This window comes from Streptococcus sp. Z554, assembly GCF_053010305.1.
In genome coordinates, this window is sequence record NZ_JBRKNV010000005.1 from 56,295 (window position 1) to 113,965 (window position 57,671).

The window sequence follows — 57,671 nt, forward strand, 5'->3', positions numbered from 1 at the left end:
TTCTTCGAATCACTGATAGCGAGATTAAAAATAGCCAACTGATCACAACTGGAATTGTCAATGTATTTGAAACCAGTCTAACAGATAGCCGCATCCAAGCAGACCATGAACATATCTCTGCAGACGATATCCAAGTGCACGGTAAGGTAGAGCTAAAGGCAAAAAAAGATATGGTCATCCAGTTATCCAAAAAAGAACTTGAGAGAATCAATCTCAACCTCTCATCTGAACACGGCGCTATTTATCATCGAACTCGAGAAGGAGTTCATCCTGTCCAGGGAAATCATGAAAATAAGGACGAAGAATTCTCCAATCCTTACAACGTAGAGAAAAAAGATACGCAAGATCTCCTCGTCGCAAAGGCAGGTCAAGATATCAACATTCCAGACGAACCAGATCGCTCACCCAATTCGAGAAATCGTTAATAATAGCTAATCATTACTACTCAAACAAGAAATAAAAAGGAGGTCCCATCATGACTCAAGAATGGTTCGAAAGTGCTGATTTCGAGAAAACAGCCAGCAATGAGAAAAAAGATAGTCCATCTGACCCAGTCATTCCTGAAGAAGAGTTAAAAGAAAAAGAAGAATTACCGGTGGTTGAAGAAAATCTTCAAGTCAATTCTGAAGAACAAGAAGCTGACCTAGAAAAAGTAGAGAATGGCGAACACGAAGAGATCGTGGAAAATACAGAAAAGATAGACAAGTCAGAAGAATCTGTAGAGACTGAAGAACAAGAAGAACTGGCAACAAAGACAGACCAAGCAGAAAAACCCGTTAAGGAAGCACCTCAACCGAGCAAATCTTTGGAAAGCCCATTTGTACCAGATCCTGTCCCTACAAAAACTGCAATCTTCAAAGAAGAATTGGCTGATTTTTGGGTTTGGTTACAAGGTGCTCTCAAAGAGCCAACAGCAAGCATTGATTCAGATAAAAAACATAGTTATAACGCCTTTGCGCTACTAACTATCTTTTCTGCTACAAGTTTTCTCTTTGTAGTTTATCACGCCAAACAAGGCTACTATGGTCGTATGGCAAGCATCGATGCTCACTTCAGGGAACAATTCCCGTCTCTCAATCTCTTCTCGGTCTTCTCCATCCTAGTAGCGACAAGTCTCTTCTTCTTTTCAATTCTCATGGGTGGATTTGTAGTCAAACGTTTTGTCGACCAGAACAGTGATTGGACATTAGAAAGAGCCTTTCAAGCACATAGCAGACTCTTGGCTATCCCAGTTCTCTTGACAGGTATTGCTAGTTTCTTCGCTCTTTTTAATGGTCTACGATTTGCAGTATTGCTTTGCTTGATTAGCATTAGTCTGACTCTCTTGGCCAATCTCTACTTCATCTCAAGACCTAGCAAGGATAGTCAAACCGATCCCTTCTATCGCCTTCTCTTGGCGGTCCTAGTCAACGGTGGTGTTCTATTTCTCTTTTTCCTAGCAGAAATGGCTCTTGTTTTTGACTATCTTCGAGTTCTTGTTTTTATATAAGATAAAATCCTGTCACTCTGACAGGATTTTTTGTTTACACAAAAGCAGACCAAACGATCTGCCTTTTCACATTATTTAAAACTAGTATCTTTCATTTAGGCCTCTAGTTACCTTTTACTAAGTTCTCAAAATCTTCCCCCAAAACAGGTCCTACCACTATTTGGTTGGCATCCAAATCCTGACAAAGTTCCTTTGGAAGAACTTCTAAAAAGGTTTGGTAATCCAGTCTAGCTACTGCTTCATAGTCTTCAGGCTTAGAACCATCTCCAGAGATTTTCACCAGGTCAATCTCCCAAACAAGCTCCTTGCCAACTAATTGCTCCACATAAGGAGCTGGAATCACCGGTTCTTTTGGTAAAATGGTTTTTACTCCCTGAGCTAGGTGGTAGATACCATGAACCTTACCTTCACCATCTGGGTAGAACTTAGCACTTGCAGGATAGCCATCAGACCCTTGAACTTTTTTGACCAATGCCTCAAAACATGCCAAACCATCATTTCCAAGAAAAGCTTCCAAATCCGTCTTGTCAAAGTAAACAGGTGATAGAATACCCTGGCAGAAACCTAAACGAGCAGCCTTATCCGCTAGATAGCTCTTAACCGTTTCTTGGAAATAGTTTTCCAAATCAAAGTCTGCCAAGCCCTCAACTGCTTCACCAACCTTGCTAGACAAAGCCCGCAAGAGCTCTTCTACTATCTCCCAGTCAACTCTTGTAATCAAGTCAGGAATAATTACTTGATAGCCGTTTTGAGAGTCAAGGTAGCGAACTTTAAAGAGAAACTGAGATTTTCCCACAACAGCACACTCGATATACTCAAGACGATCGAGCGGTTGACGGAGGTAAACAGCATCATAACTATGCGACTCTAGGCCTTCTACTAAGCCTAAAATTGATTTAGCTGTAAGAATCTCCTGTTGTCCTAAAATACTTTGTTTATTTGGAATAAAAAATGTCTTCACCATAATGGTCTCCTTTGAAATCGTTTACATATAGTATACACCATTTTCCTGAAAGATGCAGAAACAAATTTAAGATTTTTTGGTCAAAAGCATAGAAAAAGGCTGGGACAAAAGTCCTAGCCTCTCAATTGTCTTTGGATTATCGAGCAAGACGCAGTGGTTGAGTGGGCTCTACTACGCTGATTTCATCAGCTTTTACAGCCCTACTCAACTGTGCGGAGGTGAGACGACGAAATCGAATTCTAACGAATTACCGATTTCTGTCCCACTCTCAATATTTATTATACAACTTCAGAATGATCTAGACTCTCACCAATTTTTGCTAAACGCTCGATAACTTGATCTTGTGTCAATTCATGTTCTAAAACATAGCGATTACGTGGGTGAACACGACACTCGTGTGTGCAACCACGAAGATATTTGTCTTCGTTGTCTTCTGATGCTAGGATACGGCGGTTACAGAAAGGATTTCCACAGTTAACATAACGTTCACATGGTGTTCCATCAAACCAGTCTTTCCCTACGACAGTTGGATTAACATGGTTGACATCGACTGCAATACGCTCGTCAAAAACGTACATTTTCCCATCCCAAAGTTCCCCTTGAACTTCTGGATCTTTACCGTAAGTCGCGATTCCACCGTGTAATTGGCCGACATCTTTGTAGCCTTCGCGAACCATCCAGCCAGAGAATTTCTCGCAGCGGACTCCACCAGTACAGTATACCACGACACGTTTGTCCATGAATTTTTCCTTGTTATCACGGACCCATTGTGGCAATTCACGGAAGTTGCGGATATCCGGACGGATAGCTCCGCGGAAGTGTCCCAGGTCGTACTCGTAGTCATTACGCGTATCAAGAACAACTGTATCTTCATCTAGGAGGGCTTCCTTAAATTCTTTTGGTGACAAGTAAGCACCTGTTGTTTCAAGTGGGTCGATGTCGTTGTCAAAGTTATCATCCTCTAAACCAAGGTGGACGATTTCCTTTTTATAGCGAACAAACATCTTCTTGAAAGCTTGCTCACTTTCTTCGTCAATCTTGAACCAGAGGTCTTCCATACCTGGAAGGCTGTGAACGTAGTCCATGTATTTTTGCGTTGTTTCGTAGTCACCAGAAACAGTTCCATTGATTCCTTCGTCAGCCACTAGGATACGGCCCTTGAGCCCGATGGACTTACAGAAAGCCAAGTGGTCTGCAGCAAATTGTTCCGCGTTTTCGATTGGAACATATTTATAGTAAAGTAAAACTCGAATATCTTTTGACATAAGATTGATTCTCTTTTCTAAGATTAAATTATCAGAATTTTTCATTCAACTATACCAGTATACTCTCTCAAGAAAGCGAATGCAATTTATTTGACCGAAAATTGAAAACAAGACCCATTTTCGGATCTTGTTTCAGCTGTGCCTGTGTCCAAGCTTATATGTCAGAGCAAATATTTAGATATCAATACAAATAAATATATGTTTTTACCAAAAAAGAATCACCACCCCGTCTGGAAATATCCAGACAAGGCAGTGATTGCATCTTTTAGGAATGAATACACGAAATCAATCTATCTTAAGATTTTTTGTTTTTCAAGAATTCGTCGTATTGTTTTTGCATTTCATCCAATACTTTTTGGTAAGCACCTTCAGATTTAAGTTTTTCCATCAATTCTGGAATAGCTTTTTCTGGGTCTACAGTACCAGTGTTGATAGCTGTATCGAATTGTTGCATAGTGTTAGTGATAGCTGAGATTTCAGATTTCACGTTGTCAGTGTTGAAGATGAATCCAAGCGCTGGAGATTCTTTTGCAGTTTCCAAGTCTTTCTTAGATTGTGCAATTTGTTCATCTGTAACGTTTTCGTTGATGTAAAGGATCCAGTTGTTACCAGTGTTCCATCCTGACATGTGAGTGTTTCCTTTATATCCATCAAGGACTTTAACACGGTTTTCTTTACCTGCTACTTTTTCCCAGTTCTTGCCTTCTGGTCCATAAACAAGTCCGTTCAAGAGTTCTGGGTTAGTGTTCAAGAGGTTCAACACTTCCATTGCTTTTTCTTTGTTCTTAGAGTTGTTTGAGATTACAAAGTTTGCAACTTGAGTTGTTTGGTTTTTCTTGATGAAGTTAGTAAATGGTTTGATTTGGATGTCTCTGTTAGCAACACGAGAAAGCAAGCTGCTACCGTAGTCAGCTGGTCCTACTGTTTCTTCACGAACAAGCCAAGTATCTTGAGTAAGGTCATATGAAGTTTCACTTGTTGCTACGTCTTTTGGAATGTATCCTGCTTCATAGTATTTGTGAAGAGTCTTCAAGTGTTCTACAAAACGAGGAACTTCGTAACGGTTTACGATTTTAGTAGTGTCACCTTCAAGGTCGATAACGAATGGAAGACCATTTGCAACTGGGTAGTCAAAGTTTTCTGATGGGATAAAGTTTTTACCAACAGCGAATGGCATTACGTCTGGAGCTTTTTCTTTGATTTGTTTCAATACTGGTTCAAGTGTTTCGTATGAAGTTACACCTGAGATATCGATTCCATATTTTTCAAGAAGTGGGCCGTTGAAAGCAAAGTTTTGTGAAGATGCAACGTTGGCTGCAACTGGAACTGCATAGATCTTACCGTTTATAGTGTTCCCTTTGATGTAAGCAGGGTCAAGCGCTTTGTAAAGATCAGCTCCTTCTTTCTTGTACAATTCTGTCAAGTCAGCATAAGCACCTTTTTGAGCGTTTACTACATAGTTATCTGCAAATGCGATATCATAGTTTTCTCCTGATGAAGTGATAACTGACATTTTCTTACCGTAGTCACCCCATCCAAGGTATTGGATATCTAATTTAGCACCAACTTTTTCTCCGATGATTTTGTTTGCATTTTCTAGCAACTCATCCAAGTTATCTGGTTTGTCACCGATTTGGTACATTTTGATAACAGTTTTGTCACCTGAAGCTGAGTCAGCAGCTTTTTGGTTGTTACCTTTAAGGTTTCCACAAGCAGCGAGGCTAGCAGCTAAAGCTACAAGGCTAGCAGATGCAAAAGCATATTTTTTCCAGTTTTTCATGATAAAAACTCCTTTTTTTATTTTTAAATTTAAAACAATTTTAGTGATCTACTTTTCAACAAAGAAAAGTTAGATAGGGTAGAGAAAGCTTGTTTCTCAGCGTCTCTTATTCTTTAACACCACCGATAGTTAAACCTTTTACAAAGTAGCGTTGGAAGAATGGATAGAGAATCGCAATTGGAACAGTCGCAACTACGACCATGGCCATACGACCTGTTTCTTTTGGTAGGGCAACTGCAAGTTGTCCTGACATCCCAACTGACTTAGCAATGTAATCCATGTTGTTTTGAATTTGCATGAGCAAATATTGCAATGGATACAAGTTGTCACTCTTGATGTAAAGTAGAGCATTAAACCAGTCATTCCAGAATCCGAGCGCTGTCAATAGTGTAATCGTTGCGATACCTGGTAGTGAAAGTGGCAAACAGATTTGGAAGAAGATACGAGCTTCGCTAGCTCCGTCAATACGAGCTGATTCGAGGATTGCTTCTGGGATGGTCTTCTTGAAGAAGGAACGCATCAACATGATGTTGAATGGTGATAGAAGCATTGGAACAATCAAGGCCCAAATGGTATCACCAAGGTGAAGCAACTGAGTTACCACGATGTAACCTGGTACCAAACCAGCATTGAATAACATACTAAGTAGTGCGAAGATTGTAAAGAATTTACGATACTTAAATGTTGAACGTGAGATGGCATAGGCGTAAGTTGTAGTAATAAAGACGTTTGTCAATGTACCGACAACTGTCACAAACACTGAGATAAAGAGCGCTTGTAAAATCTTATCTTTGAACTGAGCCAAAAACTCAAAACCATCTAATCCAAATTTTGATGGGAAGAAGCTATATCCATATTGAACAATACTCTTCTCATCTGTAACAGAAATAATGATGACAAAGATGAAAGGCAAGATACAAGAGAAGGCTAGCAAACCAGATATAAGACTAAAGAAGATATCTGCTTTTTTGCTGAAGGAGTGTATGCCAACATTATCAATTTTTTCTTTTTGAATTTTTTTTGCCATATGCTCCTCCTTTCTAGAATAGTGCTGAGTTAGGATCAACACGTCTTGCAAGTAAGTTTGATAGGATAACCAGAATCAAACCGACAACTGACTGATAGAGACCGGCTGCTGAAGCCATACCAATATCTGCTGTCTGAGTCAAACCATTAAAGACATAGACGTCCAATACGTTTGTTACACTATAGAGCTGACCAGCGTTGTGAGGGATTTGATAGAAGAGACCGAAGTCTGCACGGAAGATGTTTCCGACTGCAAGGATGGTCAATACTGTCACAAGTGGTGTCAACTGAGGAATCGTTACGTTGCGGATACGTTGCCATTTGCTAGCACCATCTACTGTCGCTGCTTCATAGTAAGTTGGATCAATCCCCATGATGGTTGCGTAGTACATAACACTACTGTATCCAAATCCTTTCCAAATACCTAGGAAGAGGAGAAGATAAGGCCAGATACTGACGTCAGCGTAGAAGTTAATCCCCTTCATGCCAAGAGCTTCCAAGGTGTGGTTAATAAGCCCTTTATCAATATTTAGGAAAGCATCTGTAAAGAAACTGATGATAACCCAAGATAGGAAGTAAGGAAACAACATAGAGGTTTGGTAGATTTTAACCATTCTCTTAGAGCGAAGTTCACTAAGGATAATGGCGATACCAACTGACACAATCAAACCGATAAAGATAAATCCAAGGTTATAAAGGACAGTATTTCGAGTGATGACAAAGGCATCTTTCGAACTAAACAAGAATTTAAAGTTATCTAGTCCGACCCATTTACTATTTATAATACTGTGGACGAATCCTTCACCAGTCATATGGTAGTCTTTGAAGGCAACCACATTCCCAAAAACTGGAATGTAGAAGAATAAAATCAACCAAATTGTTCCTGGTAAAACCATTAAGAGAAAAATCCAATTATCTCTTAAAGTTTTTGAAAACTTATTCATAATTTCCTCCCTTTTTATTTTTCTAAAACTTCATAATCTCACATTTTTAGTCTTGATAACGTTTACAAAAATAGTATACTCTTATTTTTAGGACAGTTTAAACTACAAATTATAGAAAAAACTCCACAAATTATTTTATGTGGAGAACTTTTTTATATGAGAAGTGTGTTTCACGAGAAACATCTTGCTTGTTAAGAGGTGTTGCTCATATTTGTTACTTGAAAACTTGTTCTAATATTGGTTGGTGAAATTCAACAAAATAAACCTGGGCATCTATAATAGCACCCGCTTCGCTTTTATTAATTTTCGGTTGCCCCTCAGTATGTAAAATAGTAGGGCGACCATCCATGTAGCCAAAGAGAATCACTTCTGTCCCTGCTTCATTCACATAACAGGCCAAGATTTCAAGTCGTTTTTCTCCAAGACCAGCAGTATATCCATGCCATTTAAAAGTATATTTAACTCCATCGACTTGCCCAAATTGCATAATCTGATCCGGGACTGCAAGCCCATAATAACGACCATATCTTGCTAGGCTAGTCGACTTAAATCTTTCGCCTCTACTATCTGAGTAGGATTCCATGGCTATTTTTATCTTGTCTGTTAGAGAACTATCGTCTATATCTGGCTCATTCTCAGTAGTGACACTCGATTTTAATAGAAATTCCTTAAAGTCCTGTGCTAAATCCGTGTTTTTAGTCACTTCAAAATTCGCAGCACTGATAGTTTCTAGCGTCTTATCGGTATGCAAGACCTGTGCTTGCCCATCTTTCAGTGTAAATAAGTAGAAATGTTTGTCCTGATTGTCATAGTAGGCATCCAAAACCAAGTAATCATAGGCATTGTCACTGGATACCCCGAAAATATTCCATCTGACTCTTTTCTGAGAAACAGTTGTTGTTTCTAATTTTTTGATGAGTTCATTTTTTTCGTCAAAGTTTCTATGCTCTAGTCTATGATAAGACTACCCCATAGAAGAAGCCCAGCTTGCAAACTCTTCCTGCCACTTTTCGGTCTTGTAATGGATTAGCTTCTGAAAATCCGAGTAGTTCTTCATAATCAAGGCTTGATCAGTCGGATTAGATAGCTGGAGCTCTTCCATGGCTACAACCGTAGCAGCCATAGGTGATTGAACAGCTGTATCCTTGGCTTCTTTTTCATGGGAAAGAGCCTTTTGATAGGAGTCCGCTAGGTAGTGAAAATAGTTGGTTACTTCCTTGGTTTGTTGATTCCTCGGTGTTTCTGGACTAGTTACGCTATCTTCTGTTGCCTTGTGGCAAGCAGATAACACTAGAATACTCGCAACTAGAACTAGTAGTAGCTTTTTCATGGTCAAACCTCCAAACGTTCCTTATGCTCAATGAAAATCAAAGAGCAAACTAGGAAGCGAGCCGCAGGCTGTACTTGAGTACGGCAAGGCGAAGCTGACGTGGTTTGAATTTGATTTTAGAAGAGTATTATACCTTCATTATACTCCTTCCCAACCTCCAAATCAAAAAACATCTCCATGTATTTAAAAGGAGATGTTTAACGACTTGTGATAAATTTCTAGGTTGTATAAATAGTAGATGCTGTCGCAATCGTATGCCATTGGTTGGCTGTCGTGGCTGCAAAGTCCTTGTCTGCGTAAAAGTCAGTAAATGGCAGAATCTCTACTTCTAGTTCGTCGATACGTGAGATAGAACCAGCTAGATAATCTTCGATACGGCTTTCTGCTCGCTTAATGCGTTGCAAGAGTCCACCCATGCGGATATCGACCGTATCCAAACCAAAGGCCTTGTTTTCTTTCAACCATTGATGGCTAAAGAGCTTGTGGAAGTGTTCAATCTCACTTCTGAGTTTTGGCAATTCTTCTCTAGCGATTTGTTGCAAGCTTTCTTTATCATCTGCGTGATAAGCTTCCCGGATGCGTCTTCCCACATCAACCTTGCTACTTAAAATGGCATTTAACTGAGCCTGAGTCTCAAAGAGATAAGCGTAGACTCCAGCTTTTTTCTTAATAGCAGCAAGGGTTTCAGCAGCCTGGGTAAAGTGAGGCTTGTCCTGTTCAGGTGTCATGTGTTTATCCAGAATTGGACAGAGGACATCCTGATAAAAGACATAGCGGTTGGGGTTGATCCCACTCAGATTTCCTGGTAGGTCTGGTAAGAGGTTGGCCAGATCAAGCTGCATAAAGTCCTCGACGGATAGACCTGTATTGGTCTTGAAGTGAGCAGACAAACGCTCTAAATCGTTGCGGTAGCTGAGTTCTGCCCAGATTTGTAAACTTGGTAGAATAGAGAACTGGGCTGTTTCACCACCATTATCTCCCCAACCAGTCACAATGACTTCTTTGATTTGATTGGCACGGCAGGCTTTATTTGCTTCAAGAGCGATGAGACGACTGAAATGGTTATGAGGCGTGAAACCAATCCACTTCCAAGCACCACCTGCAAAGGCGATATCCTGGCTAATCTTGTGATGGTTACGGAAGTTGCGGTTGTATTTTTCCTCGCTATCTTGGTAATAATCCCAGTAAACCAAGGTCACACGGTCTTTTAGACGGTCTAAATAAACACGAGTTTCTTCTGGAATTTCTACATCACGGTCATACTGGCCATCTGCTGACATGAGCTTGAAGAACATATCGCTCCACATCTGGCAGTGGAAACCATACTTGTCTGCGATATCCAGCACGCGCTCCAAGTGTTGGCACATAAGGAGACTACGATCCACAACCCCGTTAAGGATGAGATAGCGTCCCAAACCAACCAAGTGGGCTTCGTCCATTCCGATATTGACCTTGCGAGTCTGTAGCTTAGACAAAGTAGCAAACATGCCGTCAATTAGGTCGTACACTTTTTCTTCGCCAATGAGGAGAATGTCCTCTACATCACGAAGTTGCTGGACTTCTTTGACACCCCATTTGACAAAGGCTGACAAGTGGGCCAAGGTCTGAATACAAGGAACAAAAGTCATATCAAACTGTTGGGCGTAAGCTTCAATTTCCTGTAATTCTTCAGCTGAGTATGCTCCACGGAAATAGCCAAAGTAAGGTTGTCCCTCGATTTGATAAGTGTCTTCCATGTAGAGTTCAAAGGTTGAGTAGCCCATGAGAGCCAAGACCTCAATCATTTGTTTGGCAGAAGCGACATTCATTACAGCATTACGGGAGCAATCCGCCATATAGGCTAACTCTTCATAAGCTGCCTGCTCTTCAATCTCTACCTTATCACCTTCTGCTAAAGCTGTTGCTAGAACGGATAAGGCACGGTAGAGTTGGTGAGGTTTGTCATAAGTCAGCTGATACTGTCCGCACTCACCCTTGATAGAAATAGAGGCTTGATCAGACTGAGCAACTGCCACTTCTACATCTGGCAGGGAAATGTGATTTTTTAATACTTCAACAGCTTGCGCTTGCTTGGGGCTAAGCCCTGTAAAAATTACCATTGGTTTTCCTCCTGTAACCAGTTGACAAGAGCACCGTAGAGATTAGCATCTGCGTGATAGGTGCAAGCTTGGATGACTGGCGCAATTGTATATTCTTCATATCTTTCCACAAAAGCGTCTACTGCTTTTTGAACACCTTTGATAAAATCTGGGTTCTGACTGATAGAACCACCTAGGCTAATGACATCTGGGTCAATCAGGTACTGGATATTGAGTAGTCCTTGAGCAAGATTGCGGTTCATACGCTCAATGGCTTCTTGACAAAGGGCATTGCCTGCTGCAGCCTCTTGATAAACCTTACGGCCATCCCAGTCTGACTGACCTGATTTTTCAATCACATAACGAACCATGTTTCCTGTAGAAGCTAGTTGTGACCAGTTGTTGAGCTTTTCTGCTGGTTCGATGGTTGTCATATAGCCAAATTCACCACCTAAACCATGACGGCCTCGGTGAAGTTTCCCATTAATAATCATAGCCCCACCGATTCCTGTACCAATCACAACACAAGCTGCATTTTCAATCTCGGGATGAGCTAGCAGTTCACTAAGTCCAACACAGTTAGCATCATTTTCTAGATGGACAGGGAGTTGGTGATGAGCAAGGGCCTGGTACCATGAAAATCCATGAATGTAAGGAATAGCACTAATCCCCTCAATCACTCCTGTTTCTTGATTGACCGCACCTGGCACACTCATAGCAATCCCGCGATAGTCCTGTTCTGACAAGCGTTGGTCCAACCAAGCCAACAAATCATCTAGAGTTTCTGGAGTTGGGGTGCTGGTCTTATCTAAAATCTTTCCATCAGGAGTCAGACTAGCAAACTTAATGCCAGTCCCTCCGATATCAATCGTTGCAATGGTCATTGCTTTCACCTGCAAAAAGGAGCGAGTCAGCAGTTGGTTCTTACTTCTTCGCTCCTCCTTTCTGTTTATGTTTACTGTTTGAAATTAAATTTCTTCTTTTTGAATGAATTCTGTGCGAATTTCCTGTGGCGCCAATAGTCCTGAATGAACTGGATATGGGCGTTCCAGCAAGTCAAGAATGGCTTGTTGTTTTTCAGACACGCGAACATTTTCTTGACTCATGTTGTAGTAACGAAGGACATAACCTTCTTCATTCTCAGCCACCTTAAAGGCTGTTGGGCAGACTTGTGGCAGGCTGAGTGCTGGATGGTTAAAGAGACTACCCGTTGCCGCAACGCTACCCTCTTGTTTTGCGACTTGAAGAGCTGTAAATGGCACCTGGAAGGCTTTAGCACGACGGAAAGCTGAGAAGCGTTCGCCTGCTTGGTGGCATTCTACTGCAAACTCAACTTCGATATCACGCAAGCACTGAGCTTCCGGTGTTGGGAAGTAGCCCCAGTCACCGAGTTCGCCTGAAGCACGAAGAAGGGTTACAGCCATGGTGTCATCTCCAAGGATTTCATACTCGTGCAATCCTTTATTGGATACGGTTACTCCTTTGACATCATCATACAAGCTGACAAAAGCTTGTTGGTGTTGTGGATTTTCAGGATTTTCCCAAGAAGCTGCTGGTTTATTTGGTCTTGTCACAACTTCATAGATGCTTTCAGAATCATTACTTGGACGAGTGTTATGAGTTTTGACCAAGAGACGAATGCGGTGGTCTTTGGCTGTATTAGTAAAGCGAGTCTTGAAGCGAATCTGTGGATTGTCCACAAAGACAGTCATTTCTGTTTCAAGAGGAATGGTTGTCAACTCTTCTGAACGACCTGCATCTCGTTTCATGAACTCGATGATACCTCTTTGTTCTGCATCCAATTTTTCATCTGCGCTAACTGGAATAGTCAAGTCATGTTTGAGCAATACCTTAGCATAGCGAGCATTGTTTTCTAGGACATCGTATCCCTTCAATTGAGCATAGATTGGATCAGTTCCTTTTGGTTGGAAGTAAATGTACTCGTTACCAATATCTCCACGGTCCTCAAAGCGGATGAAATCTTCGTAAGCTTCGTTTGTAGTCTTGTCATAGACTGTGATTCCTTCATCTACACTGACAGTTACGAATGGGGTATCAATGACTCCATTTTGGTAAATACCATCTCGGTATTCTACTTGGCCTTCAACTAATTGGAAGCTTGCCCAAGAAAGCGGAGCAAGGTGGACTGGGATTGTCACGCGCACTTGGCGTGCAATATATGGTTGGCGGAATTTATCCTTAGGCAAAGTATAGCCAAAACTTGCTCCCAAGTCTTCAATCTTGGCTTCAAGGACATGGCCATCCAAATCTTCAACATGGTAATCTGGCAAGGTCACGGCTGCCATCTTCTTGTAGCCTTCAGTCGGATGTAACTCTTTGAAATCACAGGTAGCAACATCAACCACAACACTGACAGTATCTACCTTGTCATGTAAAGCTGTGTTAACAACGGTGAAGAGGTGTTCGCTTTGCGCTTCGTGAGTTGCTATTTTGTGTTTCCACTCATTGAGGAGGTTAGTCTTGACAAAGTTTCCAACCTGATTAACCTTGGCAAAACGAGTTTCCATTTCACGGTGAACTTCGTCAATACTACAGCCACAGATACTATCGTGCGGTGCATTTTGCAGAAGTACTTTCCAAGCATAGGTCAATTGATCCTTGTGGTTATGTCCACCAGTGATGATGGTCAAAGGTTCCACAACCTGCTCTAACAAGTTGCTATTTTCTTGGAAGGCTTGTTTGAGGTAAACACGTGAAGAAGAGGTATTGGCAAGGGTGTACCAGCCATCCGTTTCCTGGCTAGTCAACTCACCTGTGACCGTTGATAATTGTTCAGGAAGGGCACTTTCCAGTGCTTGCACATATTCGTCAAATGAGCTATGAATAAAGGTCACGTCAGGGAAGAGTTCGTTTGCCACACGAATGGCTTCGCTCAGATTTCTCTGAACAGGTTGGTGGTCACAACCGTTCATCATCAACCATTGGTTGGTCGATGCATAGTCACGAACGTCTGCTAATTTTTGCTTCCAGAAAGTCAAAGCCTCGTCTTTATCCACTGGAATTTCATTCCCGTTACTGTACCAGTTAGCAAAGAGAATACCGAGGACACGACTTCCATCCGCACCTTGCCAGTACATTTCAGAAAATTGAGAGGTAAACTGTTCATCTTCGAGGACTTGGTTGTCAAATCCGATTGGCTTGACACCGCGACCAAAGGCTGCTACGTGAATGCCTGATTTTTGAAGGATTTGAGGAGCTTGTCCCATATTTCCAAAAGTATCTGGGAAGTAGCCGATTTGAGTTGATTTGCCCCATTTGGCACATTCCGCTTGTCCAATCAAGGTATTGCGGACATTGGCTTCACTGGAAATCAAGTAATCATCCTGCAAGATATAGAAAGGACCAATCTTGAGTTTTCCTTCGTCGATATAACGCTGCACCTTGTCACGATTTTCAGGGCGAATTTCTAAATAATCATCAAGGACGATGGTTTGGCCATCCAAGTGGAAGCTCTTGAACTCAGGATCATTTTCAAACAGATCAAAAAGATTGTCAAAAAGTTCCACCAATTGCATCCGGTGACTTTCAAAAGGTAGATACCACTCACGATCCCAGTGGCTATGAGAAATAATATGTACAACAACATTTTCCATGAGTAAAACCTCATTCTAACTTAAATTTAAAAATAGATTTGTGATTCTTTGCAAGAATCAGTTGAGCGAAAACGTGCTCCTTATACTCAATGAAAATCAAAGAGCAAACTAGGAAGCTAGCTGCAGGTTGCTCAAAGCACTGCTTTGAGGTTGTAGATAGAACTGACGAAGTCAGTAACATATATACGGCAAGGTGAAGCTGACGTGGTTTGAATTTGATTTTCGAAGAGCATTAGCGAATATCCAAGTAATCCAAGACCAACTCGCAGAACATCATATTGGCCCACGAGAACCATTCACGAGAGTAAAGAGTCGGATCATCTACGTGGAAGCTTTCGTGCATCACACCTGTCCCACCATCACAAGCGACGAGCTGATCTAGCAAGAATTTCTTCTCTGCCTTATCAGTTGTTGTCAAGCCTTGGATAGATAGGGCAATCGGCCAGATATAACGATAGAAGGTATGAGAACTTCCGAGGCCGCTAGCGTATTCTCCTTGGTAGAAGTAAGGATTTTCTGGGCTTAGAATGGTGCGACGAGTTGCTTGATAGACTTCATCGTTCACATCGCAGTAACCAAGATAGGGAGCAGCCAACAAACTTGGTACGTTAGGGTCGTCCATGATGCTAGCATTTCCCAAACCGTCTACTTCGAAGGCGTAGATCTTTTCACCCTTGCTGTTGGTGGTGTAGGCGTAGTTTTCGATTCCTTCTTGGATTTCAGCTTGCAGGCGTTTGGCATCAGCAATAATGCTCTCGCTATCAGCTAGATGCAATTCTGCAAAGATTTCTTGGACATATCCCAAGACAACGACTGCAAACATATTGGACGGGATTAAGTAGCTATACTGACAGCAGTCATCACTCGGACGAAAGGCTGACCAAGTCATTCCTGTTACGGCAAAGTCCGGACCAAAACCATCATTTACCAAAGTGTCTTCCTTACGATCGGTATCCCGAACAAAGCGATAAGGTGAGTTCTTATGGTCTTGTTCTACCGTCCAAAGATGAAGGATCTCCTTGGTCGCTGTAACAAAAGTCTCATCAAACTGGCTGGTTTCTCCTGTTTCTTTCCAAAGAAGGTAAGCTAATTGCAAGGGATAGCAAAGCGAATCCACTTCATACTTACGTTCCCAAATCCAGCCATTGAGGTCTGTATGGTCTGTCTCGTGATGACCCTTCCAGTTCTCCTCAATATTAAAAGAGTTAGCGTAGGGATCCTTTAGGATCAAAGTCATCTGACGTTTGACCAAACCTGCAATGGTCTGGCGTAAACGAGGGTCTCTTTTTGCCACATGAAGATATGGTCTAAGCTGAGCAGTCGAGTCACGCAGCCACATAGCTGGGATATCTCCTGTCAGTACAAAGGTTGACCCGTCTTCTAAGATTTCAACTGTATTGTCTAAAGTGTCTGTGTAGCAGCGTTCAAAGACATCCACCCATTTCGGATGTTCCTTGGCACGTTCCGCTACTTCATCTAGCCATTCTCTGACGATTTCTTTAGAATAAACCATAAACTATTTTGCCTCTTTCAAACAAGATTCATTTTCAGTATATAGCTTTTAGCCCAGAAAATATATACACAAATGATAGTCATTTTTCTACAAAATTGTTATATTTGAGACTCCTTTTCTAAAGGCAATATTTTCTGATATAATGTAGAAAACAACTAAAGGATATTCTATGAAAACGATACTTGAAACCATCGATACCCGTTTTGGAACAGCCAGTAAACATGCATTTTCACGAGGCAATACACTACCATACACTGGAGTGCCTTTTGGGATGAATTACTTTGTTCCACAAACTAGTGACCAGGAAGGGTCTTGGTTTTTCGATCCTCATCTTCCCATATTTCAGGGTGTTCGACTAACCCATCAGCCTAGCCCTTGGATTGGCGATTATTCTTGGTTACTACTGACACCCGTTACAGGAGAAATTAGCGGTGACACGCTCTTCCATCGTCAGTCTTCCTATAACCTTGATCGTGCTATTTTCAATCCCCATTATCTCAGAATTTTTTCTGAGCGTTATCAGATTGAAACCCAACTCACACCTACTTGCTATGGGGCTTCTATTCAACTAAGACAGATACAAGGCAAGAAGATCTCACTCTATCTGCATGCGACTGATGATTTGACAGTGGAGCAAGTGGATGATCGTACTGTCAACCTAGGCCAAAGCGGATTAACCGAAACCAACAAAAGTCCTCTCATCATGTTCACTGCCCTCGAATTCTCTAAGGATATCCTATCTATCAAACAAGAGGGGCAGGACTGGCGTATTGACTTGGCTGGAGCAAAAGTTCAAGTTCAACTAGCGACTTCTTTTATTTCTAAAGAACAGGCTCTCTTTAATCTGCCTAAAAAAGACTTTGAAGAAACGAAAGCAGATGCTAAAGAAAGTTGGGAAGACCTTCTAGGTCGTTTTGATGTCGTAGAAACTGGCTCTGTAGACCGAACATTTTTTGACCACTGTCTTTACAGACTCTTTCTTTTCCCGCAAACCTTCTATGAGGTAAATGAACAGGGTGAAAGCATTCATATCGATCTTGCTTCAGGAACTATCAAGTCCGGTCTGCTCTTTACCAACAATGGTTTTTGGGATACCTTCCGCACTTCATTCCCTCTCTTTGCCTTGATTATTCCAGAGCACTATCGTCAGTTTCTTGAAGGTTTCCTCAATAGCTATCGAGATACTGGCTATCTCCCTAAGTGGTTGGCTCCTGACGAAAGAGGAATGATGCCTGGTACTTTGATTGATGGTGTACTAGCAGATAGTGCTTGCAAAGACATGGCACCTGAACTTGAAGAAGAATTTCTAAAAGCCATGATCGAAACTGCAACCAAGGCAGATCCAAAAGCCATCAACGGACGCCATGGCCTTTCTCAATACCAGGAACTGGGCTACTTGTCCACAGATTATCATGAAAGTGTCAGTCACACACTAGACTATGCTTACAGTGATTTTTGTATCTCTACTTGTGCAGCAAAATTAGGGCAAGAAGAACTAGCCCAAACCTATGACCACTACTCTAAGAATTATCAAAACCTCTTTGACCCTGAAACGGGCTATATGAGGGCGCGTGATGTAGATGGCAACTTCCGTCCTGACTTTTCTCCTTATAGTTGGGGCCGTGACTACGCTGAGTGTTCAGCTATTCAAGCCAGTCTAGGTGTCTTACATGACATTTCTGGACTTAGCCAACTAATGGGTGGAAAAGAAGCCTTTAGCAACTATCTTTTGAAAGCTTGTCAAAGTCTCCCACTCTTTGAAACGACGGGTTATGGCTATGAAATCCATGAGATGAGCGAGATGGCAACAGCACCATTTGGTCAACTAGCTATTTCAAATCAACCAAGTTTCCATATCCCATATCTTTTCCGCTATAGTAATGTTCCTCAATATACCAGTCTTTTGATCAAGACTCTCCGTCAAAAAGCCTTTCGAGCTGGCTGGGATGCTTATCCAGGAGATGAGGATAATGGCAGTCTATCGGCTTGGTATGTGTGGTCTACTCTCGGACTTTACCCAACCTGCCCAGGAAAAGCAAGTTATGACCTTGGAATTCCGCTCTTTGACCACCTTCGTGTCTATCTAGCTCAAGAAGATAAATGGCTTGATATTCGTACTCAACAGAATCATGAACACTTCTACTTTGTCCAAGACTGTCAACTGGACGGGAAAGAAAAACAAAGCATCAGCCATCAGGAATTACTCAATGCCAAAACTCTCGACTTCACCCTTAGCTGGTTACCGAAGCATTAATAACCTAACCCCCTTGTCATGCGCAAAGGGGGTTTCTTATCCATATAAAGTTATCCACAACCTGTGAGTAACTTTCAGCTTTTCTTTGGAAAATATTTTCAAGTTTTTCCAAAATATCTTTCCAATCCAAGTCTATAGGATTTACAACCGAACGCAGTCTAAAAATCCTGTTATACCAAGGTTTGTAAAGACTTGCATTGTTTTCTATTCTATCAATTTCATCTCTTCTTCTCACATCAAAACGATAAAGAGACAGTTGTTGTTGATACCTTAAGTTATCCACAAGTTGTGGATAACATTTTCTCAACTAAGCAATCCTAGTGCCTATCTGTTAGCTGACTTTTACATTTTTTATAGTAAATTTTAAATGTTGTTAGGCGCTTTCAAAAAAACATGATATACTGAAATTATCAGAAAAGGAGACATTATGAAAAAAGATCAACACCAACTTAATTGGCTGATGGTTTCTCTGATTGCTTTCAACATGGTTTGGGGGCTAGGAAACGTCGTCAACAACTATTCTCAACAGGGGATTTCAGTAGTCGTATCTTGGGTTTTAATCCTCGCGCTCTACTTTATCCCATATTCCCTCATCGTCGGACAACTCGGTTCTACCTTTAAGGAAAGCGGAAGCGGTGTTAGTGACTGGATTGAAAAAACATCAACCAAACGTCTAGCCTACTTTGCTGCTTGGACCTACTGGGTTGTTCACATTCCTTACCTCGCACAAAAGCCTCAAGGAATCCTGATTCCGCTCGGATGGGCCTTGCAAGGTAACGGACAGTTTCTAAAACAAATTGACATCCACTGGATTGTTATTCTCTGCTTACTTATCTTTGGACTTTTCCTCTACCTTTCTACAAAAGGATTGACAACTCTTAAAGTCATCGGTAGCCTGGCAGGAAGTGCCATGTTAATCATGTCTTTACTCTTTGTGCTTTTAGCTGTCGGTCTGCCTTTCATCAAACCAGACATCCAGTTTGCGACACCACACATGGACCAACTGAGCACCTACATTCCAAACTTTGATTTTTCTTATTTTACAACCATCTCACTACTGGTCTTTGCAGTTGGTGGTTGTGAAAAAATTTCCCCTTATGTGAATCAAACTCGCAATCCTGCAAAAGAATTTCCAAAAGGTATGATTGTAATGGCAATCATGGTAGGTCTCTCTGCTATCCTCGGGTCAGTTGCCATGGGAATGCTATTTGATGGCAATAATATCCCTGAAGACCTCATGCGTAATGGTGCTTATCAAGCCTTCCAAATCTTAGGAAATTCTTGGGGAGTTGGAAATCTCTTTGTCGTAATCTACGCTCTTACAAACATGGTCGGACAAATTGCGGCACTTGCCTTCTCTATTGACGCACCATTACAAATCCTTCTCAATAATGCTGACGAAAACTTTATCCCAAGCTGGCTTCGCAAACGTACTGAAAAGGGTGTCCTCATTAACGGTTACCTCCTTACAGGTGTCCTCGTTAGCCTTATCATCATCCTTCCAATTTTTGGTATTCAGGAAATTGATGGACTTGTAAAATGGATGACCAACCTCAATTCTATCGTAATGCCAATGCGCTATCTCTGGGTATTCCTTGCCTATATGATGCTCAATCGCGCTTGGAAAACATTCAAAAATGCAGAATACAAGTTTGTTAACAATCCTAAGCTTGGCTTTGTGATCGGTACTTGGTGCTTCCTCTTCACTGCCTTTGCTTGTATCCTAGGTATGGTTCCAAAAATTAGCTATGCTGAGAATCCAACTGCTTGGCAATTCTCTCTTCTTACAAACATCTTGACACCAATTATTTTGATTGGTTTAGGTGTTATTCTACCAATACTTGCCAAAAAAGAACAAAAGAAACAAGTCAAATAATCTCTACTATTTGCTAGATAGTTCCACTTTTGTCTTTTCCTGAAAGAAAAATCCCCTTCGAACAGTAGCGTTCAAGGGGATTTCTTTTTGTCTAATAAGCCATTTTTTTATTTGGCCTCATACCAAGTCACACCTTCATTTTCATCAGCAATCAGTGGCACACTGAGTTGAATGGCTTCTTCCATGGTTTGTTTGACGAGTTTTTTTATGGCAGCCAATTCTGACTTAGGCACTTCAAGAACAATTTCATCGTGCACTTGCAAGAGCATTTTCGTTTGATATCCACCTGCTACCAAGGCCTTATCTAGCTGAATCATAGCGATTTTGAGAATATCTGCAGCCGATCCTTGAATAGGTGAGTTGATAGCTGTACGCTCTGCAAAGCCACGAATGTTAAAGTTACGCGAATTGATATCTGGCAACTCACGACGACGTTTGAAGAGAGTCTCCACATAACCCTTATCACGCGCCTCACGAACCACTTCATCCATGTAATTTTTGATACCTGGGAAGCGTTCAAAATAGGTATCGATATAGGCTTTAGCCTCTTTACGACTGATACCTAGATTGTTTGATAAACCAAAGTCTGAAATTCCGTAAACAACTCCAAAGTTGACAGCCTTGGCATTGCGACGGTCGTTTGGAGTCACATCCTCAGGACGTTCAATCCCAAAGACGCGCATGGCTGTCGAGGTATGGATATCAGCTCCCTCTTGGAAGGCTTTAATCAAGTGCTCATCTTTAGAGATATGCGCCAAAACTCGCAACTCAATCTGTGAATAGTCCGAGCTGAGAAGGACGCTATCCTCCCACTCTGGCACGAAAGCCTTACGAATGAGGCGACCTTGTTCCAAACGAACAGGGATATTTTGCAAGTTTGGATCCACACTAGACAGGCGCCCTGTCTGAGTCAAATCCTGCACATAGCGGGTATGAATCTTGCCATCATCTAAAATCCAATCCTGCAAACCAATCACATAAGTCGATTGAATCTTAGCAATCTGGCGATAATCTAAAATTTTCTTGACGATTGGGGCAATAGGAGCTAGGCGCTCTAAGACATCCACCGCTGTCGAGTAACCTGTCTTGGTTTTCTTGGTGTATTCGAGGGGAAGACCTAACTTTTCAAAGAGTAGTTCGCCTAGCTGTTTCGGTGAGTTGATATTAAACTCCTCACCAGCCAATTCATAAATCTCTTGAGTTAGCTTTTCAATGACAAGCTCATTTTCAGCTTGCATCTCGAGTAGAGTTTCTTTTTTAACCTTGATCCCAGCGATTTCCATCTTAGCAAGAACAAAGGCCAGAGGTTGCTCCATGTCATAGAGAAGGTCTAATTGTCCGTTTTCACTTAACTTTTCAAGCAATACAGGCTCTGTCTCAACCAGCACAGCAACCTTGCGAGCCAAGTGCTCCAAGAAGGTTTCTCTCTCAGGGATAGCTTTCTTGACACCCTTACCATAGAAGGTTTCATCATCGACTAGGTAAGTTTGACCATAGAGACTAGCAATGGTTGAAATTTCATTATTCTCTACAGTAGAGAGAAGGTATTTGGCCAAGCGACTGTCAAAAGCTGGAGCCTGCAAATTCAAACCAAAACGATTTAAGAGGACTTTAGCTTTCTTAAAATCATACACTTTCAGAGGTGTTTTTTCTAGAAAATCCTTTAGAATCGAATCCTGTAGAAGTTCCAGCTTATCTGTGGCATAGAGCTTGTCTCCACAAGACCAAGCAAAACCAACTAAATCATCTGTATGGTAGTTTTCTCCAAAAAGTTCAAAGTGGAAGATGGAGTCGGCACTCAGCATGTCTTCGCTCACCTTGTCCACCATAGTGAAATTCAAAGTCTCAGCTTGATTAGCCTGAGAAGCATTCAAGGCTTGTTTGAGCTGCTTAAAGCCCATCTCATCGTAAAATTTACCTAAACTTTCTACATTGGGACCACTATAAACCAAATCATCTAGGCCAATCTCGATTGGTGCCTTTGTATCAATGGTCGCTAGTGTTTTAGACAAAAAGGCTTGTTCCTTGTCATTGACAAGATTTTCCTTCATCTTTGAAGCCTTCATGCCATCGATATTTTCATAAATACCTTCGAGCGAGCCGTGTTCTAACAAGAGCTTGATCCCAGTCTTTTCACCAATCTTAGTGACGCCAGGGATATTATCAGACTTATCCCCCATGAGGGCCTTAAGATCAATAAACTGAGCTGGGGTAATCCCCATCTTTTCCATGAGATATTCTGGGGTAAAGGCCTCAAACTCGGCGACACCTTTCTTAGAAATCTCAACCACCGTATGTTCATCCGTCAACTGGATTAAGTCTTTATCTCCGCTGACGATTGTTACATCAAAAGATTCCTTTTCAGCCAAGCGACCAAGAGTTCCAATGATATCATCCGCCTCATACTGAGCCAACTCATAATGACGAATTCCAAGATGGTCTAGCATCTCACGAATAAAGGGGAATTGCTCCCGAAACTCATCTGGTGTCTTAGCACGGCCACCCTTATAGTCTGCATACATCTCTGTACGGAAGGTTGTCTTCCCTGCATCAAAAGCAACCAAAATATGGCTCGGCTGAACGCGTTCCAAGAGGTGATTTAGCATCAGGTGAAAACCATAGATTGCATTGGTATGTAGTCCATTGTCGTTTTTAAAACGATCCAGTTGCTGATAAAGAGCGAAAAAAGCACGAAAAGCAACTGAAGATCCATCAATCAATAATAATTTTTTCTTGTCCATACACCCATTATAAAGGAAAGCAGGGAAAAATACCATCGGGAAGAGTTAGATTATCGGGGAAGCTTATTGGGGTGCTTGTTCTACTCGCGCACCGTTGCTGTCAACTTGGAAGCCATCGATAGTCGTATCTACTGCCAATTCTCCAGAGGCGTTCACGTAATAATGTTTCCCTGAAACCTGGAACCACTGATCTGTTTTCATAGCTCCTGAGTTTTCAAAATAATACCAAATGCCCTTATCCTTCAACCATCCTGTCTGCATTTCTCCAGATGATTTCAAGTAGTACCACTTGGAACCGTCTTTTAGCCAACCTGTTTTCATTGAACCATTAGTTTGGAAATAGTACCAACTGGCGTTTATCTTTTTCCAACCAAGTGAGACTTTCCCATCTTCATAGTAGTACCAAGTTGTCCCCTGTTTTTCCCATCCATTCTTAGCAGTTGCTGTTTTAGCTAGCTGGACATATCTGCGATTTCCAGTTCGGGATAGATAACTAAGCCATTTGTAGCCATCTTTTTCAAGAGTCTGATCGTAATGAACACTTTCTCCAGGGTAATAATAATCAATAATCTCAGCCTGTTGTGATGGCTGGTTCATAATAGCAGCTTTTTCTGTAAAAACATGGGTTCCGCTAGATACTAAAGTTGCCTGGTGATTCCCTGTGCTAGCCTGTCCTACATCTTTAAAATGAATGAAGCCAGTCATAGAGCTTGCCTTCACAATTCTACGATTGTACTTCTCTCTAACACCATAATTGTACTCCTCGATTTCAATCATGTCACCAAGGACATTGGATACCCAGGCTACGTGGCCATACTGTCCGCTCGCATCCCAAGCTATAGAGCCAATTACTGGATTCTGATCGACACGATAGCCTTCTCTTTTAGCCCGATATCCCCATTGATTTGCATTTCCATACGCAGCTGGTAACTCAAAACCATTTACACTGCTAAGACGAAAGGCAGCAAATGAAGTACACTGTCTTGAGTACATTCGCCACTTATCAATTTCTTGACTTCCATTTTTATAATAATAGGGATAATCATCTCCACGAGCTAGGGAACCATTGTTTGCCTGATTGGCATGAACAGCTCCTCCACCAAACAAAAAAGCACCTGCTAACAATAGTGAAGCTGTCCCCACTGTCGTTCTCTTAAGAAAAGTTCCCTTTTTACTATCTGTCATTCATTCTCCTTCGAATAGATAAATTTTTGAGGTTGACCTCATTTATATCATTCGAAAGAAAAAGAAAAAAGTGAGAAAACTCCCACTTTCAAGCTTAATCCAAATAGTGAATTAAATTCTTTTCTGTTAAAATATCTGAATAGGTGAAGGATTCAACATAGACATTGGCCTGTTTGTCCCCTTCAACATTTCCAAATTCAACGATAAAAAGCGATGGATAAACTTCAATAAGTCTTCCCAAACGATTTTTTTGACGTTTACGACCGTTTTCTAAGGTCATTTCCACGATTTGTCCTTCATGCGCCTTGATTTCTTCCTTGATTTTTTTCATCTTGGCTACATCTGTAAATGCATCTGTCATCTTTGTTCCTCTCTCTTCGAAATACTTGAAAACTTGTTATACTCTTTTTGGAAAATCAATTCTACCGTTCCACGTGCACCGCTACGGTTTTTCTCAATAATAACTTCTACCTTGTTATTCGGAAGTCCTTCCTCTTCTTCGCCACCGCGTTCATAATAGTCATCTCGATAGAGAAAGGCTACGATATCCGCATCCTGCTCGATAGATCCAGACTCACGAATATCTGATAACACCGGCCTTTTATCTTGACGTTGCTCAACACTACGTGACAACTGACTTAGCGCGATAACAGGCACCTTCAGCTCCTTAGCTAGGATTTTCAACTGACGTGAAATCTCTGACACCTCTTGTTGACGGTTCTCACGGCCAGTCCCTGTAATTAGCTGCAGGTAGTCAATCAAAATCAAGCCAAGATTGCCAGTTTCTTGAGCCAATTTTCTGGCGCGTGAACGAATCTCCGTAATTCGAATTCCAGGGGTATCATCAATATAGATACTTGCTTTTGCAAGATTCCCTTGAGCAATCGTATATTTACGCCACTCTTCCTCAGTAAGTTGACCTGTACGGATAGAGTGAGACTCCACTAGTCCTTCGGCAGCCAACATACGATCGACCAGACTCTCAGCCCCCATCTCGAGAGAGAAAATTGCAACAGTCTTGTCTAGCTTGGTTCCAATATTTTGAGCAATATTCAAGGCAAAAGCCGTCTTACCAACCGCAGGACGAGCTGCTATAATAATCAACTCCTCCTCGTGCAACCCAGTTGTCATATGATCCAAATCTTGATAACCAGTTGCAATCCCCGTAATATCAGATGTTTGTTGTGATCGAACTTCCAGGTTCCCAAAGTTAAGATTTAAAATGTCACGAATGTTTCTAAAGCCACTACGATTTGCATTCTCGCTGACATCAATCAAACCTTTTTCGGCTTGTGCAATGATTTCATCTGCAGGGCTAGAGGCTTCATAAGCTTGGTTTATAGACTCCGTCAACTTAGCAATCAAACGACGAAGTGTGGCTTTCTCTGCTACAATTTTTGCATAGTATTCAGCGTTTGCAGAGGTTGGTACAGAGTTGATAATCTCAACAAGGTAGGACAAGCCACCAATATTTTGCAAATCACCTTGATCATCTAATATCGTGCGAACAGTCGTTGCATCAATGGCTTCGCCACGATCTGACAAGTCAACCATGGCCTGAAAAATCAAACGGTGAGCATACTTAAAGAAGTCTCGAGAGTCAATATATTCTCGAACAAATACGAGTTTACTCTCATCGATAAATATAGCTCCCAATACAGATTGTTCTGCCAAGATATCCTGGGGCTGAACTCGTAGTTCTTCTACTTCTGCCATCAGATTTTCCTTCCTTTTACAAAATCATTCCTCAAATCTAGTTTAGCCTTCTTTTACACGAAGATTGATGACGCTAGTCACATCCTGATAAATTTTTACAGGAACATCAATCAAGCCAACTGCTCGAATCGGAGATTGAACTTGAATATGACGTTTATCAATCTTAATTCCAAATTGTTTTTGAAGTTCTTCCGCAATTTTCTTGCTAGTAATTGAACCGAAAGTTCGACCATCTGGGCCAACTTTTTCAACAAACTCGACGACTGTTTCTTCAGCTTCGAGTTTTGCCTTAATTTCTTGTGCTTCTGCAAGAAGTTGAGCATGTGCTTTTTCTTCAGATTTTTGCTTACCTCGCAACTCTCCAATTGCTTGTGTAGTCGCTTCTTTAGCAAGGTTTTTCTTAATCAAAAAGTTTTGTGCATAACCTGTTGGAACTTCCTTAATCTCGCCTTTTTTCCCTTTACCCTTTACATCTGCTAAAAAGATTACTTTCATTCTTCTGTCTCCTCTTCTCTAATTTCATTAGAAATAACGGTTTTTAGTTTATCAGCCGCTTCTTGCAGACTCATATCTGTAAGTCGGGCAGCTGCTAGGTTGAAGTGGCCTCCACCACCTAATTCTTCCATAATCCGTTGCACATTGATCTTACTTCGACTTCGTGCAGAAATGGAAATATCCCCTTGGCTGTTTTTTGCAATGACAAAGCTAGCTTCAATACCCGACATGGCTAACATCGTATCAGCTGCCTTACTGATCACTACAGTATCATACTCCTTATTATCCTTAGCTTGAGCCACAAGAATAGAAGGTTGTACGGCCTGTCCTTGCAAGATAAGCTCATTCACCAATCGATACTCTTCAAAGTCAGTTGCTGCAAGTTCTTGGATTACAATACTATCACTACCACGTGTTCTTAGATAACTTGCCACGTCAAAGGTTCGGCTAGTCACGCGAGAGGTGAAATTCTTAGTATCCAGCATCATACCACCCATGAGAACACTAGCTTGGATACGACTTAAACGTGATTTCTTAGAGTTCTGGAATTGAATCAACTCTGTTACAAGCTCACTCGCACTACTTGCCCCACTCTCGATATAGGTGATAACAGCATTTTCCGGGAAATCCTGATCTCGTCTATGATGGTCAATAACTATCGTTTGTGTGAATAAATCATAAAACTCTTTTGACAAAGTCAAGGCCGTCTTTGAATGGTCCACCATCACTAGCAAGGAACGATTCGTGACCATTTCCATAGCTTGATTCAGAGGAAGAAGTTTTGTAACTCCCTCATTTTCTAAAAATTGAATGGCACGATGGATGTCCGGAGACATTTGTTCTGCATCATAGACTACAAAACTTTCGTCCAAGACGTTACTAGAAAACAATTGCATACCGACGGCAGATCCCAAAGCATCCATGTCTAAGTTTTTATGGCCAACAACAAATACACAATCGACACTCTTCAATTTTTCAGAGATTGCCGTCATCATCGCTCTAGTACGTGTTCTTGTTCGTTTGATAGAAGCTGCAGAGCCACCACCAAAATAAATTGGATTCTTCATTTCATCGTTTTCTTTTACAACGACTTGGTCTCCACCCCGAACTTCTGCAAGGTTGAGATTGGATAAAGCAACTTTACCAATACTCTCATGATCGCCATCACCGTATGAAAAGCCCATACTCATGGTTAAGGCTAAATCTCTCTGCTTAGCTTCTTCACGGAAGGTATCAATCACAGAAAACTTGTCCTGCATCAAATGTTCCAATACCGTATAGTCAGTAAACAAGTAAAAACGATCCATAGTCACTCTACGAGAAAACATGTGATGTTTTCCGGTAAATTCTGCGACAAAATTCGCAACAAAACTATTAATATGACTGATATCTGATTCAGATGTTTCGTTCTCTAAATCATCATAATTATCTACTGAAATAATACCAATTACAGGGCGACTCGTAACCAATTCTACTGTGGCCTCATACTCGCCAGAAACATCGAAAAAGTAGAGCACACCAGAATTTCTATCTAGATGCACCGCATAACGTTTTCCCCCTACATTAGCATAAATACCAGGCGAAGTAATGGATGTTTTTATAATTTCTTGAACTTGAGGAAGGTCAATTTCTCCATCTTCCGTTGTCAACATTAACTCTGCGTAGGGGTTGAACCACTCAATCTCACTACTTTCCATGTTTATCTTGACAACTCCAACAGGCATCTGTTCTAAAAGTGAACTTAAACTATCTTCCGCCTGATGGTTTACGTACTGGATCTGTTCAATTTCTGTTTTCTGATAAGATTTCTTCTGTAAATAAAATAGCAAAAGAAATGCCACCATCAAGAAAAATAAGCACGCTATTGTGACTAGGGTATTTTGAAGAAAAATAACTACTACAGTCATGATTATAAAGGCAATCCCAGCAAATAAGTATATAAAAAAGGGATTCATTTCATTTTTTTTCATTACAAACCTCTTGCGCAATATTATACCATATTTGCACTGAAAAAGCGACCTTTAGAGAAGGAATAGCACTTGTACTCAAATGTAGTGCACATGAATACAAAAGGTGGTTTACACTAGTGTAAACCACCTTTTTAATCTAATCATACTAAGAATTATGATTCTTTTACTTCAAGAAGACCGATGTCTCCATCTTCGCGTCGATAAATGACATTCGTTGTTTCATCTTCAACATCAATGTAAATGAAGAAATCATGACCCAATAGGTCCATCTGAAGAAGTGCTTCTTCAAGATCCATTGGTTTTAAATCAATTTGTTTTGAACGAACAACTTTAGCTTGAGCCACATCTGTCTCTTCAACCAAAGCATCTGTAAATAATTGGCTAGTAGAAACTTTGTTTCTGTTTTTGCGTTCAATTTTAGTTTTATTCTTACGGATTTGACGCTCAATCTTATCTGTCACCAAATCAATAGATCCATACATATCTTGAGAAACGTCTTCTGCACGAAGTGTAATAGATCCAAGTGGAATCGTTACTTCTACCTTAGCGGTCTTTTCACGATATACTTTCAAGTTTACACGTGCATCTAGTTCTTGATCTGCTTGGAAGTATTTTTCGATCTTTTCGAGTTTAGAAACTACATAATCACGAATTGCTTCTGTTACTTCTAGGTTTTCACCACGGATACTATATTTAATCATATAAGTACCTTCTTTCTAAACATATTTGTTTTTCTATATTTATTATAACGCTTTCAAAGAATTATTGCAATCTTTTTCCTCATCTTACGAGGGAAAATGTTCTAACTTCTTCTGCTCCTGCATTCTCAAGTAGTTTTTTTACACGGTTCAGTGTCACTCCTGTTGTATATATATCATCGATCAATAAAATCTTTTTGGGAACTGTGGCGCAATCCTTAATAAAAAACGGAAGTTCAGTCGCTAAACGTTCTGAACGAGTTTTTGAAGAACTCGCTTTCTCTTCTCTTTTTTCTAAAAGTTTCTCATAAGAAAGGCCTGTAGCCTCTATTAATCCTGCAACCTGATTAAAACCTCTTTTTGCATATCTCTCATGACTTAATGGGATTAAGATAAAATGGTAGTCCTTATAGTTGATTAGAAAATCCTTCAAAATCGATGCAAAAATCTTTCGAAGTATATAATCTCCATCAAATTTATAACGACTAAAGAAGTCTTTCATTGCTTGATTGTAAACAAAAATTGCTTGATGATTTACATCAATCCCTTCTTTACACCAAACTTGACAGTCTTTACACGAAGTTGACAGCCCTTTTTTATGACAGTTTGGGCAATGTTCTTCCCCAATCCTTTCAAAACTTTCGAAACAAGTTAAACAAACTGAAGTCTCCTCATTTTTCAACAAGAGTAGATTGCTAAAGGTTAGATTGCTTTTCAAATGCTGTCCACATAGTAAACAAGTCATAAGCCCGCCTCCTTGTTCATCAGTTTAATTTCTTTTATAGCATTCTTAATCGAACGATTTAATCCATCGTGAAAGAAAATTAAATCTCCAGTTGGTCTATCCATACTTCGACCTACACGCCCTCCAATTTGAATGAGACTTGATTTTGTAAAGAGGCGATGATTGGCTTCCACTACAACTACATCTACACAAGGGAAGGTAACTCCTCGTTCCAATATGGTTGTACTTATCAATATAGTTAATTCCCTATCCCTAAATGCTTGAACTTGTTCTAATCGGTCCTCAGTAACCGAAGATACGAAACCAATCTTCTCATTTGGAAACTGTAGCTGCAAGATTTCCTTTAACTTTTCTCCTTTTTTGATCTCGGATGCAAAAATGAGTAAAGGATAGCCAGTTTTTCTTTGTTTTTCAATATAGCTTTTTAGCCTTGCTGGTAAACGAAGTTTTTCTAAGCAACTGTCCAATTCTGATAACCAGACGGGTTTGGGAATAATCAAAGGATTTCCATGAAACCGCCTTGGCAAGCTCAGCCTTTTCAACTCTCCTGAGCGAACCTTTTTATCCAACTCATCTGTAGAAGTTGCTGTAAGAAAGATGCTGAGCCCATTTTCCTTTACACAACTCTTTACAGCCTTGTAAAGCATCTTGTTATCAACATAGGGGAAGGCATCTACTTCATCTACTATTAGTAAATCAAAAGCGTGATAAAACTTTAATAATTGATGCGTTGTTGCAACAACCAGTGGTGTTCGAAAGTATGGTTCAGAATCGCCATGCAGTAACGCAATTTCGCAGTCAAAATCGTTCTGTAATCGCTTATGTAATTCTAAACAAACATCTATACGGGGGCTGGCTAGACAAACTGCCCCGCCGTCACTAATAACCTGGGCAACAACTTGATAAATCATCTCTGTCTTTCCTGCCCCAGTCACGGCATGAACTAAAGTCGGTTGCTGACTTTCTAGTGCTTGAAGCAAACCTTCTGATACTTTACCTTGAAAAGGAGTTAATTGTCCCTGCCACTTAAGAACATCTTGCTTAGGAAATTCTTCCTGTGGGAAGTAGTATAACGCTTGATCGCTCCTTACTCGCTTCATTAACAAACATTCACGACAGTAGTAAGCATCAATAGGTAATTTCCATTCATCTTGAATCATACTATCACATCGTTGACAGAAGAGTTTCCCCTTCTCTTTTTTCATACTCTGCAGTTTTACTGCCAGTTGTCGTTCTTCTACCCTCAATTCTTGTTCAGTAAATAGACGGCCTAGATAATTTGGATTTACTTTCATACTTATATGTTCGGAAAAACTAGCGCTTTATACTATTTTTTAGTACAATTAAACCATGGAATTTAGAACAATTAAAGAGGACGGACAAGTCCAAGAAGAAATCAAAAAATCTCGCTTCATTTGCCATGCAAAACGTGTCTATAGTGAAGAAGAGGCTCGTGCTTTCATCACAGATATTAAGAAAGAACACTATAAAGCGACTCACAACTGCTCTGCTTTTATAATTGGGGAACGTAGCGAAATTAAGCGAACCAGTGATGATGGAGAACCAAGCGGAACTGCTGGTGTACCTATGCTTGGAGTTCTAGAGAACCACAATCTTACGAATGTCTGTGTAGTTGTTACCCGATATTTTGGAGGTATTAAGCTGGGTGCCGGAGGCCTCATTCGTGCTTATGCAGGAAGTGTCGCCTTGGCAGTCAAAGAAATTGGCGTCATTGAAATCAAAGAGCAAGCAGGCATTCAGATTCAAATGACGTATGCTCAATATCAAGAATACGGGAACTTTCTTAAAGAACACCATCTTATGGAACTTGAAACCAACTTTACGGATCAAGTTGAAACCATGATTTTTGTTGATAAAGACGATAAAGAAGGTATCAAAGCTGCCCTTATCGAATTTTTCAATGGGAAAGTCACCTTAACAGAACAAGGTGTACGAGAGGTCGAAGTTCCTGTTGACTTAGCTTAAAAAGGAGGAAAATATGGTATTCGGAAAATTAATCAATGGACTTGCTGGAAATTTTAGCGAACAAAACAAAGAAACTCTAATGAAAGAGTACGGTCAGTATCTACTGGAAAATGAAGAAATTCAGATCGGCTATAAGCTTATTCGAGATGCAATCATCTTTACAAACATCCGTATTATTTTTACAGACAAACAGGGGGCTACTGGGAAAAAAGTATCTATCAAATCCATTTTCCTCATGAATATTGTCGATGTTGAATTGGAAACTGCTGGCCTTGGAATCGATGACAGTGAAATGACTATCACTTATTTAGAAAATGTCTTCTTAAAAGCTCACCACGAGCACTCTAACTCTATCAAATTTGAATTTCCAAAGAAATCCGATCTTGTCCCACTCTATACTTATTTGTTAGAACTAGCTTATCAAAACCGTCTGAGAATTAATGGTTTGGAGCATTGATATAAAAAAATCCTATCGCTTCGATAGGATTTCTATATTTTACAAAAGTTTAAGATAGCGTTATACTAGTAGCATCTTATATATAGAGGTGCTATTATGGCTATTTATAACAATATCACTGGACTTATCGGAAAAACACCGATTGTTAAATTGAATAACATTGTACCAGAAGGTGCAGCAGACGTTTATGTAAAACTTGAAGCTTTCAACCCAGGTTCATCGGTTAAAGACCGTATTGCTCTTAGCATGATTGAAAAAGCAGAGCAAGAAGGGAAACTGAAACCGGGTTCTACTATTGTAGAAGCAACAAGTGGTAATACTGGTATTGGTCTTTCATGGGTTGGCGCTGCTAAAGGCTATAAGGTTGTCATCGTTATGCCTGAAACAATGAGTGTTGAACGTCGCAAGATCATCCAAGCTTATGGTGCTGAACTAGTCCTCACTCCAGGTAGTGAAGGGATGAAAGGTGCGATTGCGAAAGCGCAAGAAATTGCTGCCGAGCGTGATGGTTTCCTACCATTACAGTTTAATAACCAAGCTAACCCAGAAGTTCACGAAAGAACAACTGGAGCTGAAATTCTAGCTGATTTCGGAGCTGATGGTTTAGATGCCTTTGTTGCTGGTGTTGGTACTGGAGGAACTATTTCAGGTGTTTCTCATGCTCTTAAAACTGCTAACTCAAACATTCAAGTTTTTGCAGTTGAGGCAGACGAGTCAGCAATCTTATCAGGTGAAAAACCAGGACCTCACAAAATTCAAGGTATCTCTGCAGGATTCATCCCAGAAACACTTGATACAGAAGCTTATGATGGGATTGTCCGTGTAACATCAGACGATGCCCTTGCACTTGGACGTGAGATTGGCGGAAAAGAAGGCTTCTTGGTAGGTATTTCTTCTGCTGCAGCTATCTATGCAGCCATTGAAGTTGCTAAAAAACTTGGAGCAGGTAAAAAAGTACTTGCACTCGCACCAGATAACGGAGAGCGTTATTTATCTACAGCCCTCTATGAATTTGAAGTGTAGTCTCCTAAATACACAAAGCCCTTTAATAAGGGCTTTTAAATTTTCATAAAAAAAAAGGAAGCAAATTTGCTTCCTTTTGTATGATTAGTTATTCAAAGCTGCTGCCATTGTAGCTGCAACTTCAGCTTCAAAGTCATTCGCAGCTTTCTCGATACCTTCACCAACTTCAAAGCGAGCGAACTCAACTACTGAAGCGTTAACTGATTCAAGGTATGCTTCAACTGTCTTGCTGTCATCCATGATGTAGACTTGTGCAAGAAGTGTGTATGCTTGGTCAACTTTAGTGTTGTCAAGCATGAAGCGATCCATTTTACCTGGAATGATTTTATCCCAGATTTTTTCTGGTTTACCTTCTGCAGCCAACTCTGCTTTAATGTCAGCTTCAGCTTGAGCGATTACTTCGTCAGTCAATTGAGCTTTAGAACCATACTTCAAGTGTGGAAGAGCTGGTTTACCAACCATTGCACGGCTTTCGTTGTCTTGGTCGATCACGTGGTTCAATTGTGCCAATTCATCTTTAACAAATTGCTCATCCAATTCTTTGTATGAAAGAACAGTTGGTTTCATTGCAGCGATGTGCATTGAGATTTGTTTAGCAAGTGCTTCGTCTCCACCTTCGATGACAGAGATAACACCGATACGTCCACCGTTGTGTTGGTAAGCACCAAAGTGTTGAGCATCTGTTTTTTCAAGCAAAGCAAAACGACGGAATGAGATTTTTTCTCCGATAGTAGCAGTTGCAGATACGTATGCAGCTTCAAGAGTTTCTCCTGAAGGCATTGTCAAAGCAAGAGCTTCTTCGTTGTTAGCTGGTTTACCTTCAGCGATTACTTTAGCTGTTGCATTTACCAATTCAACGAATTGAGCGTTTTTCGCAACGAAGTCAGTTTCAGCATTTACTTCAACTACTGCTGCAACGTTACCATCAACGTAAACACCTGTCAAACCTTCTGCAGCAACACGGTCAGCTTTTTTAGCTGCTTTAGCCATACCTTTTTCGCGAAGCAATTCGATCGCTTTTTCGATATCACCTTCAACTTCAACCAATGCTTTTTTAGCGTCCATGACACCAGCACCAGATTTTTCACGCAACTCTTTAACAAGTTTAGCTGTAATTTCTGCCATTTTGTTTCTCCTATATTTTTTTAAAAATAGGAGAGCCGGGCTAAGCCCCGCCCTCCTAGGTAATTACTATTTATACGAATTAAGCGTTGTCGCCTTCAACAACTTCAACGATTTCTTCGATTGAATCTGCTTGAGCTTCTGAAGCTGCAAATTCTGCTTCAACTGCTGCTACAGCATCTTCACCTTGGCGACCTTCGATGATAGCATCTGCCAATTTAGCTGTGATCAACTTAACTGCGCGGATAGCGTCATCGTTAGCTGGGATGATTACATCGATATCGTCTGGATCAGTGTTTGTGTCAACCATCGCTACAACTGGGATACCCAATTTTTTAGCTTCTTTAACAGCGATTTGCTCTTTATGTGGGTCAACTACGTACATTACATCTGGGATGCGAGGCATGTCTTCGATACCACCCAAGAATTTTTCAAGACGAGCGCGTTGTTTGTTAAGAAGTGCAACTTCTTTCTTAGGAAGAACGTCGAAGATTCCTTCTTCTTCCATGCGTTTGATTTCTTTCAAACGAGCGATACGTTTTTGGATTGTTCCCCAGTTAGTAAGGGTACCACCCAACCAACGGTGGTTGATGTAGTATTGACCTGAACGTTCTGCTTCTTCTTTAACAGCGTCAGCAGCTTGTTTCTTAGTACCAACGAACAATACAACTGCATCGTTAGCTGCTGCATCACGCATAAAGTCGTATGCTTGGTCAGCGTATTTTACAGTTTGTTGCAAGTCGATAACGTGGATTCCGTTACGCTCAGTGAAGATGTACTTAGCCATCTTAGGGTTCCAGCGACGAGTTTGGTGACCAAAGTGTACACCAGCCTCAAGAAGTTGTTTCATTGAAATTACTGCCATGAGTATTTCTCCTTTTTTGTTTTTTCCTCTTCTCGATTTCAGCTCGCAAAACAACCCGAAGGCAACAGTTTCACAATTCATCAAGAATGAGTATTATCGTTCACACGACAAGTTTCATTTTACCACAATTCCTCAATATTATCAAGCTATTTTGATAGTTTTTTAGCAGAACTTAACAATTTAAGGATAAGAAAAGAGACTCGGCAAGAGTCTCGTTTTTTTCATTAGTTTGGATAGATGTAAGTAACGTAACCTTCAGAAGTTGTAGTTGGGTTGAACCATCCACGTTTGTTACTGATTGTACGATCTCCACCATAGTTAGATTCTGATACTTGGATACTTGTTGTAGACGAAACAGCTGTAACAACCGCTACGTGTCCATATCCACCATCATTCCAACAAGCAATCGCACCAACTTGTGGTTGAGAACCTGTACGGAAACCTGCTGCAGCTGCACTTGTTGCCCACTGCGCTCCGTTACCCCAGTAATCTCCAGCCCAAGGTGCTAATGTTTTAGCTCCCCAAGTACATTCTCCCGTTGGATAACTTGAAGCATTTGTACTATATGTAGGACGTTTGCTTACAGGAGTTGGTGCAGGTGTGTAACTTGAGTCTTCATCTGATGATGAAGAAGAACTTGAAGTTGCTTGTACTTGTGCCGCAAATGTTGTATTTGCTGAAGCTGCAACTGTTTGTTGTTGACTTGTTTGTTGAGCTTTGTAAGCTGCTTCTGCTTCAGCCGCTGCTTTCGCTTCAGCCTCAGCTGCTGCCTTTTGCTCTAACAAAGTAGCTTTTTCACTTTCTGCAGTAGCTTTTTCTGCTGCGAGATTCAACTCAGCTACTTTCAATTCAGCTTGTTTTGTTGTCAAAGCTTGAGCGTCATCTGCGAGTTTTTGTTGGTTCGCAATAACTGTGTTGATTGCTTCAGTGTTAGCAACTTGTTTCTCAGAAATAGCTTTTTTATCTTCTTTTTGTTGTTGCAACATTTTGTTGTTAGCTGAAACAATTTCACTCATAGCTGCTACACGAGAAATAGCTTCTGTGATTGAGTTAGAGTTGATAATTGTATTAATGTAGCTTGTAGCAGTTCCGTTAGTTTGTGCACTACGTGCTTGGTTTTCAAGCGATTCATTACGAGCTACGATATTTTTTGAAAGCTCTGTGATTTCACCTTCAAGTTTTTTAGATTCTTCTTGAAGTTTTTCATTCTCAGTTTGCAACTTTTCTTGTTCTGTCTGAATAGCTGTAACTTGAGTCTGAATCTCATCAACTTGCTTTTGAGCTTCTTTTTGTTGTGTTGTCAACTCACTAATTTTGCTATCTTGAGCTGCAATTTTTTCATCTGTTGTGTTAGCTTTAACACTTGAAAGCACAGCTCCTTGTGAGACTAATACTGTACTTAACATGAGTGATGCTAGAATTTTTTTCTTCATAAGTGTAAATACTCCTTCTTTAAAAAAGACAATACTAGTATATCAAAAAAAGGCCTAATAAATATTACGCCTTTATTACAGTTTTGTTTCTTTCTTATAGATATATTTTTTCAAAAATATATTGGAAAACTAACATCCATATAAAATTCAATATCATAGTAGGAACAAGGCTATAAACCATAAACACAGATAAATTTTCTGCAGTTAATCCTACCAAGTGTGCTAGGATAAAGCTAGCAAATTCAAATGTAAAAGTCATCATTAAAATAGCTAATAATCTTGTCCATCTATTTAACAGAATAACAGAGTTGCTTTTATATACGATTGCTCCAATGATCACAAAAAGGAGACTGGCAATCCCTATCAAATGGAAGAAGTAGATGTCGTAAATGAGTCCTAGAACCAAGCAATAGGCTAAAAAGAGATACTCTGATACTTCTATTGTCTCGAATAATAAGAAGATGAAGATAAAGTGGCTAATCATTTGAAAATGTGGGAAAAAGCTATTCACAAATTGTCCTAAGTGGCTATCTATCAAAACGATTAAGGGCAAGAGTAAAAACATCCCTATCTGCTTAAAAAGTCTCATGATGGATTCCCCGCTAACTCTACGACTTTTAGATTCATTGAATCAGCATGCATTTTGACCATCACTTCTCTTGTCAGATAATCATTAGTAGGTGTCACCGATACGACTTCTCCTACAGGTATGTCCGTAGCGTTGAAGTTTCCCAAACCTCCAGTTACGACTTTATCACCTTGACTAATGTCGCCACTGTTATTTAACTGGCTGATTTTTAGTAGTTCTTTTTCCTTGTCATAACCAATGATAATCCCGTAAATACTACTAGATCCGTGCTGGATTTTAACAGAAATCTTCTCTGTATTTTCAGCGTTTGTTAATAAATTGACTACGGTTGAGTTATCTTCTACTTTTTCAACACTTCCAACAAGTCCTCCACCAGAAACAACAAGCATACTAGTTGTTACACCTTGTTTTGAACCAGCATTAACTGTCAATTCCTGCTTCCAAGTTGCTGGAATTCTCATAATGACGTCTGCAGCAATGAGCTTGGTCGCATTCAATTTTGACTTCATATCTAATAATTGACGCAATTGTTCATTTTCTTCTTTCAAACGATCTGCTTCATTCTTTTCCTTTTCCATTTGATAGAGTTCTTTTTTAAGAGTCTCATTCTCATTATAAGCTCTCGTCAAATTTCCTAAATCTGACTTTGTCGCTTCTAACCATTGAAATGGTTTTTGTACAATTCTATCTATCAACGAAATCCCATCTCCAGCTTTTGTCACAAGGGTACTGGATTGTGTCGTCACTAAAAAAACTGAAACTACTAGTATAACGACAAATAGAACAATGATATATTTTGATTTTTTAAAACGATTCATGCCTTTACCTTATATTATTCTATACTTTACTTTAGGATTTTAATAAAAACAGGATTCCACCTAATACACATACAAGTAATAGAGCTACACTATCTTTATTCATCCAATTCAATTGTCGATACTGACTGCGTCCATTCCCGCCTTGATAACCTCTAGCTTCCATAGCTGTAGCAAGAGAATCCGCTCTTTTCAAACTTGAAGCGAATAAAGGAATTAAAATAGGAATCATAGCCTTAACCTTTTGGATGATATTGCCCTCTCCAAAATCTACACCACGCGCCTTTTGAGCGTTCATAATCCGAATGGTATCATCCATCAAGGTTGGTACAAAACGCAAGCTCATAGATAACATAAGCCCAATTTCATGAACAGGCACTTTAAATCTTTTTAAAGGCCCAAGCAAGGACTCAACTGCTGTTGCCAGGCTTAGTGGCATTGTGGTCAAAGTAAGCAAGGTTGAGAAAAAGATAATCAACACAAAGCGGCAAAAAATGATTCCAGCCTGCTCAATACCATGAGTAGTGATTTTTATGAACCCCATCTCAAATAGGACTTGACCCCCTGAAATAAAGAAAAGTTGAAAAAGGGTTGTAAAGATAATCAGAAAAAACATCGACTTCAAACCTTTTATGAAAAAAGATAAGGGAACTTCTGATAGAGCTACAAATATGCCGGTTGCAGCGAAAAGTATTACGTTTGTAATTGGATTGTTGGCCCAAAAAACGATAATAATCAATAAAAACATTGCCACTAGCTTACTACGTGGGTCCAGACGATGGACAATCGAGTTTCCTGGTATGTAACGACCTAAAATCATGTTATCCATTAATGAACTCCTTAAACTCTTCTATCGTTATCGGCATTTGTTTAAAAGAAACTCCTCGTTCAGCTAGCCTTTGAGCAAATCTTGTGATTTTCGGAACACCCAATTGGATATTTTCCATAAACTCCAGATTTTGAAAGACAAGACTAGGCGCTCCACTCTTAACCAATCTTCCTTTTTCCATCACATAAACTTGGTCAGCAAATTCTGCCACATCATCCATGAGGTGAGTCACCAAAACAATCGTGATGCCATCTTGATGAAGCTTTTCAAACAAAGCCATCAATTCTTTCCGACCAATCGGATCTAGTCCTGCTGTAGGCTCATCTAAAACCAAGATACTTGGCTCCATTGCTAAAATTCCAGCAATAGCAACCCTTCTCATCTGACCGCCTGAAAGTTCAAATGGACTACGTTCAAAGAGTGACTCGTCAATTCCTACTAAATCTAATTTTTCACGCGCAATAGCCTCGGCCTCTTCTACAGAAACTCCAAAATTTTGAGGACCAAAAGCTACATCTTTTAAGACAGTTTCTTCAAATATTTGATTTTCTGCAAACTGAAATACCAATCCTACTTGTTTGCGAATTTGACGAATTTGCTTGTTGACTGATGTTGACGTAATTAATGTATCAAAGACACGGACACTCCCCTTTGTGGGAACCAACAAACCATTCAAGAGTTGTAGAATTGTGGATTTTCCACTTCCTGTATGCCCAATAATTGCAGTATAGGAGCCGTCCTCTATCGTTAAACTAACATCAGACAAGGCTGCTGAAGCAAAGGGTGTTCCTTCTTGATACGTATAACTAACATTGTCTAGAATAATTCCCATAAAGCCTCCTCAAGCTCCTCTTCAGTAAGATAGAGTTCCGGTAAATCCAAACCACTAGCACGCAGTGAATCTTTTAATTTATTTACAAAGGGTTGATCTAGGCCAATTTGATCTAAATCTGCCCTAGAAAATAATTCTCTAGGAGTACTAGTTGATTCGATTTCTCCTTTTTTCATCACCAAAATACGATCACTCATGGCCACCTCATCCAAATCATGCGTAATGGAGATGACTGTCATTTGGTGATCTTGTCGAATCTTCTGGACTATCTTAATCAATTCTAGACGTCCTTCTGGATCCAACATACTTGTAGCTTCATCCAGAATTAAAATATCTGGTCGCAAAGCGACAACGCCTGCAATGGCAACTCTCTGCTTCTGACCTCCCGATAAACGAGCTGGTTCCTTTTTAGAAAATTCAGCCATACCAACCAATGATAAAGCTTCAGCAACTCGATGCTTCATCTCTTCAAGTGGGATCCCCTGGTTCTCTAACCCAAAAGCAACGTCATCTTCCACAGTCGCCCCTACGAACTGGTTGTCAGGATTTTGAAAAACCATGCCAATCTGACGTCTTTTTTCCCAGACGTTTTCTGGAGTTAGGCAATCACCGTCTATCCAAATTTCTCCAGATTCAGCCTCAAGTAAGCCGTCAATCAAGCGAACAGTCGTTGATTTCCCGCTACCATTATGACCAACAATAGACAACCATTCTCCTCGTTTCACGTGAAACGAAATGTTATGAACATCATAATGTTCCTGATCTGCCTGGTATCGAAATGACAGATTTTTAATCTCAATAATTGATTCCATATCTAGCGAAAGGTTCCTTTAAACAAATACGCGCTTCCTTTAAAATAATCATATCCAGAATAAACTGTAAAGAACAAAGCAATATATAGAGTTATCTGGCCAAGCAAGTTCCAGTGAAGCAACAAGAAGATTATCGCAAACATCTGACTGAATGTCTTGATTTTCCCAGGCATAGCAGCAGCCAGAACGGTTCCACCTGTTTCAACTAAAAGCAAGCGCAAACCAGTAACTGCAAGTTCTCGGCAAATGATAACAGCAACCAGCCAGGCTGGAGCCATGTTTAGACCAACCAACATGATGAAAGCTGACATGACCAACAACTTATCAGCCATCGGATCTGCAAATTTACCAAAATTACTAACCACTTGCCATTTTCTAGCTAAATAACCATCTAGATAATCCGTGAGACTAGCAATAGCAAAAATAACAGCTGCCGTTTTATGCAATAAAGGAGACGAGCCAAATGATAAAAGGAGGATAAAAATCGGAATAAATACAATTCTACCCAGCGTAAGTATGTTAGGAATATTCTCTTTTTTCATATTATCCTTCCTTAATTTGAACCTAATTTCAGTGTAATCCAGCCGGTTTCCCCAGTTAATTTCGAAGTATCAATTTCCTGACTGTCAATGCTTATTTTAACACCTTTGACAACACCTAATGTGATCGTTACTGGAGAACCTTTAGAAATTGTTGTTTTTGCTGTTTTATTTTTCGGATCCAGAGTCGTCCCTCCAGCCAAATCAGTATCTGAAACACTAATCCAGCTTGTTACATCCGTCACAGACAACTGAAGCTCTGCTGTATCTTTAGGAGTTTTATATTCTACTGATATGACATCTCCCTGACCTGAAACAGTCACAGTTGAGGCTTCACTCGAGCTTGATGGACTAGTAGTTTGGTCGCTAGTAGTCGTTTCCTTGCTTGTTTCACTTATTGTGGTAGTTACAACATTATAGTTAGCTGTAGTTGTTTCTGTAGGTTGTGTTTGAATATAGTTCCAAACATAATAAGAAACAAAAATGATAATAGATAAAGAGAAGAGTATGAAGTAAAACAGCGGAAGTAAGGAACGTTTCTTACGATTGGAACGTCTACGACCTGATAGTTCTATCTCATCAACATCCACTTCCTCATAGGTAATCATACTTCCCGAATCATAAGCTTCTAGAACTATACTTTCATCCAACTCAACTGCCCAAGCATACTTTCTCAAAAAAGAGCGTGTATAAAAAGGGCTTGGTAGTTGGTCAAAATCATCTGATTCTAAAGCCTCAAGCAAATTTAGTTGAATATCCGTTTTGCGCTGCAATTCCTCCAAGCTCAAACCTTGATTAATTCTTGCTAAACGTAAAACTTCACCAATTGTTTTTTTTCTCATACTTACCATTCCTTCTTTCTAGTTTATGTTGCTTCAATGACTACAGTGGAAAAATCGTAAACTCAACGATTTCACTATTATCAATAAAATGATGTCCTACCTCAAGTACATCTTCCAAAGTCATCTCCTGTATAATCTTTGGCAAATCAAAGAGGGTTGATTCATCAATATGCGACTGATATTGAGTCGCAATAAATTCTAAAGAATTCATGTTATGGATGAACTCTCCATAAATTTCACTTTTTATTAGATCAAGATGTTCTTCCGAAACATCTGCATCAGTAACAAAGTTCTGAATCGCCTTTCGAAATTGGTGCGAAATGGCTACAGGCTCCTTCGCATCCATTGTCAGCATCAAAAAGTTAAACCGTCGACTGATTTCAACTTCTAAAGATAATGAAGAATCTAATTTCCCAGTTTCATACAAACTCTGAAATCTTTTAGAGGTCCAACCAAACATCATCGTAAACAAAGCTCTTAGCAAAATACTATATCGATAACAATCCTGATTACTCATATTGGAATTTGTTCGAACGCCAATAGCTAATTTAGGAGAAGCGACAGCCATACGAATGCTGTCAACCTTCTTTACAGGGTTTAAAGCGATTGTTTCTCTCGAAGTTTCATCTATCCAGTCTCCAACATCCTTTTGCGAGAAATAATCTTGTATCAACTCTAAATCAAAGTTCCCAACAAGAAAAATATGACTATTGACAGGAGTGTAAAATTCTTCAAAATTATCTCGTAAATCCTCTAATCTAATATTTTCTATCGAATCCTCAGTTCCGACAATATCTGAAGCAAGAGGACTTTCTGGATATAGATTTGCAAGTGTTTTAAAGAACAAGCAGGAATCAGGATCGTCTTGGTACATTTCGCGTTCTTGCTGAATGATATCTTTTTCGTGTTCAACAGATTCTTCAGTAATGTTAAGGCTTGTAACTAGCTCGTCAAGCAAGTCCAAACACTCAGTAACATGATCAGACGTTGAAAAAAGATAACTTGTATTTGTAAAGCTTGTAAAGGCATTACTATCTGCACCTAGTTCAGTAAAACTAGCCATGATATCTTCAGAATTTTCTCTTTCAAAAAGTTTGTGCTCTAAAAAATGAGCAATCCCTTTTGGATATGTTTTTCTTATTCCATCTCTTGCTGTAAACTCTGTGTCAACTGAACCAACTTGAACAGTGACTACACCATAAACTTCGTTAAAGTCATTTTTTGGAAGTAAAGTAACTGTCAAGCCATTTTCTAATGTTGCTTGATAAAGAGTCTCCTTTACAGCAGGATAGTATTTCTCATCAAAAGTTACTCTAGTCATTCTGCTCCTTCCATAAAATAGATAGCTTGCAATTTTAGACTAGACGCAGCCCTACAGATTGCCTCCTTGTCGACTTGCTCTAGTGTCTCTATCAAGGTATCCAGGTCTAAAATCGATTTACCAAAAAAGAGGCTTAAGTATTCTCTGTCAATTATCGAATCTTGATTATCCTGACTCAACAACATGGTCCTACGAATCATTTCCTTGGTCTGATTGATTTCAGCATCTGTAAATCTACCATTTTTGATATTGAGTAATTGATCATTCATCAATTTTCTTGCCTTGTTTCGGTTTTGACGATTGATTCCAGCAAATAATCGCAAAAATCCACTAAAAAGATCCAGGTGACTAGATACAGTATAAGCTAGGCCTTCCTTTTCCCTTACTTGAGTAAACAATTTAGAGTGCGGAAAAGCCCCGAGCAGACCGTTTACAAGCAGTAAAGCCATCTTCTGATCATCCCCATAACCAATTGTGCTATGGTACCCCATTTCTAGAATAGACTGCCCTAGGTTTTTTCTGATAATTCCTTCCCTAAGAACATTTGAATATTCTTGTCGATATTGAATGTTTACAGTATCTTTACGACCTGTCAAGTTAAATTTTTTCAGGATTTCTAGAACTTCTATTTCATTAAAGTCCCCTAAAAAGAATAAATCAATTCTATCTTCGATCAGCATTTTTTGGAAACTTGAATAACAAGTTTTAGAAGTCTCTTCAGAAATTCTGGAAATCAAATCTTTAGGGACTAACTGCATGGATTCTTCTTGGAAAAACAAATGATCTAATTCTTTATGCGCAAAGAAGAAAGGATCCTCTAATTCTGATTCCAGTCTTGCCAACAGTTGTTTTTTCTCAATTTCAAAGGCACTCTTTTCAAATCCTTCCTCATCTGACAAGGAATTGAATATGACTTGATACAATAATTCTAAAATTTGAGAAGTTAACACGTTTTTCTTACTTAAAAATTCATCTCGAACATAAGTTAAACTGACATCTACGAGATGGCTTTGTCCTCTTCTATATGCATGAGTCGATAAATCCGCTCCATACAATGCAGCCAAATGTTTTTTTAGAATCTGGGCGGTTGGATAACTTTTATTAGCTGTTTCAAGCATACTTGCACTTAACATGCGCCCTGAAATCAAATCCAGAGATAATGGAGCTGTGAAACGCATAGTTATTTTATTAGTCTTAAACTTTTTAGATTGGATAAAATGCACTGCAATTCCAGGGAATAACTCCATCTTTTACCTCCTTTTACATAGAGTTCTATTATACCATGAAAACGAAAATTTTTCTTGTTCTCATTGAATCTTTTAAAATTAAAATCGTTTTCATATCAGTGGTTTCTTCTCAACTATTTTGAGCAAAATATGGTATAATACCAAAGATTGAGGTGAACTATGGAATACAAATTATTTGAAGAATTTATTACTCTCCAATCTCTATTAAAAGACCTTGGAATTATACAAAGTGGTGGTGCTATTAAATCTTTTTTATCTGACCATCTTGTATATTTTAATGGAGAATTAGAAAATCGTCGAGGCAAGAAAATTAGAATCGGGGATTCTATTGAAATTCCTGATTTAAAAACCCAGATCGTTCTAGTTCAACCAACCCCAGAAGAACTAGAGGAGTTTCATTTAGAAAAACTTGAGAAAGAACGTGTAGCTAAGATTGTAAAGGAAATGAATAAGAAAGTTCAAAAAAAATCTACAAAAAAAGCTCAACCCAAAAATACAAAATCAGCACCACGCTTCCCAGGTAGATAATTATGTGGTTGAAAAATTTATCCATTAAACAATTTCGTAACTATCATAATATCGAAGTTGATTTTAATCCAAAATTAAATGTATTTGTTGGCCGGAACGCTCAAGGGAAAACGAATCTTCTTGAAAGTATTTACTTTTTAGCCTTAACAAGAAGTCATCGAACAAAGACAGACAAAAATTTAATTCAGTTTGAAGAAGAACAACTACAAGTTTCCGGACTGTTGCAGAAGAAAACAGCAACTATCCCACTTGAAATAGACTTAACACAAAAAGGTCGGATTACTAAAGTGAATCATTTAAAACAGGCTCGTCTTTCTGATTATATCGGACATATGAATGTTGTCTTATTTGCTCCAGAAGATTTACAACTTGTCAAAGGTGCGCCAGCTATCCGACGTAAATTCATTGACATGGAGTTGGGACAAATCAAACCGATTTACTTGTCAGACTTGTCAAGCTATAACCATATTCTTAAACAGAGAAACACCTATCTAAAAACTACACAAAATATTGATGAAACTTTTTTATCTGTTCTTGATGATCAACTGGTAGAATATGGATGTCGTGTAATGATTCACAGGGCTGACTTTATACAGAAAATGGATTTCTTTGGTCAAAAGAAACATTTTGACATTTCAGACCAATTAGAAGAACTGTCAATTCGCTATCAACCTTCTGTAAACTTTGTTGACAAAGAACATTTAGCTGATTCTTTTTATAGGGCACTTCAAAAAAGTAGATCTAGAGATTTATTTAAAAAGAACACTGGAGTTGGTCCTCATCGAGATGATATGATTTTCTTAATCAACGGTATAGAAGCAAGTTTTGGCAGTCAAGGACAGCATCGTAGCTTGGTTCTGTCTATCAAACTGGCTGAAATCGAGTTGATGGAAAGCATCACCAAGGAATCACCTATTCTTTTACTTGACGATGTTATGAGTGAACTTGACAATAATCGTCAACTTAAATTATTAGAGACTATCTCTCATAATATTCAAACCTTTATAACAACTACAAGTTTAGATCACCTTCAAAACTTGCCTGACAACCTAAGCATCTTTACAGTAAATGACGGTCAACTATCTGTAAACTAAACTTTACATGCATGTTAAAACAAAAAAACTCCTGTTAAACAGGAGTTTTTTTAATTACATTGAGTAATTTGGTGCTTCGTTAGTAATTTGAACATCATGCGGATGACTTTCTTTTAGACCTGCGCCAGACATTTCGATAAACTGAGCATTATCATGCAATTCTTTCAGATTAGCAGCACCACAGTAACCCATACCTGAACGAATACCACCAATCATTTGGAAGACAATATCAGCTGCAGCTCCTTTATAAGCAACACGACCTTCAATTCCTTCTGGAACCAGTTTGTTTGCTTCATTAACTGAACCTTGGAAGTAACGGTCGCTTGAACCCTTCTTCATAGCTGCGATTGAGCCCATACCACGGTAAGTTTTGAATTTACGTCCTTGGAAGATTTCAGTTTCACCTGGAGCTTCATCTGTTCCCGCAAACATAGACCCAAGCATTACTGCATTTCCACCAGCGGCAAGGGCTTTAACAATATCTCCAGAATACTTGATTCCACCGTCGGCAATAATCGTTTTACCATATTCACGCGCAACTGCTGCAGCATCGTAAATTGCTGTAACTTGTGGAACTCCGACACCTGCAATCACACGAGTTGTACAGATTGAACCTGGACCAATACCAACTTTAACAACATCAACTCCTGCGTCATAAAGAGCACGCGCACCTTCAGCAGTAGCGATATTTCCAGCAATTAATGTACGGTCTGGGAAGTGCGCACGGATTTCAGCGATTTTGCGAAGAACTCCTGCAGAATGTCCGTGTGCTGTATCGATGACAATCGCATCCGCACCAGCTTCAAAGAGGGCTTCTGCACGTTCAAATGTATCAGAAGTAACACCTACCGCACCGGCAACTAGAAGACGACCAAACTCATCTTTAGCTGCATTTGGAAATTCAATGACTTTTTCAATATCTTTGATTGTAATCAAGCCAGAAAGGCGACCCTCTTCATCAACTAGAGGTAGTTTTTCAATACGGTGCTCTTGTAGAATACTCTCTGCTGTTTTTAAATCTGTACCAACCGGTGCAGTAACCAAGTTTTCACTAGTCATATGTTTTGAAATTGGTTGGTTATAGTCAGAAATAAAACGAAGATCTCGGTTAGTCAAAATACCAATTAACTTGCGGTTTTCAAGAGTTTCAACTACAGGCACACCACTGATACGGTAACGTCCCATCAATTCGTCAGCTTCCGCGATTGTATGTTCTGGAGTCAAGAAGAATGGATCAATAATAACACCATTCTCAGAACGTTTTACCTTGCGAACTTCGTCAGCTTGTTGCTCAATAGACATGTTTTTATGGATAACTCCAAGTCCACCTGCACGCGCGATTGCAATCGCCATTTGGCTCTCTGTAACTGTGTCCATCGCAGCTGTAATAATTGGGATATTTAAAGTCAAATTATCTGCTAATTTTGTTGTTAAATCCGCATCATTAGGCAACACATGACTCTCTGCTGGGATAAGCAATACATCATCAAAGGTAAAACCTTTTTTTAAAAATTTAGTGTCCCAATTAGACATTGAAGTTTCCTCTTTTCTTTCTTTATTGAGCTTAACGCTTTTTGTATTGTATCTATCATACCATTCTATGAAAATTTGTCAATTAAATTTATAAGAGAACAAATAAAAAACTATCTCTCTCATTTAAAAGAAGAAATAGTTTAATAGTTCATATTTTATCCATTATTGAAAATAATTCAGACCCATTGCTGTTTTGACTTCAGAGAGTGTTTGACCAGCAACTTCTCGAGCTTTTTCACTGCCTTTTTGAAGCATGTTATAGACTTCACCCATATCTTTAGCAAACTCAATACGACGTTCACGAATTGGGCCAAGTTCACGTTCTAGGATTTCAAGGAGATAACGCTTGGTCTTAACATCACCAAGGCCTCCACGTTGGTAATGCTCTTTCATTTCAGCAATTTCTTGAGCATCCTCCGGACGACCAAAAACATCTAAGTAATGGAAAACCATATTACCTTCAATCTTACCTGGATCCTCAACACGAATATGATCTGGATCAGTATACATACTCATCACTTTTTTGCGTAAAGTATCCGCATCGTCAGCTAGGTAAATACCATTATTAAGTGATTTCGACATTTTGGCATTACCGTCTAAACCTGGCAAACGTCCTGCACCTTCATGCTCAGGATAAATTCCTTCTGGCTCTACTAAAACATCACAATGGTAGGCATGGTTAAAAGAACGAACAATTTCACGTGTTTGTTCAATCATGGGCTTTTGGTCATTTCCTACTGGAACCAAGTTAGCCTTAAATGCTGTAATATCCGCGGCTTGCGCAACTGGATAAACCAAAAATCCTGTTGGGATACTTTCTCCAAAGCCTTTCTGAGCAATTTCTGTTTTGACGGTTGGGTTTCGTTCCAAACGGGCCAAAGATACCAAATTCATGTAATACATAGAAAGTTCTGCCAATTCTGGTATCTGACTTTGGATAAAAATCGTTGATTTCTTAGGATCTAATCCCACTGCAAGATAGTCCAAGGCCACATTCCCAATAGACTCTACAATTGTTTGTGGATCTTTTGCGTGGTCTGTTAAGGCTTGTTGGTCAGCTAAAAAGACAAACATGTCATATTTATTTTCTTCTTGTAGTAAGACACGATTTTTTAAGCTCCCAACGTAATGCCCAATATGTAATTTCCCCGTTGGACGATCTCCTGTTAAAATAATGGGTTTATTCATTTGATTCTCCTTTGATATGGTCCTTTCAATTATAGCATTTTTTTAATAAAAAGACAGATAAATTTTTTATTCAAACAATAGACTTGTTAACCCTCTCAACTGTAAATCATTTGTCAATTTTCTTTACAAAAAATTGACAAATAAAAATTTGAATATTTAGTGATTTTCTAGTAGAATTAGAGTATTACATATAATAGGAGAAAAACTTTGCTAACAGTATCTGATGTTTCACTACGTTTTAGTGATCGAAAATTGTTTGATGATGTCAACATCAAATTTACAGAAGGAAATACCTATGGTCTGATTGGTGCCAATGGTGCTGGAAAATCAACTTTTTTAAAAATCTTAGCAGGGGATATTGAACCAACGACTGGTCATATCTCTCTTGGACCAGACGAACGTCTTTCTGTACTTCGTCAAAATCACTTTGACTATGAAGACGAGCGTGCTATTGATGTCGTTATCATGGGTAATGAAAAGCTGTATAGCATCATGAAAGAAAAAGATGCTATCTACATGAAGGAAGATTTTTCGGATGAAGATGGCGTTCGTGCAGCTGAACTTGAAGGAGAATTTGCTGAACTAGGTGGTTGGGAAGCTGAGAGTGAAGCTTCACAACTCTTACAAAATCTGAATATTCCAGAAGAACTCCATTACCAAAATATGAGCGAACTTGCAAACGGGGACAAGGTGAAAGTTCTCCTTGCTAAAGCCCTATTTGGTAAACCAGATGTCCTTCTTTTGGACGAGCCGACCAACGGTCTTGATATACAATCTATTACCTGGTTAGAAGATTTCTTGATTGATTTTGAAAATACCGTTATCGTTGTATCCCACGACCGTCACTTCTTGAATAAAGTCTGTACTCACATGGCCGATCTGGACTTTGGTAAAATCAAACTCTATGTCGGAAACTACGACTTCTGGAAGGAGTCATCTGAGCTTGCTGCTAAATTGCTAGCAGACCGTAATGCTAAGGCAGAAGAAAAAATCAAACAATTACAAGAGTTTGTGGCTCGTTTCTCTGCCAATGCTTCAAAATCTAAACAGGCAACTTCGCGTAAAAAGATGCTTGACAAGATTCAGTTAGAAGAAATTGTCCCATCAAGCCGGAAATACCCATTTATCAGCTTTAAAGCCGAACGAGAAATCGGGAATGATTTGTTGACAGTAGAGAATCTATCTGTAAAGATTGATGGTGAAACTATTCTTGACAACATCAGCTTTATCTTGCGTCCAGGTGACAAGACAGCTCTTATCGGACAAAACGACATCCAAACCACTGCCTTGATTCGCGCTATTATGGGTGAAATCGAATATGAAGGAACTGTCAAGTGGGGAGTTACAACTAGTCGCTCTTACTTGCCAAAAGACAATTCAGCTGATTTTGCTGGTAACGAGTCTATCCTTGACTGGTTGCGTCAATTTGCAAGTAAAGAAGAAGATGATAATACTTTCCTACGAGGATTTTTGGGTCGTATGCTTTTCTCTGGAGACGAGGTTAACAAACCTGTCAACGTCTTGTCAGGGGGAGAAAAAGTGCGCGTGATGCTTTCTAAACTCATGCTTTTAAAATCAAACGTCCTTGTACTTGACGATCCTACAAATCACTTAGACTTGGAATCTATCTCTAGTCTGAATGATGGATTGAAAAACTTCAAAGAATCAATCATCTTTGCCAGTCATGACCATGAATTTATTCAAACACTGGCAAATCACATCATCGTCCTTTCTAAAAATGGTGTCATTGATCGTATTGATGAAACCTATGACGAATTCCTAGAAAATGCTGAAGTTCAAGCAAAAGTAAAAGAACTTTGGAAAGACTAAATTCGATTATAAAAACTCAGTTGGATTATCCAACTGAGTTTTATTGTTTTTATGAATTTTTAGTTGATAGTTCTATCAATCTGTTTATATCATTGTTTCACGTGAAACCTATCTAATCTTCATCCATTTTCTTAGGTTGATAAGCTAGCATACCTAATCCGATGAATAAAACTAAAGTTACAAGAAGGAAAACTACTTGATGATGCATATTTCCTGTCATAGAAATTGTTTGTCTCAATCCTGAAACTGAATAACTCATTGGTAACCATGGATTGACCGCTTTAAAGAAATCATTTGTCAAAGCAAGTGGATAGGTTCCTGCACTTGATGCTAATTGCAATAATAACAAAATAAGAGAGAAGAAAGCACCTAAACGACTATTCCATGTCGTTAAAGCAGTTACCATCGACATAAAGGTCAAACTTGCGATAATGATTAAGAATAAGGTTCTCATTTCATGATTTGCCGTTAGGCCTATAAGATGAATTCCCCCATAGACTAAGACAGCTGCTAACACAGCAATGACTCCATTTATTTCAAAGCGTGATTTAAACCAAGCCCAACGGCTCTCAGGATGACGACCTGAAGGTAATTTAGCAAAAATCATATTTGTTGATAATGCAGCAACAAAGAGGGCGACTGATATCATATAAGGAGCCATAGCAATTCCATTTACAGGAACTTGATCATTATCTGTTTTTGAAAGACTCAAAGGCTCAGATAATATTTCTGCATTATTGGACTCTGTTGATGCTGATTTTAGTTGATTGCTAGCATTACTTAATCCTTTTCCTAGCTCTGTAGCTCCTACTTGTAAACTTTCTATACCAGCAGTTAAAGTTACACCGCCATCTGCTAATTTCCCAGCGCCATCAGCAATTTTCACTGCTCCACTTCCTAACTGAGAGCTAGCTGAAAGCAATTGACTTGATTTATCTGTTAATTGACTAGAACCTAGCTGTATTTTATCAAGTCCAGCAATTAAATCTGAACTCTTACTATTTAATTGGCTAGAACCAGAAGAGAGTTTTTCGATACCTGTTACTAATTCTGGAGTTTTCCCAGCTAGCGAATCCAAACCAGTTGTCAAGGTTGAAGAGTTTTCTGTCAACTTACTTGATCCAGAAACCAATTGATCCAAACTTGTTGTTAAAGTTTTATTCTTTTCACTTAGTTGGTTTACACCTAAAGAAATAGTATCCAACCCTTTAGTATAATCATTAACTCCATTTTCAATCGATTGACTTCCAGGAACTAACTGATTATCTACAGCATTTTGTAACTGTGTAAAGCCAATTGACATAGATGTCAAAGAGCTAGAAGCTACAGGTAATAATTGGTTTGCTTTCGTCTGTAAAGTAGAAAGATTGGAAACTGGTTGGTTTACACTTTCCAAACTTACTTTTAAGTTTCCTACTGATGTTAAAATTTCTTTTGCTGAATCAATCGTAGAATTAGAATTATTTGAAATAGCTTCAGTCAATTCTTTTTTCTGAGAGTCAGTGAGAGTTTGATAAGTTGCTGTTGCTTGAAGATTACTAAGAGTTCTCTCTTGTTCTGATTGACTATTCGTCACAATAGTTTGGGCGATAGTAGATATAGTTGCTAAGTCATTAGATATTGTCGTTTTAAGTTCAGTATTATCTGATATAGTTACAGCTTGAAGTGCTTTATTCAACTCATCTAAACTAGTAGTTAACTGGATTATATCTTCTTTCTGTTGAGATGTCGTATTCAATTGAGTAGAAATTTCTTTTATCCCTTTATTTAATTGAGTAATACCATCTCTTAATGTATTTGATTGACTAGATAGTTGGTTTGTACCAACAGATAGTTTGTCAACACCACTTGTATATGCATTGACACCAACTGAAAATTGATTGAGGCCTGTATTCAGTTGCGAAACCCCTCCTGCATATGTCTTCATTCCTGTATTTAGCTGATTGACACCATCTACTAGTTCAGGAGTCTTTGAGGATAATTGATTAAGTCCACTGTCAACCTGTGTAACTCCACTTGTATAGTTCTGTAACCCATCATTAAATGTTCCTAACCCAACATTTAGTTGGTTTACTCCTGTGACATATGTTGTCAAGCCTTTTGTAAATTGTTCACTTCCATTAGAAAAAGTTAAACTTGAGTTGGCTAAAGTATTAAGATTTGAAGATAATGTCTGACTTCCAACAGCTAACTGACTAGCTCCGTCGGCCAATTGTTCACTTCCATCTGTTGCCTTCGTTAAACCAGATTTTAAATCTCCCATCTTTTGAAATAAAGCTTTCGTATAGGTTTCGGTTACATTCGCAGAAACAGTCTGTTTTAACTGTGTCATGGCAGAGTCACTCATCTTACTTGCGATGAAGCTATGCCCACTAGAAGTTTGATAGTCAATGGTCATTTGTTCGGGGTGGTCTGTTAGAATAGAAGCAGCCTTTTCAGATAAGTCACTTGGCAAAGTGACTACCATATAGTAATCACCGTCTTCTAGACCTTTTTGACCTTCTTCTTCACTAACAAAATGAAAATCTAATGATTTATTTTCCTTTAAATTGGACACCATGTCTTTTCCTATAGTCATTGTATTCCCATTGTAAGAAGCTTCCTTATCGTTATTAACAACCGCTACAGGCAACTCTGATAATTGCCCATATGGATCCCACATAGATGATAAAAATATGATGTTGTATAAAGCAGGAATAAGAGAAATCCCTATCATTACAATGATAAAGGTTGGTTTTTTAAAAATTGCTTTCCATTCTTTAAACATATTGTCTCCTTTTTTAAACATATTGTCTAAAATTTTGATATAATAGATTATACATTAAAAAATCTGATTTACAAGTTAAAAAATCATTATTTAGACACTACGTCTAATTTTGTTCACAAGGAGGAGCTATGAAAGAGAGCAACAAACGCTTAAAAACCAAACGTACTATTGAGAATGCCATGGTTCAATTATTAACGGAACAGCCATTTGATCAAATTAGCACTGTTAAACTAGCAGAAAAAGCCGGAATTAGTCGTTCTAGCTTTTATACCCACTACAAAGATAAGTATGATATGATTGAACACTACCAAAGTAAGCTATTTCATACTTTTGAGTACATTTTCCAAAAACACGCAAATCATAAAAGAGATGCTATCCTAGAAGTGTTTGAATACTTAGAATCTGAACCATTATTAGCTGCTCTTCTATCTGAAAATGGTACAAAAGAAATACAAAACTTCCTGAGAAATAAACTGCACATTCTGCTCAGTACTGATCTCCAGAAACGATTTATGCAATTAAATTTAAACGAGATTGAGTTAGAGTATAGTAGTATCTATCTAACAAACGCACTATTTGGTGTATGCCAAACTTGGATTGCTCATGGAAAAAAAGAAAGTCCGCAAGAAATGACAGACTTTCTTATGAAAATGTTAGGAGATTAAAATGAGACATAAAAAAGAACACCATAGGTGTTCTTTTTTGTTTGACTCCGCCAGTAGGACTCGAACCTACGACATCATGATTAACAGTCATGCGCTACTACCAACTGAGCTATGGCGGATAATATAGTCCGTACGGGATTCGAACCCGTGTTACCGCCGTGAAAAGGCGGTGTCTTAACCCCTTGACCAACGGACCATCTATCTGTAGCAGATATAACCATTATATCAATTTCTTACTAATTGTCAATCATTTTTTAGATTTTTTCTCCAGAATATCTCTTAATTTCCGAACCTTGAGACGGGTAATCGGACAACGATGATCTTCATAAAAAACTACTTCTAAATTTTTTCGATCAATTTCCCTGATATTTCCTACATTGACAAGAAATGACTTATGAGCGGAATAAAATCTTTGCGTATCTTTGTCTTTTTCTTGAATATCCGCCATTGTCCCATAAAATTCTTTGGCAAAATTCTTACCAATAATCCTTAACTTATGAGATACTCCTGTTGTTTCAATATACAAAATATCATGGTAGGGAATTTTTAAATCATTTCCTTTGTAGTTATAGTCAAAATAATCCACAACATCTTTATTTTCAAGCAGCATACTTTTGGTATATAAGATACTCTGTTCGATACGTTTTTTAAATAACTCATCATTGATATCTTTATCAACAAAATCCAAAGCTGATACTTGATATTTGTAAGTTAAGGTAGCAAATTCTGATCTACTAGTGATAAATACGATAATTGCATAGGGATTGTGGTGACGAATAAACTGTGCGACTTCAAATCCTTTTTTCTCAACTCCATGAATATCAATATCTAGAAAATAAAGCTGATTTACTTCATCATTTTCAATATATTCCTTAAATTCTCGTTCTTTACCTGTTGTTTTATAAGAAATAGGAATATTTAATTCCTTTGAAATTTCATCCAAGGTTCTTTCTAATCTGACTTGATGTTGAATAACATCTTCCAAAATTAATACTTTCATTCAAATTCTCTCTTAAATCTAATAATCTGTCTAAAGGTACTATCTTCCATCTCTGTTTCTAAAATGATATTTTCATACTGATCCAAAATTTCTTTAACATTTTTAAGTCCTATTCCTCTATTTCTACCTTTAGTAGAAAAACCTAGTTCAAACAAATCTTCTGAAGGTATCATGGTAATTTTACACGAATTTTGAATCACGATAACTGTTTCCAAATCCATCTTAATCACTGCAACTTCCATTTTTTTCAAATAACTTTCTGCAGCACCTTCAACGGCATTGTTCAATAATACACTCATCATACGAACAAGATCGAGTAAATCGATTGACAATTTTGTGATAGTGTCCTTTACTTCTAGTGTAAACTCTACGTTATTATTTCGTGCATATACAATAGATTGCGCAATTAAACTTCTCAAAGCTGAATCTTCTATGTTGTTTAAGTCAAAGTATGTATACTTATCTGAACGTAATTTTTGATTAGCTTTGACCAAGACTTCATTGTAAATTCTGTCAATTTCCTGTAAATCTTTACTGTCAATGGCCATTTGCATACTGACAAGCATCCCTGCATAATCATGACGAAAACCACGGATTTCATTATACAAAGCCACAATTTCATCTGTGTAAGTCTGTAAATGTTCTTGTTCAAATTTTTTCTGTTTTAGGGCTATTTCTTTTTCAACTCGCACCTTATGAGAATTCATAGCGAAGAAGATTAGTAGCAAACAAATAAAGACAATTGTTGCTAAAATACTACCAAAACTATTAAAATGCGCATGAGTACTTACCATATCTGAAATGAGTGATAGAACATGTAAAGCAAAGAAAGCAAGTATAACTTTCTTTAGAAATGGATAGAGGTAATCTCTGTCAAAATAATGAAGTTCAAGGTGAAAATAAGTAATAATTTTTTTTATAATAAAATAAGTTAGTAATAAAACTACTAAAAAGAAAAAATCTTCATATTTTGTTACAAAAGAATCACCTGTTATAGAGGATATGGTTACTGATAAAAAAGTATGAGTGCTATGATATAATAAAGATAATAGTAGACTGATAAATATTCCTTTATACTTATTGTATTTCTTTAATTCTATCTGGTAAATGGAAACAAGTAATGGAAATAAAAATTTAGATATACCAAAGCCACCTAAGTTTAATAGATTAATAAATTCCTCAAGTAACAACACTGAAATAAGTGTATAACAAAGAAAAATAAATTGTTCTTTTCTAGTTACTTTACATATCCATCTATAACCTTTGCTAATTATAAAAAAATAGAAAATAGCTATTAATAATCCAAATAAATCCATTACTTTTACCTTTTATTTATTTTTTCTTTGGAAATATAAGTTCACGTATTGAGTTTAAAAATCTCCAATCTCCACCTTGGATTTCCTGTAATTCTTTTTCTGTAAGTTTTTTGAACTGCTCTAATTTAACTGTTTTTTCCATATTAAATTCTCCTTTATTGTTTTTTTCTTGTAAATTAACTTACAAGCCTATTATACAAAACGGAGTATGTATTTAAACAATTCATTCTCAACTGCACATTTTTGTACCTAAACTGTCATTTTTTACAAAAAACGCTGGGTTTCCCCAGCGTTACGTCTAATATATGATCCCAGCAGGATTCGAACCTGCGACCGTTCGCTTAGAAGGCGAATGCTCTATCCAGCTGAGCTATGAGACCTAACTAGTTTATCTTATCAAAATAATTGAAAATAGTCAATCCTATTTATGATATGGAGAACCTTGTTGGATAGTAAAAGCTCGGTATATTTGCTCTGTAAGAACGAGACGCATTAGTTGATGTGGGAGAGTTAAACGACCAAAGCTAATAGACAGATTCGCACGCTTTTTTACTTGAGGAGAGAGTCCTAAACTCCCACCAATCACAAATGTTAAGGTTGAATAACCATTTATAGAAGCTTGTTCTAATTGGCTACTAAATTCTTTAGAAGATAATGTCTTCCCTTCAATGGCTAAAACAACAACAAATTCTCTATCACCAATTTTGGAAAGAATTCTATTTCCCTCTAAATCCAAGATTTTTTCATTTTCAGAATCACTAGCACGATCGGGTGTCTTTTCATCAGCTAATTCAATCATTTCTACGGGAGCAAATCGTGATATTCTTTTAGAATATTCTGCAATTCCATCTTTGAGATACTTTTCTTTTAGTTTTCCAACTGTTACAATTTTTATTTTCATGCTTCTATTTTATCATAATCGCATTCTATTCACATCTTATTCACAAATGAAAAAGGTAAAAAACACAATAAATTCACAAGTTTTAATCAGTTATCCACAGATTGTTAAAAACTTAAACTTTTTTAAGCTAGGATTAAGTTAATAGTTTTATACTTTGAACAATGAGTAAAATATGAAATATGGAGGAATCTATGAAAAACTTTTCAAAAAAAATAGGACAACTATTGCTAATTATTCTCATTAGTTTTTCCAGTGGTTTATTGGGTAGCTTAACCATTCTTAAGCTAAATCAAAAACCGGATACTGAAGTACAAAATAACCAAACTATTACCCAAACTTCTGTAAAAAATGAGAATTCCACTACAAAGGCAGTCGAAAAAGTAAAAGATGCCGTTGTATCAGTTATAACTTATTCAGCAAACTCTCAAAATAGTTTGTTTGGTTCTGGTGAATC

52 protein-coding genes and 3 tRNA genes (2 of these 55 cut by a window edge) are annotated in these 57,671 nt (G+C 38.8%); 12 read left to right on the forward strand and 43 right to left on the reverse strand.

The features are described from left to right. Together ACVC7R_RS05770 and ACVC7R_RS05775 are read left to right on the forward strand one after the other, a co-directional pair. Positions 1-425, forward strand: the final stretch of a protein-coding gene (locus ACVC7R_RS05770) for a DUF4097 family beta strand repeat-containing protein (RefSeq protein ID WP_447263909.1). 526 nt of this gene lie to the left of the window's left edge; the window shows 425 of its 951 coding nt (coding positions 527-951); the start codon falls outside the window, past its left edge; the stop codon is at positions 423-425. A gap of 50 nt (positions 426-475) precedes the next feature. Next, entirely contained in the window at positions 476-1,489 is a 1,014-nt protein-coding gene (locus ACVC7R_RS05775; protein ID WP_447263910.1) for a DUF6574 domain-containing protein, read from the forward strand. A gap of 103 nt (positions 1,490-1,592) precedes the next feature. Here the strand turns inward: ACVC7R_RS05775 and ACVC7R_RS05780 are convergent, their stop codons facing one another. The 11 genes from ACVC7R_RS05780 to ACVC7R_RS05830 all read right to left on the reverse strand — a co-directional run bounded on the left by ACVC7R_RS05780 (position 1,593) and on the right by ACVC7R_RS05830 (position 16,003). Further along, complete coding sequence (locus ACVC7R_RS05780) at positions 1,593-2,453, reverse strand: DUF4299 family protein (protein WP_447263911.1); 861 nt, start codon at positions 2,451-2,453, stop codon at positions 1,593-1,595. 278 nt (positions 2,454-2,731) lie between these two features. Continuing rightward, the gene (gene trhO, locus ACVC7R_RS05785) at positions 2,732-3,718 is read right to left on the reverse strand and encodes an oxygen-dependent tRNA uridine(34) hydroxylase TrhO (RefSeq protein WP_447263912.1); all 987 of its coding nucleotides are present in this window, start codon (positions 3,716-3,718) and stop codon (positions 2,732-2,734) included. Between the two features lie 295 nt (positions 3,719-4,013). Next, positions 4,014-5,498 (reverse strand): ABC transporter substrate-binding protein, encoded by a 1,485-nt coding sequence (locus ACVC7R_RS05790; protein WP_447263913.1) that lies wholly within the window; start codon positions 5,496-5,498, stop codon positions 4,014-4,016. Between the two features lie 106 nt (positions 5,499-5,604). Further along, positions 5,605-6,525, reverse strand: a complete 921-nt coding sequence (locus tag ACVC7R_RS05795; RefSeq protein ID WP_214262831.1) for a carbohydrate ABC transporter permease — start codon at positions 6,523-6,525, stop codon at positions 5,605-5,607. A 13-nt stretch (positions 6,526-6,538) separates the two neighbouring features. Beyond that, positions 6,539-7,468 (reverse strand): ABC transporter permease, encoded by a 930-nt coding sequence (locus ACVC7R_RS05800; protein WP_006153360.1) that lies wholly within the window; start codon positions 7,466-7,468, stop codon positions 6,539-6,541. Between the two features lie 214 nt (positions 7,469-7,682). Next, on the reverse strand, positions 7,683-8,384 hold the full coding sequence (locus ACVC7R_RS05805) for a DUF4767 domain-containing protein (protein WP_447263966.1): 702 nt from the start codon (positions 8,382-8,384) through the stop codon (positions 7,683-7,685). A gap of 48 nt (positions 8,385-8,432) precedes the next feature. After that, the gene (locus ACVC7R_RS05810; protein ID WP_447263914.1) at positions 8,433-8,798 is read right to left on the reverse strand and encodes a hypothetical protein; all 366 of its coding nucleotides are present in this window, start codon (positions 8,796-8,798) and stop codon (positions 8,433-8,435) included. 218 nt (positions 8,799-9,016) lie between these two features. After that, complete coding sequence (locus ACVC7R_RS05815; RefSeq protein WP_447263915.1) at positions 9,017-10,897, reverse strand: beta-N-acetylhexosaminidase; 1,881 nt, start codon at positions 10,895-10,897, stop codon at positions 9,017-9,019. Beyond that, positions 10,891-11,760: an ROK family protein gene (locus ACVC7R_RS05820; RefSeq protein WP_447263916.1), complete on the reverse strand. Its 870-nt coding sequence runs from the start codon at positions 11,758-11,760 to the stop codon at positions 10,891-10,893. Before ACVC7R_RS05820 ends, ACVC7R_RS05815 begins: the two co-directional genes overlap by 7 nt. Before the next feature lie 84 nt (positions 11,761-11,844). Next, complete coding sequence (locus ACVC7R_RS05825) at positions 11,845-14,490, reverse strand: alpha-mannosidase (RefSeq protein ID WP_447263917.1); 2,646 nt, start codon at positions 14,488-14,490, stop codon at positions 11,845-11,847. 232 nt (positions 14,491-14,722) lie between these two features. Further along, positions 14,723-16,003 carry a glycoside hydrolase family 125 protein gene (locus ACVC7R_RS05830; RefSeq protein ID WP_447263918.1) on the reverse strand — a complete coding sequence of 427 codons (1,281 nt, stop codon included), beginning with the start codon at positions 16,001-16,003 and terminating at the stop codon, positions 14,723-14,725. Positions 16,004-16,172: 169 nt separating this feature from the next. On the opposite strand from ACVC7R_RS05830, the gene ACVC7R_RS05835 reads away from it, so the two are divergent. After that, a complete protein-coding gene (locus ACVC7R_RS05835; RefSeq protein WP_447263919.1) occupies positions 16,173-18,257 on the forward strand; it encodes a GH92 family glycosyl hydrolase in 2,085 nt (694 codons plus the stop codon). 16 nt (positions 18,258-18,273) lie between these two features. On the opposite strand, the gene ACVC7R_RS05840 is transcribed toward ACVC7R_RS05835, so the two are convergent. After that, complete coding sequence (locus ACVC7R_RS05840; protein ID WP_447263920.1) at positions 18,274-18,540, reverse strand: hypothetical protein; 267 nt, start codon at positions 18,538-18,540, stop codon at positions 18,274-18,276. Positions 18,541-18,684: 144 nt separating this feature from the next. On the opposite strand from ACVC7R_RS05840, the gene ACVC7R_RS05845 reads away from it, so the two are divergent. Continuing rightward, positions 18,685-20,133 (forward strand): APC family permease, encoded by a 1,449-nt coding sequence (locus ACVC7R_RS05845; protein ID WP_447263921.1) that lies wholly within the window; start codon positions 18,685-18,687, stop codon positions 20,131-20,133. 107 nt (positions 20,134-20,240) lie between these two features. Here the strand turns inward: ACVC7R_RS05845 and polA are convergent, their stop codons facing one another. The 9 genes from polA to ACVC7R_RS05890 form a co-directional block, all read right to left on the reverse strand. Beyond that, on the reverse strand, positions 20,241-22,874 hold the full coding sequence (gene polA, locus ACVC7R_RS05850) for a DNA polymerase I (RefSeq protein ID WP_447263922.1): 2,634 nt from the start codon (positions 22,872-22,874) through the stop codon (positions 20,241-20,243). 63 nt (positions 22,875-22,937) lie between these two features. Next, on the reverse strand, positions 22,938-24,059 hold the full coding sequence (locus ACVC7R_RS05855; protein WP_447263923.1) for an SH3 domain-containing protein: 1,122 nt from the start codon (positions 24,057-24,059) through the stop codon (positions 22,938-22,940). Between the two features lie 94 nt (positions 24,060-24,153). Next, positions 24,154-24,420, reverse strand: a complete 267-nt coding sequence (locus ACVC7R_RS05860; RefSeq protein ID WP_447263924.1) for a Veg family protein — start codon at positions 24,418-24,420, stop codon at positions 24,154-24,156. Further along, the gene (dnaB, locus tag ACVC7R_RS05865) at positions 24,417-25,775 is read right to left on the reverse strand and encodes a replicative DNA helicase (RefSeq protein WP_447263925.1); all 1,359 of its coding nucleotides are present in this window, start codon (positions 25,773-25,775) and stop codon (positions 24,417-24,419) included. The genes ACVC7R_RS05860 and dnaB overlap by 4 nt, the downstream gene beginning before the upstream one ends. Positions 25,776-25,817: 42 nt before the next feature. Continuing rightward, on the reverse strand, positions 25,818-26,270 hold the full coding sequence (gene rplI / locus ACVC7R_RS05870) for a 50S ribosomal protein L9 (RefSeq protein WP_447263926.1): 453 nt from the start codon (positions 26,268-26,270) through the stop codon (positions 25,818-25,820). Beyond that, positions 26,267-28,240: a DHH family phosphoesterase gene (locus ACVC7R_RS05875; protein WP_447263927.1), complete on the reverse strand. Its 1,974-nt coding sequence runs from the start codon at positions 28,238-28,240 to the stop codon at positions 26,267-26,269. Before ACVC7R_RS05875 ends, rplI begins: the two co-directional genes overlap by 4 nt. A 152-nt stretch (positions 28,241-28,392) precedes the next feature. Next, positions 28,393-28,941: a ribosome hibernation-promoting factor, HPF/YfiA family gene (gene hpf / locus ACVC7R_RS05880; RefSeq protein ID WP_447263928.1), complete on the reverse strand. Its 549-nt coding sequence runs from the start codon at positions 28,939-28,941 to the stop codon at positions 28,393-28,395. A 79-nt stretch (positions 28,942-29,020) separates the two neighbouring features. Beyond that, positions 29,021-29,683 (reverse strand): ComF family protein, encoded by a 663-nt coding sequence (locus tag ACVC7R_RS05885; protein WP_447263929.1) that lies wholly within the window; start codon positions 29,681-29,683, stop codon positions 29,021-29,023. Beyond that, the gene (locus ACVC7R_RS05890) at positions 29,680-30,978 is read right to left on the reverse strand and encodes a DEAD/DEAH box helicase (protein ID WP_447263930.1); all 1,299 of its coding nucleotides are present in this window, start codon (positions 30,976-30,978) and stop codon (positions 29,680-29,682) included. The genes ACVC7R_RS05885 and ACVC7R_RS05890 overlap by 4 nt, the downstream gene beginning before the upstream one ends. Positions 30,979-31,033: 55 nt before the next feature. Here ACVC7R_RS05890 and ACVC7R_RS05895 point away from each other — a divergent pair, with 55 nt between their 5' ends. The 3 genes from ACVC7R_RS05895 to cysK all read left to right on the forward strand — a co-directional run bounded on the left by ACVC7R_RS05895 (position 31,034) and on the right by cysK (position 33,149). Next, positions 31,034-31,669, forward strand: a complete 636-nt coding sequence (locus ACVC7R_RS05895; RefSeq protein WP_447263931.1) for a YigZ family protein — start codon at positions 31,034-31,036, stop codon at positions 31,667-31,669. A gap of 13 nt (positions 31,670-31,682) precedes the next feature. Beyond that, positions 31,683-32,126: a PH domain-containing protein gene (locus tag ACVC7R_RS05900; RefSeq protein WP_447263932.1), complete on the forward strand. Its 444-nt coding sequence runs from the start codon at positions 31,683-31,685 to the stop codon at positions 32,124-32,126. A 96-nt stretch (positions 32,127-32,222) separates the two neighbouring features. Further along, positions 32,223-33,149, forward strand: a complete 927-nt coding sequence (cysK, locus tag ACVC7R_RS05905; RefSeq protein ID WP_447263933.1) for a cysteine synthase A — start codon at positions 32,223-32,225, stop codon at positions 33,147-33,149. An 84-nt stretch (positions 33,150-33,233) separates the two neighbouring features. Here the strand turns inward: cysK and tsf are convergent, their stop codons facing one another. The 12 genes from tsf to yfmF all read right to left on the reverse strand — a co-directional run bounded on the left by tsf (position 33,234) and on the right by yfmF (position 44,395). After that, a complete protein-coding gene (gene tsf, locus ACVC7R_RS05910; protein WP_447263934.1) occupies positions 33,234-34,274 on the reverse strand; it encodes a translation elongation factor Ts in 1,041 nt (346 codons plus the stop codon). A 79-nt stretch (positions 34,275-34,353) separates the two neighbouring features. Then, positions 34,354-35,136, reverse strand: a complete 783-nt coding sequence (gene rpsB / locus ACVC7R_RS05915; protein WP_004250981.1) for a 30S ribosomal protein S2 — start codon at positions 35,134-35,136, stop codon at positions 34,354-34,356. Positions 35,137-35,360: 224 nt separating this feature from the next. Further along, the gene (gene pcsB, locus ACVC7R_RS05920) at positions 35,361-36,569 is read right to left on the reverse strand and encodes a peptidoglycan hydrolase PcsB (RefSeq protein ID WP_447263935.1); all 1,209 of its coding nucleotides are present in this window, start codon (positions 36,567-36,569) and stop codon (positions 35,361-35,363) included. 94 nt (positions 36,570-36,663) lie between these two features. Further along, positions 36,664-37,158, reverse strand: a complete 495-nt coding sequence (mreD, locus tag ACVC7R_RS05925) for a rod shape-determining protein MreD (protein ID WP_447263936.1) — start codon at positions 37,156-37,158, stop codon at positions 36,664-36,666. Then, positions 37,155-37,976, reverse strand: a complete 822-nt coding sequence (mreC, locus tag ACVC7R_RS05930) for a rod shape-determining protein MreC (protein ID WP_447263937.1) — start codon at positions 37,974-37,976, stop codon at positions 37,155-37,157. The genes mreD and mreC overlap by 4 nt, the downstream gene beginning before the upstream one ends. 31 nt (positions 37,977-38,007) lie before the next feature. Then, a complete protein-coding gene (locus tag ACVC7R_RS05935) occupies positions 38,008-38,802 on the reverse strand; it encodes an energy-coupling factor transporter transmembrane component T family protein (RefSeq protein WP_447263938.1) in 795 nt (264 codons plus the stop codon). Then, positions 38,795-39,634: an energy-coupling factor transporter ATPase gene (locus ACVC7R_RS05940; RefSeq protein WP_447263939.1), complete on the reverse strand. Its 840-nt coding sequence runs from the start codon at positions 39,632-39,634 to the stop codon at positions 38,795-38,797. Before ACVC7R_RS05940 ends, ACVC7R_RS05935 begins: the two co-directional genes overlap by 8 nt. Further along, positions 39,619-40,446, reverse strand: a complete 828-nt coding sequence (locus tag ACVC7R_RS05945; protein WP_447263940.1) for an energy-coupling factor ABC transporter ATP-binding protein — start codon at positions 40,444-40,446, stop codon at positions 39,619-39,621. The genes ACVC7R_RS05940 and ACVC7R_RS05945 overlap by 16 nt, the downstream gene beginning before the upstream one ends. A gap of 2 nt (positions 40,447-40,448) precedes the next feature. Further along, positions 40,449-40,988, reverse strand: coding sequence for a CDP-diacylglycerol--glycerol-3-phosphate 3-phosphatidyltransferase (gene pgsA, locus ACVC7R_RS05950; RefSeq protein ID WP_447263941.1), 540 nt, complete (start codon positions 40,986-40,988; stop codon positions 40,449-40,451). 11 nt (positions 40,989-40,999) lie between these two features. Continuing rightward, positions 41,000-41,827 carry a cytoskeleton protein RodZ gene (gene rodZ, locus ACVC7R_RS05955; RefSeq protein ID WP_447263942.1) on the reverse strand — a complete coding sequence of 276 codons (828 nt, stop codon included), beginning with the start codon at positions 41,825-41,827 and terminating at the stop codon, positions 41,000-41,002. Positions 41,828-41,867: 40 nt separating this feature from the next. Continuing rightward, positions 41,868-43,148: an EF-P 5-aminopentanol modification-associated protein YfmH gene (gene yfmH / locus ACVC7R_RS05960; protein ID WP_447263943.1), complete on the reverse strand. Its 1,281-nt coding sequence runs from the start codon at positions 43,146-43,148 to the stop codon at positions 41,868-41,870. Continuing rightward, positions 43,145-44,395 carry an EF-P 5-aminopentanol modification-associated protein YfmF gene (gene yfmF / locus ACVC7R_RS05965; protein WP_447263944.1) on the reverse strand — a complete coding sequence of 417 codons (1,251 nt, stop codon included), beginning with the start codon at positions 44,393-44,395 and terminating at the stop codon, positions 43,145-43,147. Before yfmF ends, yfmH begins: the two co-directional genes overlap by 4 nt. A gap of 159 nt (positions 44,396-44,554) precedes the next feature. Here yfmF and yaaA point away from each other — a divergent pair, with 159 nt between their 5' ends. After that, positions 44,555-44,923, forward strand: a complete 369-nt coding sequence (gene yaaA / locus ACVC7R_RS05970; protein WP_447263945.1) for a S4 domain-containing protein YaaA — start codon at positions 44,555-44,557, stop codon at positions 44,921-44,923. Positions 44,924-44,925: 2 nt separating this feature from the next. Then, positions 44,926-46,017, forward strand: coding sequence for a DNA replication/repair protein RecF (gene recF / locus ACVC7R_RS05975; protein WP_447263946.1), 1,092 nt, complete (start codon positions 44,926-44,928; stop codon positions 46,015-46,017). Between the two features lie 54 nt (positions 46,018-46,071). On the opposite strand, the gene guaB is transcribed toward recF, so the two are convergent. Together guaB and trpS are read right to left on the reverse strand one after the other, a co-directional pair. Beyond that, positions 46,072-47,550: an IMP dehydrogenase gene (guaB, locus tag ACVC7R_RS05980; protein ID WP_006154819.1), complete on the reverse strand. Its 1,479-nt coding sequence runs from the start codon at positions 47,548-47,550 to the stop codon at positions 46,072-46,074. Between the two features lie 162 nt (positions 47,551-47,712). Further along, on the reverse strand, positions 47,713-48,738 hold the full coding sequence (gene trpS, locus ACVC7R_RS05985; RefSeq protein WP_447263947.1) for a tryptophan--tRNA ligase: 1,026 nt from the start codon (positions 48,736-48,738) through the stop codon (positions 47,713-47,715). Positions 48,739-48,945: 207 nt separating this feature from the next. Here trpS and ACVC7R_RS05990 point away from each other — a divergent pair, with 207 nt between their 5' ends. After that, positions 48,946-50,568 carry an ATP-binding cassette domain-containing protein gene (locus tag ACVC7R_RS05990; protein ID WP_447263948.1) on the forward strand — a complete coding sequence of 541 codons (1,623 nt, stop codon included), beginning with the start codon at positions 48,946-48,948 and terminating at the stop codon, positions 50,566-50,568. Between the two features lie 112 nt (positions 50,569-50,680). On the opposite strand, the gene ACVC7R_RS05995 is transcribed toward ACVC7R_RS05990, so the two are convergent. Continuing rightward, entirely contained in the window at positions 50,681-53,335 is a 2,655-nt protein-coding gene (locus ACVC7R_RS05995) for a YhgE/Pip family protein (RefSeq protein ID WP_447263949.1), read from the reverse strand. 128 nt (positions 53,336-53,463) lie between these two features. Here ACVC7R_RS05995 and ACVC7R_RS06000 point away from each other — a divergent pair, with 128 nt between their 5' ends. Next, on the forward strand, positions 53,464-54,000 hold the full coding sequence (locus ACVC7R_RS06000) for a TetR/AcrR family transcriptional regulator (RefSeq protein WP_251938655.1): 537 nt from the start codon (positions 53,464-53,466) through the stop codon (positions 53,998-54,000). 45 nt (positions 54,001-54,045) lie between these two features. Here ACVC7R_RS06000 and ACVC7R_RS06005 read toward each other — a convergent pair. From ACVC7R_RS06005 to rlmH, 7 genes are all read right to left on the reverse strand, one after another. After that, positions 54,046-54,119 (reverse strand) — tRNA-Asn (locus ACVC7R_RS06005). A 5-nt stretch (positions 54,120-54,124) separates the two neighbouring features. Next, positions 54,125-54,196: transfer RNA gene (locus ACVC7R_RS06010), tRNA-Glu, on the reverse strand. Positions 54,197-54,247: 51 nt separating this feature from the next. Further along, positions 54,248-55,000 carry a competence system response regulator transcription factor ComE gene (gene comE, locus ACVC7R_RS06015; protein WP_251938653.1) on the reverse strand — a complete coding sequence of 251 codons (753 nt, stop codon included), beginning with the start codon at positions 54,998-55,000 and terminating at the stop codon, positions 54,248-54,250. Continuing rightward, positions 54,997-56,316, reverse strand: a complete 1,320-nt coding sequence (gene comD / locus ACVC7R_RS06020; protein WP_447263950.1) for a competence system sensor histidine kinase ComD — start codon at positions 56,314-56,316, stop codon at positions 54,997-54,999. Before comD ends, comE begins: the two co-directional genes overlap by 4 nt. Positions 56,317-56,332: 16 nt before the next feature. Further along, on the reverse strand, positions 56,333-56,458 hold the full coding sequence (gene comC / locus ACVC7R_RS06025; RefSeq protein ID WP_414291540.1) for a competence-stimulating peptide ComC: 126 nt from the start codon (positions 56,456-56,458) through the stop codon (positions 56,333-56,335). Positions 56,459-56,622: 164 nt separating this feature from the next. Beyond that, positions 56,623-56,696 (reverse strand) — tRNA-Arg (locus ACVC7R_RS06030). Between the two features lie 41 nt (positions 56,697-56,737). Next, positions 56,738-57,217: a 23S rRNA (pseudouridine(1915)-N(3))-methyltransferase RlmH gene (rlmH, locus tag ACVC7R_RS06035; protein WP_447263951.1), complete on the reverse strand. Its 480-nt coding sequence runs from the start codon at positions 57,215-57,217 to the stop codon at positions 56,738-56,740. Positions 57,218-57,408: 191 nt separating this feature from the next. On the opposite strand from rlmH, the gene ACVC7R_RS06040 reads away from it, so the two are divergent. Beyond that, positions 57,409-57,671, forward strand: partial view of a S1C family serine protease gene (locus tag ACVC7R_RS06040; RefSeq protein ID WP_447263952.1) — the 5' end (the start) only. 910 nt of this gene lie beyond the right edge of the window; the window shows 263 of its 1,173 coding nt (coding positions 1-263); it begins with the start codon at positions 57,409-57,411; its stop codon lies off the right edge, out of view.

Coding starts and splice junctions, on each gene's coding strand:
- ACVC7R_RS05775 (WP_447263910.1), top strand. CDS start 476: ATGACTCAAGAATGGTTCGAAAGTGCTGATTTCGAGAAAACAGCCAGC.
- ACVC7R_RS05780 (WP_447263911.1), bottom strand. CDS start 2,453: ATGGTGAAGACATTTTTTATTCCAAATAAACAAAGTATTTTAGGACAA.
- trhO (WP_447263912.1), bottom strand. CDS start 3,718: ATGTCAAAAGATATTCGAGTTTTACTTTACTATAAATATGTTCCAATC.
- ACVC7R_RS05790 (WP_447263913.1), bottom strand. CDS start 5,498: ATGAAAAACTGGAAAAAATATGCTTTTGCATCTGCTAGCCTTGTAGCT.
- ACVC7R_RS05795 (WP_214262831.1), bottom strand. CDS start 6,525: ATGGCAAAAAAAATTCAAAAAGAAAAAATTGATAATGTTGGCATACAC.
- ACVC7R_RS05800 (WP_006153360.1), bottom strand. CDS start 7,468: ATGAATAAGTTTTCAAAAACTTTAAGAGATAATTGGATTTTTCTCTTA.
- ACVC7R_RS05810 (WP_447263914.1), bottom strand. CDS start 8,798: ATGAAAAAGCTACTACTAGTTCTAGTTGCGAGTATTCTAGTGTTATCT.
- ACVC7R_RS05815 (WP_447263915.1), bottom strand. CDS start 10,897: ATGGTAATTTTTACAGGGCTTAGCCCCAAGCAAGCGCAAGCTGTTGAA.
- ACVC7R_RS05820 (WP_447263916.1), bottom strand. CDS start 11,760: ATGACCATTGCAACGATTGATATCGGAGGGACTGGCATTAAGTTTGCT.
- ACVC7R_RS05825 (WP_447263917.1), bottom strand. CDS start 14,490: ATGGAAAATGTTGTTGTACATATTATTTCTCATAGCCACTGGGATCGT.
- ACVC7R_RS05830 (WP_447263918.1), bottom strand. CDS start 16,003: ATGGTTTATTCTAAAGAAATCGTCAGAGAATGGCTAGATGAAGTAGCG.
- ACVC7R_RS05835 (WP_447263919.1), top strand. CDS start 16,173: ATGAAAACGATACTTGAAACCATCGATACCCGTTTTGGAACAGCCAGT.
- ACVC7R_RS05845 (WP_447263921.1), top strand. CDS start 18,685: ATGAAAAAAGATCAACACCAACTTAATTGGCTGATGGTTTCTCTGATT.
- polA (WP_447263922.1), bottom strand. CDS start 22,874: ATGGACAAGAAAAAATTATTATTGATTGATGGATCTTCAGTTGCTTTT.
- ACVC7R_RS05855 (WP_447263923.1), bottom strand. CDS start 24,059: ATGACAGATAGTAAAAAGGGAACTTTTCTTAAGAGAACGACAGTGGGG.
- ACVC7R_RS05860 (WP_447263924.1), bottom strand. CDS start 24,420: ATGACAGATGCATTTACAGATGTAGCCAAGATGAAAAAAATCAAGGAA.
- dnaB (WP_447263925.1), bottom strand. CDS start 25,775: ATGGCAGAAGTAGAAGAACTACGAGTTCAGCCCCAGGATATCTTGGCA.
- rplI (WP_447263926.1), bottom strand. CDS start 26,270: ATGAAAGTAATCTTTTTAGCAGATGTAAAGGGTAAAGGGAAAAAAGGC.
- ACVC7R_RS05875 (WP_447263927.1), bottom strand. CDS start 28,240: ATGAAAAAAAATGAAATGAATCCCTTTTTTATATACTTATTTGCTGGG.
- hpf (WP_447263928.1), bottom strand. CDS start 28,941: ATGATTAAATATAGTATCCGTGGTGAAAACCTAGAAGTAACAGAAGCA.
- ACVC7R_RS05885 (WP_447263929.1), bottom strand. CDS start 29,683: ATGACTTGTTTACTATGTGGACAGCATTTGAAAAGCAATCTAACCTTT.
- ACVC7R_RS05890 (WP_447263930.1), bottom strand. CDS start 30,978: ATGAAAGTAAATCCAAATTATCTAGGCCGTCTATTTACTGAACAAGAA.
- ACVC7R_RS05895 (WP_447263931.1), top strand. CDS start 31,034: ATGGAATTTAGAACAATTAAAGAGGACGGACAAGTCCAAGAAGAAATC.
- ACVC7R_RS05900 (WP_447263932.1), top strand. CDS start 31,683: ATGGTATTCGGAAAATTAATCAATGGACTTGCTGGAAATTTTAGCGAA.
- cysK (WP_447263933.1), top strand. CDS start 32,223: ATGGCTATTTATAACAATATCACTGGACTTATCGGAAAAACACCGATT.
- tsf (WP_447263934.1), bottom strand. CDS start 34,274: ATGGCAGAAATTACAGCTAAACTTGTTAAAGAGTTGCGTGAAAAATCT.
- rpsB (WP_004250981.1), bottom strand. CDS start 35,136: ATGGCAGTAATTTCAATGAAACAACTTCTTGAGGCTGGTGTACACTTT.
- pcsB (WP_447263935.1), bottom strand. CDS start 36,569: ATGAAGAAAAAAATTCTAGCATCACTCATGTTAAGTACAGTATTAGTC.
- mreD (WP_447263936.1), bottom strand. CDS start 37,158: ATGAGACTTTTTAAGCAGATAGGGATGTTTTTACTCTTGCCCTTAATC.
- mreC (WP_447263937.1), bottom strand. CDS start 37,976: ATGAATCGTTTTAAAAAATCAAAATATATCATTGTTCTATTTGTCGTT.
- ACVC7R_RS05935 (WP_447263938.1), bottom strand. CDS start 38,802: ATGGATAACATGATTTTAGGTCGTTACATACCAGGAAACTCGATTGTC.
- ACVC7R_RS05940 (WP_447263939.1), bottom strand. CDS start 39,634: ATGGGAATTATTCTAGACAATGTTAGTTATACGTATCAAGAAGGAACA.
- ACVC7R_RS05945 (WP_447263940.1), bottom strand. CDS start 40,446: ATGGAATCAATTATTGAGATTAAAAATCTGTCATTTCGATACCAGGCA.
- pgsA (WP_447263941.1), bottom strand. CDS start 40,988: ATGAAAAAAGAGAATATTCCTAACATACTTACGCTGGGTAGAATTGTA.
- rodZ (WP_447263942.1), bottom strand. CDS start 41,827: ATGAGAAAAAAAACAATTGGTGAAGTTTTACGTTTAGCAAGAATTAAT.
- yfmH (WP_447263943.1), bottom strand. CDS start 43,148: ATGACTAGAGTAACTTTTGATGAGAAATACTATCCTGCTGTAAAGGAG.
- yfmF (WP_447263944.1), bottom strand. CDS start 44,395: ATGGAGTTATTCCCTGGAATTGCAGTGCATTTTATCCAATCTAAAAAG.
- yaaA (WP_447263945.1), top strand. CDS start 44,555: ATGGAATACAAATTATTTGAAGAATTTATTACTCTCCAATCTCTATTA.
- recF (WP_447263946.1), top strand. CDS start 44,926: ATGTGGTTGAAAAATTTATCCATTAAACAATTTCGTAACTATCATAAT.
- guaB (WP_006154819.1), bottom strand. CDS start 47,550: ATGTCTAATTGGGACACTAAATTTTTAAAAAAAGGTTTTACCTTTGAT.
- trpS (WP_447263947.1), bottom strand. CDS start 48,738: ATGAATAAACCCATTATTTTAACAGGAGATCGTCCAACGGGGAAATTA.
- ACVC7R_RS05995 (WP_447263949.1), bottom strand. CDS start 53,335: ATGTTTAAAGAATGGAAAGCAATTTTTAAAAAACCAACCTTTATCATT.
- ACVC7R_RS06000 (WP_251938655.1), top strand. CDS start 53,464: ATGAAAGAGAGCAACAAACGCTTAAAAACCAAACGTACTATTGAGAAT.
- comE (WP_251938653.1), bottom strand. CDS start 55,000: ATGAAAGTATTAATTTTGGAAGATGTTATTCAACATCAAGTCAGATTA.
- comD (WP_447263950.1), bottom strand. CDS start 56,316: ATGGATTTATTTGGATTATTAATAGCTATTTTCTATTTTTTTATAATT.
- comC (WP_414291540.1), bottom strand. CDS start 56,458: ATGGAAAAAACAGTTAAATTAGAGCAGTTCAAAAAACTTACAGAAAAA.
- rlmH (WP_447263951.1), bottom strand. CDS start 57,217: ATGAAAATAAAAATTGTAACAGTTGGAAAACTAAAAGAAAAGTATCTC.